This is a genomic window from Vibrio coralliirubri (assembly GCF_024347375.1).
GTDB classification, from domain to species: Bacteria; Pseudomonadota; Gammaproteobacteria; order Enterobacterales; family Vibrionaceae; genus Vibrio; species Vibrio coralliirubri.
In genome coordinates this window covers 3570766-3628436 of record NZ_AP025470.1, presented here as the reverse complement: position 1 = coordinate 3628436, position 57671 = coordinate 3570766, and the positions used below count along the sequence as shown (strand labels likewise).

The following is a 57671-nucleotide window of genomic DNA, read 5'->3' as shown; positions in this document are numbered from 1 at the left end:
TTTATAGCGACTACCTAAAGCCTCGAGTTTGGTAGTTCTTCCTTCCTTATAGGGATAGTGATAGGGTCATCTATATAGATGACCCTTTTTTATTTCTGTTAGGTAAGGATATGACACAGCAAGTAGATCGTTATGCCGTTTTCGGTAACCCTATTGGGCAAAGCAAATCGCCATTCATTCACACATTATTTGCTCGCCAAACCAACCAACAGCTTACCTATACAGCATTACAGCCAGAGCATGGTCAATTTATCACTGCTGCCAAAGCCTTTTTCAGCGAAGGTGGTCGAGGATGTAATGTCACTGCGCCTTTTAAAGAAGATGCCTACCAGTTTGCCAATCGCCTAACTGAGAGAGCTGAACTAGCTGGTGCCGTAAATACCCTTAAGAAGTTAGATGACGGAGAGATCATTGGTGATAACACCGATGGTGAGGGTTTAGTTCAAGACCTGCTTCAACATCAAGTCACGCTAAAAGGAGCACGTGTTCTTCTTCTTGGCGCTGGTGGTGCTGCGAGAGGAGTGATTCAACCTCTTCTCGACCAAAAGCCACAACAGCTGGTGATTGCTAACCGAACCAGTTCAAAGGCAGAACTATTGGCTGAGATGTTTTCGTCGCATGGGAACATCAAGGGGATGGGGCTAAGTGATGTTAGTGAAGGCTTTGATGTCATTATTAACTCGACCTCATCTGGTCTAAGTGGGCAGCTTCCTGAAGTGTCTGAGGTGATTTTCAATTCTACTAGCGCCGTTTATGACATGGTTTATGGATCTGGAACGACGGTATTCAATCAATGGGCATTAGATAATGGTGTTCATGCTGCTTATGATGGTTTGGGTATGCTAGTGGGGCAGGCAGCAGAAAGCTTTATGCTTTGGCGTGGTCTTCGTCCGGGAACAAAACAGATTTTAAGAGAATTACGTAAAAATCTAGAGATGTAATGGGGTGTTTATAAAAAATGAATCAATCAATTCTATTTCCTGATATCCAAGATTGGGATGAAGAGAGTCGAACAATCACCTTCCCAGCACAACAGTCGGGCGCATTGATTGAATGTGTCATGTCTATTGAGGAATTATCACAACTGGCAGGAAGAGATATAGAAGAAGGCGATCAAGCTTTAGTTATCTTTTCAGAGTTACGTTTCGATATTGAAGAGCTAGCGGAAGAGTTAATAGAAGAAGAGGAGTATGACTCCTCTAATCGGATTCAGATCAAAGCGCTTTAGACTGGAAGCGCAGAATCTAGATAGTCATTTTTATTCTGAACATAGTTGTCAGCTGATTTCTGTAAAAAAGCACGCTCTTTATCATTTAATGGGCGTGCTTGTTTTACTGGGCTTCCTACATAGAGATAACCGCTTTCAAGTACCTTGTTTGGTGGCACCAAGCTACCAGCACCAATCATCACTTCTTTTTGGATAATCACGCCATCCAACACGATCGCTCCCATACCAACAAGTACACGATCTTCAATGGTGCAGCCATGCAGCATGACTTTATGCCCGATAGTGACATCATTACCTATTAATAGAGGATAACCCTCAGGGTTTTCAGCATTCTTATGGGTGACGTGTAAAACGCTGCCGTCTTGGATATTCGTTCTCTCTCCAATATGAATGTGGTTCACATCTCCTCGAGCTGCAACCAAAGGCCACACGCTAGAGTCGTTACCGATTTTGATATCACCAACCAGTACCGAACTTGTATCTATATAGACACCTTGCCCAATCTGGGGGGATATTCCTTTATAACTGCGTATTGAACTCATAAATCCTCCTTTATATAGGCACCTTAAGCCCTTAATTAAGGGGAATACTAGTGAAAATGGAGCGTTTTGAACAAAAAACGCTCGAACAATCAAAAAAGTAAGAAAAACTTCAAAAAGGGCTTGCCAGTGTGATCGAAATCTCTATAATGCCACCTCGCTGACACGGGATGGCTTCAACAGAAACCAAAACGAATCAGCAGGTCAAGTTAGCCAAGCTAAGCGCTTGAAAAAAGTTTTGAAAATAGTGGTTGACACTAAAACTTAAATCGCTAAAATGGCCGTCCGATTTGAGCGAAGCTCAAAAAGGAAAAGCTCTTTAACAATTTAAACCTATCAATCTGTGTGGGCACTCGTTGATGAATATCAAAACGTTATTACTTAGGTAATAGCAGTTACTTCGGTAACACAATGATTTCAATGAACTGAGTGACCAATACGAATAACTTCGGTTATTTGGCACAGTCAATTCATTACCATTCTGTTGGAATGGTAATAGCTTTAGAATTACATGTTCATGTTTACATGAATATTAGTTTTGAAGTCAGTATTCGTTGAGTCACAAAATCTTAAATTGAAGAGTTTGATCATGGCTCAGATTGAACGCTGGCGGCAGGCCTAACACATGCAAGTCGAGCGGAAACGACACTAACAATCCTTCGGGTGCGTTAATGGGCGTCGAGCGGCGGACGGGTGAGTAATGCCTAGGAAATTGCCTTGATGTGGGGGATAACCATTGGAAACGATGGCTAATACCGCATAATGCCTACGGGCCAAAGAGGGGGACCTTCGGGCCTCTCGCGTCAAGATATGCCTAGGTGGGATTAGCTAGTTGGTGAGGTAATGGCTCACCAAGGCGACGATCCCTAGCTGGTCTGAGAGGATGATCAGCCACACTGGAACTGAGACACGGTCCAGACTCCTACGGGAGGCAGCAGTGGGGAATATTGCACAATGGGCGAAAGCCTGATGCAGCCATGCCGCGTGTATGAAGAAGGCCTTCGGGTTGTAAAGTACTTTCAGTTGTGAGGAAGGGGGTAGCGTTAATAGCGCTATCTCTTGACGTTAGCAACAGAAGAAGCACCGGCTAACTCCGTGCCAGCAGCCGCGGTAATACGGAGGGTGCGAGCGTTAATCGGAATTACTGGGCGTAAAGCGCATGCAGGTGGTTCATTAAGTCAGATGTGAAAGCCCGGGGCTCAACCTCGGAACTGCATTTGAAACTGGTGAACTAGAGTACTGTAGAGGGGGGTAGAATTTCAGGTGTAGCGGTGAAATGCGTAGAGATCTGAAGGAATACCAGTGGCGAAGGCGGCCCCCTGGACAGATACTGACACTCAGATGCGAAAGCGTGGGGAGCAAACAGGATTAGATACCCTGGTAGTCCACGCCGTAAACGATGTCTACTTGGAGGTTGTGGCCTTGAGCCGTGGCTTTCGGAGCTAACGCGTTAAGTAGACCGCCTGGGGAGTACGGTCGCAAGATTAAAACTCAAATGAATTGACGGGGGCCCGCACAAGCGGTGGAGCATGTGGTTTAATTCGATGCAACGCGAAGAACCTTACCTACTCTTGACATCCAGAGAAGCCAGTGGAGACACAGGTGTGCCTTCGGGAGCTCTGAGACAGGTGCTGCATGGCTGTCGTCAGCTCGTGTTGTGAAATGTTGGGTTAAGTCCCGCAACGAGCGCAACCCTTATCCTTGTTTGCCAGCGAGTAATGTCGGGAACTCCAGGGAGACTGCCGGTGATAAACCGGAGGAAGGTGGGGACGACGTCAAGTCATCATGGCCCTTACGAGTAGGGCTACACACGTGCTACAATGGCGCATACAGAGGGCAGCAAGCTAGCGATAGTGAGCGAATCCCAAAAAGTGCGTCGTAGTCCGGATTGGAGTCTGCAACTCGACTCCATGAAGTCGGAATCGCTAGTAATCGTGAATCAGAATGTCACGGTGAATACGTTCCCGGGCCTTGTACACACCGCCCGTCACACCATGGGAGTGGGCTGCAAAAGAAGTGGGTAGTTTAACCTTTCGGGGAGGACGCTCACCACTTTGTGGTTCATGACTGGGGTGAAGTCGTAACAAGGTAGCCCTAGGGGAACCTGGGGCTGGATCACCTCCTTATACGAAGATATCTTTGATGAGTACCCACACAGATTGATTAGGTTTAGAAAAGCAAAGAGATGAAGAACTCCCAAGTTCTTCGAAGTTTGTTTCTACTTTTTAAAGTGGAGATAAATTGCAGTGTCCCGTTCGTCTAGAGGCCTAGGACACCGCCCTTTCACGGCGGTAACAGGGGTTCGACTCCCCTACGGGATACCATTGGGTCGTTAGCTCAGTTGGTAGAGCAGTTGACTTTTAATCAATTGGTCGCAGGTTCGAATCCTGCACGACCCACCATTTCCTCCCAAGGAAATAAAAATATGGGGCTATAGCTCAGCTGGGAGAGCGCCTGCCTTGCACGCAGGAGGTCTGCGGTTCGATCCCGCATAGCTCCACCATTCCTTCCATAAGGAATTAAAACTTTTATGGGCGATTAGCTCAGTTGGGAGAGCACCTGCCTTACAAGCAGGGGGTCACTGGTTCGAGCCCGGTATCGCCCACCATCTTTAAGCATTCTCGCAAGAGAGTATTTAAAAATGGGTTTAAAAGTTTAACACTTAAAACTCTTGCTCTTTAACAATTTGGAAAGCTGACTGATTGATTTACTTACGAGTAATTCAATCAAATTTAAAAGTTCTCAATGTTTATCTTTCATTAGATAAACACAACAAACACATTCAAGTGTCTTGTATTCGATTCAAACTTAGTTTGAATCACAATTGAGTCCGGCAAACAGTCATTGAGAATTAACCCTTCTTAATGACAACCAAAAACCTTGGTTAGTTGCCATACACTAAGACCCTTTCGGGTTGTATGGTTAAGTGACTAAGCGTACACGGTGGATGCCTTGGCAGTCAGAGGCGATGAAAGGCGTAATAACTTGCGATAAGCCCAGATTAGGTAGTAATAACCTTTTGAGTCTGGGATTCCTGAATGGGGAAACCCACTTACATAAGTAAGTATCCTGTTGTGAATACATAGCAGCAGGAGGCAAACCGGGGGAACTGAAACATCTAAGTACCCCGAGGAAGAGAAATCAACCGAGATTCCGAAAGTAGCGGCGAGCGAAATTGGATTAGCCCTTAAGCTTTTAACGATGCAGGTGAAGAGTCTGGAAAGTCTCGCAATAAAGGGTGATAGCCCCGTAACCGACACATCATAATCAGTGAAAACGAGTAGGGCGGGACACGTGATATCCTGTCTGAATATGGGGGGACCATCCTCCAAGGCTAAATACTACTGACTGACCGATAGTGAACCAGTACCGTGAGGGAAAGGCGAAAAGAACCCCTGTGAGGGGAGTGAAATAGAACCTGAAACCGTGTACGTACAAGCAGTAGGAGCACCTTCGTGGTGTGACTGCGTACCTTTTGTATAATGGGTCAGCGACTTAATTTTAGTAGCAAGGTTAACCGTTTAGGGGAGCCGTAGGGAAACCGAGTCTTAACTGGGCGTACAGTTGCTAGGATTAGACCCGAAACCAGGTGATCTAGCCATGGGCAGGTTGAAGGTTGAGTAACATCAACTGGAGGACCGAACCGACTAATGTTGAAAAATTAGCGGATGACTTGTGGCTAGGGGTGAAAGGCCAATCAAACCTGGAGATAGCTGGTTCTCCCCGAAAGCTATTTAGGTAGCGCCTCGGACGAATACTACTGGGGGTAGAGCACTGTTAAGGCTAGGGGGTCATCCCGACTTACCAACCCTTTGCAAACTCCGAATACCAGTAAGTACTATCCGGGAGACACACGGCGGGTGCTAACGTCCGTCGTGGAGAGGGAAACAACCCAGACCGCCAGCTAAGGTCCCAAAGTATAGCTAAGTGGGAAACGATGTGGGAAGGCTCAGACAGCCAGGATGTTGGCTTAGAAGCAGCCATCATTTAAAGAAAGCGTAATAGCTCACTGGTCGAGTCGGCCTGCGCGGAAGATGTAACGGGGCTAAGCTATACACCGAAGCTGCGGCTACGTACCTTAGGGTATGTGGGGTAGGGGAGCGTTCTGTAAGCCGTTGAAGGTGGTCTGTAAGGGCTGCTGGAGGTATCAGAAGTGCGAATGCTGACATGAGTAACGATAAAGGGAGTGAAAAACTCCCTCGCCGGAAGACCAAGGGTTCCTGTCCAACGTTAATCGGGGCAGGGTAAGTCGACTCCTAAGGCGAGGCCGAAAGGCGTAGTCGATGGGAAACAGGTTAATATTCCTGTACTTCTTACAATTGCGATGGGGGGACGGAGAAGGCTAGGTGGGCCTGGCGACGGTTGTCCAGGTTCAAGTATGTAGGCGGGTGGTTTAGGTAAATCCGGACCGCTATTAACGCTGAGATACGATGTCGAGCTACTACGGTAGTGAAGTCATTGATGCCATGCTTCCAGGAAAAGCCTCTAAGCTTCAGATTGTAAGGAATCGTACCCCAAACCGACACAGGTGGTCGGGTAGAGAATACCAAGGCGCTTGAGAGAACTCGGGTGAAGGAACTAGGCAAAATGGTACCGTAACTTCGGGAGAAGGTACGCTCTTATCAGTGAAGTCCCTTGCGGATGGAGCAGACGAGAGTCGCAGATACCAGGTGGCTGCAACTGTTTATTAAAAACACAGCACTGTGCAAAATCGTAAGATGACGTATACGGTGTGACGCCTGCCCGGTGCCGGAAGGTTAATTGATGGGGTTAGACTTCGGTCGAAGCTCTTGATCGAAGCCCCGGTAAACGGCGGCCGTAACTATAACGGTCCTAAGGTAGCGAAATTCCTTGTCGGGTAAGTTCCGACCTGCACGAATGGCGTAATGATGGCCACGCTGTCTCCACCCGAGACTCAGTGAAATTGAAATCGCTGTGAAGATGCAGTGTACCCGCGGCTAGACGGAAAGACCCCGTGAACCTTTACTACAGCTTGGCACTGAACATTGAACCTACATGTGTAGGATAGGTGGGAGACTATGAAACCGCGTCGCTAGATGTGGTGGAGTCGTCCTTGAAATACCACCCTTGTAGTTTTGATGTTCTAACGTTGGTCCCTGAATCGGGATTACGGACAGTGCCTGGTGGGTAGTTTGACTGGGGCGGTCTCCTCCCAAAGAGTAACGGAGGAGCACGAAGGTGGGCTAAACACGGTTGGACATCGTGTGGTTAGTGCAATGGCATAAGCCCGCTTGACTGCGAGAATGACAATTCGAGCAGGTGCGAAAGCAGGTCATAGTGATCCGGTGGTTCTGAATGGAAGGGCCATCGCTCAACGGATAAAAGGTACTCCGGGGATAACAGGCTGATACCGCCCAAGAGTTCATATCGACGGCGGTGTTTGGCACCTCGATGTCGGCTCATCACATCCTGGGGCTGAAGTCGGTCCCAAGGGTATGGCTGTTCGCCATTTAAAGTGGTACGCGAGCTGGGTTTAGAACGTCGTGAGACAGTTCGGTCCCTATCTGCCGTGGGCGTTGGAAAATTGAAAGGGGCTGCTCCTAGTACGAGAGGACCGGAGTGGACGAACCTCTGGTGTTCGGGTTGTCATGCCAATGGCATTGCCCGGTAGCTAAGTTCGGAATCGATAACCGCTGAAAGCATCTAAGCGGGAAGCGAGCCTTGAGATGAGTTTTCCCTGGCGCTATAAGCGTCCTAAAGGGTTGTCGTAGACTACGACGTTGATAGGCAGGGTGTGTAAGTGCTGCGAGGCATTGAGCTAACCTGTACTAATTGCCCGTGAGGCTTAACCATACAACACCCAAGGGGTTTTGTGGACTCAAAGAAATACCAAACGCTTGAATGAGTTTGAAGAGATAGACTTTTAAATCAGTTTTCCGAATTTTAAAATTTGCTTGGCGACCATAGCATTGTGGACCCACCTGATTCCATGCCGAACTCAGAAGTGAAACACAATAGCGCCGATGGTAGTGTGGGGCTTCCCCATGTGAGAGTAGGACATCGCCAGGCTTTAAATATCGTTACCTGTGTATACATGTAACAACATCTACAGTGTACTAATCTGTTGATGACAATTTGTTGGAGGGATGGCTGAGTGGTCGAAAGCACCGGTCTTGAAAACCGGCAACCGTTAATAGCGGTTCTAGGGTTCAAATCCCTATCCCTCCACCACCATTAGAAAGCCCGCTGAGAAATCAGCGGGCTTTTTTCATATCTATCGTTTAGCAAAACAAAAAGAGCACTAACGTGCTCTTACCTGTGACTCCATACCTGCTTGTTATTACTTATTGATAACTAGTCTTGCAGGTATTTCCCTTCGGCGACCTGCCAAAATGCTCTAATTAATGGGTTTTCTAATTGTGCACGCTTACAGCACACCCCTAGTTCAAATGGTTTGATTGGCTCTATCTTTAAACGGTCTACTTTGTCACGTACTGGGCTGTTGTTGATGACGACATCTGGAGCAATACCAACCCCACAACCAAGGGCAACCATACTGACGATCGCTTCATGACCAGATACCTGAGCGTAAATATTGGGTTTTATCTTCATCTTTTTGAACCATGCGTTCGCACGTTCTCGTGCAGTCCCCGCTTCTGGGATGATAAAAGGCACTTCATTCCAGTTTGGCTTATCGGATTGCAGTTGCTGGCTAAAGCTACTCACACCAGATGGAATGATGACTGACAGTGGAATATCGCTGATGGTCTCGAACTCTAACCTTGAAGGAAGGATATCTGGCTTTGCTGAAATCGCGATATCCGCCTCATCGTTTAAGATCTTGTCAATGGATTGAGCTGGATCGCCAGTAGAGAGCTTAAATTCAATATACGGGTGAATAGCCCTAAATTCGGTTATGAGTTCAGGTAGGTGACTATAGCTAGCCGTTACTGAGCAAAATATACGGATCTCACCTTTAAGCTCTTGCTCTCCGCCCTTCAGATGAAGATTATATTGCTGCCATTCTCCCACAATGATCAATGCTACAGGCAATAGGTGTTTTCCTGCTGGGGTCAGATCAACACTACGGTTGTCTCTGATAAGCAGTTCTTGCCCTGTTTCCTCTTCAAGCTTTTGTATCTGACGGCTCAGCGCTGAAGGACTGACGTGCATAGCAGCAGCGGTTTTGCTGAAACTCTTGCTGTCACATAAATGTATAAATAATTGTAGAGATTTTATGTTCATGTTCTGAGATCGTTTCCATGTTGCATTTATTGCAATAACTAATTGTGAATATATCACTTTCAGCAACGGAGTGTCTGTTTTAGTATGAAGTCATTCGATAGAGAGATATCGACCTTACGGACTTATTTTTAAAGGAGTGCCCTAGAATGGCTAACTATTTCAATACATTAAACCTTCGTGAACAACTAGACCAATTAGGTCGTTGCCGCTTTATGGATCGTGAAGAATTCGCGACAGAAGCTGAATACCTTGAAGGTAAGAAAATCGTAATTGTTGGTTGTGGTGCTCAAGGCCTAAACCAAGGCCTAAATATGCGTGATTCTGGTCTAGACGTATCTTACGCTCTACGCCAAGCGGCAATTGATGAAAAGCGTCAATCATTCAAAAATGCTGATGAAAACGGCTTTGTTGTGGGTAGCTACGAAACGCTAATCCCTCAAGCAGACCTAGTAATCAACCTTACTCCTGATAAGCAACACACAAACGTTGTTGAAACAGTAATGCCCCTAATGAAGCAAGGCGCTGCTCTTGGTTACTCTCACGGTTTTAACGTTGTTGAAGAAGGCATGCAATTACGTGCTGACCTTACTGTAGTCATGGTTGCGCCTAAGTGTCCAGGTTCTGAAGTTCGCGAAGAGTACAAGCGTGGCTTCGGTGTACCAACACTTATCGCTGTTCACCCTGAAAATGATCCTAAAGGCGAAGGTTGGGATATCGCTAAAGCTTGGGCTGCAGGTACTGGTGGTCACCGTGCAGGCTGCCTAGAGTCATCTTTCGTAGCGGAAGTTAAATCTGACCTGATGGGTGAGCAAACAATCCTTTGTGGCATGCTACAAGCGGGTTCTATCGTATCTTACGAGAAGATGATTGCTGATGGCATCGAACCTGGCTACGCAGGTAAGCTTCTACAATACGGTTGGGAAACGATCACTGAAGCACTTAAGTTTGGTGGCGTAACTCACATGATGGATCGCCTATCTAACCCAGCTAAAGTTAAAGCGTTTGAGCTTTCTGAAGAGCTTAAAGACCTAATGCGTCCGCTTTACAACAAGCACATGGATGACATCATCTCTGGACACTTCTCTAGCACAATGATGGCTGACTGGGCGAACGATGACGTGAACCTACTAGGCTGGCGTGAAGAGACAGGCGAAACTGCATTCGAAAATTACCCAGCTTCTGACGTAGAAATCTCAGAGCAAGAGTACTTCGACAACGGTATCCTAATGGTTGCTATGGTTCGTGCTGGTGTTGAGCTAGCATTCGAAGCTATGACGGCATCAGGCATCATTGATGAGTCTGCTTACTACGAATCTCTACATGAGCTTCCACTAATCGCAAACACAGTTGCTCGTAAGCGTCTTTACGAAATGAACGTTGTAATCTCTGATACTGCTGAGTACGGTAACTACCTATTCGCTAACGTAGCAACACCGCTACTACGAGAGAAGTTCATGCCTTCAGTAGCGACAGACGTAATCGGCCGTGGTCTAGGTGAAACATCTAACCAAGTTGATAACGCTAAGCTAATTGAAGTAAACGAAGCTATCCGTAACCACCCTGTAGAGTACATTGGTGAAGAGCTACGTAGCTACATGAGCGACATGAAGCGTATCGCTGTAGGCGGTTAATGAGTCTCTTAGATACTGACAAATTTGCAAAATAAGCGAAGCAGTATCATTAGCTCCTTACTGGTTGGAGTTATAAATAAGCAACACAACATCTAATAGAAAGGCTTGGTCGCCGTTGACCAAGCCTTTTTGCTTTTAGGAACATAGCCTTATAAGTCAATTGAATGAACATTGCTTGATCGGTCTTCGTCGACTTGCAGTTCTTGATTGATCCTCAGAAATACAAAAGGGTTGGTGCTTTCACACCAACCCTTTCAGTTTTCTTGCTTTACGCTTACTTATCGGCAATCTTTGCTTCTAAGTCCGCTAGCTTTTGTTCCATTTCAGTCAGCTTTTGGCGAGTGCGCAGTAGTACTTGTGTTTGAACATCAAACTCTTCACGGCTCACAACGTCTAGCTTGTTTAGTTGGCCTTGGATAACCTGGCGAACTTTTTGATCTACGTCTGAACCAAGCTCTTTTACTGGTTGAGGCATAGAATCGTGGATCTGCTTAGCAATCTGCTCTAGTTTTTTTGGATCAAACATATCAATTAAAACTCCTGAATATTTACCACTATTCTATTTAATCACACTTGAGATGTCGCCTATGGCGTATAAAAAAAGGCCACCGAAGTAGCCTTTTTATTGTTAACACGACTTAGCGATTACTTATTATCAGCTAATTCTCTGTGTGCTGCTTTTGCTTCATCGACGCGAGCTAGCTTTTCTAGATCTTTATCTTCAACAAATACAGGTAGAGGTTTGTGTTTTTCAGCCAAGTAGCTGTAAATCACTGGCAGTACAAATAGCGTAAAGATAGTACCAATCGCTAGACCTGCAACGATTACGATACCAATACTAAAGCGCTGAGCTGCACCCGCACCACTTGCGTACATCAGTGGGATTAGACCCGCGATCATCGCAGCTGTTGTCATCAGGATTGGGCGAAGACGAACCTTCGCAGCTTCCATTACCGCTTCGATACGAGTCTTGTGATGATGCAACTGTTCTTCTTTTGCAACTTCACAGATCAAGATACCGTGCTTGGTAATCAGACCGACCAAGGTGATCAAACCTACTTGCGAGTAGATGTTCATCGTTGCCGCACCCCAAGCCAGAGCGATTAGGGCACCACAGATCGCCAGTGGTACAGATACCATGATAACCAGTGGATCTTTCAGAGATTCAAACTGAATCGCTAGTACCAAGAAGATGATAGCCAGTGCTAGACCAAAGGTCGCGTAAAGTGCGCTACCTTCAGTTACGTATTGACGCGCTTCACCCATGTAATCGTGGTTGTAGCCACTTGGAAGCTTATTCGCCGCCGTGTCTTCAAACCATGCAATTGCATCACCCATTGCAGCGCCTGGAGCTGGTACTGCGCCAATCGTAGCTGAGTTCAATTGGTTGAAGTGAGGAAGAGAACGAGGCTCTGCCACAACATCAATCGTAATCAAACTGCCTAGTGGTACAGCATTACCATCCGCAGCACGTACGTAGTAGTTATTCATCGATTCTGGGTTCAAACGGAATTTACGTTCAACTTGAGGGATAACCTCGTAAGAACGACCATTCAAGTCGATACGGTTTACGTAGCCATCTGACATCATGGTACCTAGCGTGATACCGATATCTTGCATGGTCACGCCGTATGCGCCCGCTTTATCCTTGTCGATGTGTACTTTCATCGTTGCTGAGTCGTAGTTCAGATCGAGATCCGAGTATACGAACAGTGGGTTTGTCGCTACATCAGTTAAAATGTCAGTGGTGATCTGGAACAAGCTCTCAAAACTGTTTGGTGTTGTAATAACAAACTGAATTGGAAGACCTGAACCTGCACCTGGTAGTTCTGGCATTTGGAACGCCGTTACCGCCATACCCGGTACGTCTTTTACTAGCTCACCTACACGGTTTGCTACTTCTGATTGACTCGTCTCACGTTCACTCCAAGGCACCATAGATGCGATACCAAACGCTTGGTTTGCATTAGGCACACCTGTAAATACCTGCGCGTAAGCCACTTCTGGCTGATCAGACAGAATCTTGTTTACGTCGTTCATGGTATTTTGCATGAAGTCTAAGTTTGCATTCGACGGTGCAGTACCCATCAGCATGATTACACCTTTATCTTCTGAAGGTGCTAATTCACTAGGGATGAACTTAAACAGCATCGGCAAGCTTGCAAATACGATGATCGCAAAGCCAATGAACACTGGACGGTGGTTCATAACCGCGCCAAGCATACGCTCGTAACGGTTAGTCATGCCATCCAAAACGCTATGAACTTTCTGCTCAAATTTGCTCGGCTCAGCGTGAGCTTTTAGCATTTTTGAACACATCATTGGCGATAGCGTAAGTGCCACGATACCCGATACAAATACAGAACCGGCTAGGGTTAATGCGAACTCTTTAAATAGTGAGCCCGTGATACCACCCATCATCGCGATTGGAGCGTATACCGCACCTAGCGTTAGTGTCATTGCGATAACAGGAACCGCAATTTCACGAGTACCGATGATCGCAGCGCGGAAAGGGGACTCTCCGAGCTTGATATGCCTGTCGACGTTCTCAAGTACTACGATCGCATCATCTACCACCAGACCGATGGCGAGTACCATTGCCAGTAGCGTCATCAGGTTCCATGAGAAGCCCATTGCCTGCATTACCATTGCCACACCAATCAAAGACAGTGGGATAGTAACGATAGGGATCAGTACCGCTCGGAATGAACCTAGGAACAAGGTAATTACGATCAATACGATTAATGCCGCTTCAAGAATGGTCTTAATAACCTCTTGAATTGACTCGTTAATCGCAATGGTTGAATCGTACATTACGTTCATCGAGATGTTGCTTGGTAGGTTCTTCTCTAGTTGAGGAAGAAGCTCAAGTACATCTGCAGCGATGTTGATTGGGTTCGCACTTGGTGCCGCATTAATTGCTGCAACAACCGCTTCCTGACCGTTCGCACTTGCACGGTAAACGTCGTGGCTTTTCTCTAGAGAAACCTTAGCGATGTCAGACAGACGAATAATCTCACCTTCACCACTTCTAACGACTAAGTTCTCTAACTCTTCAGTGTTCGATACTTGCGTGTCAGCACTGCCGTTATAAAGAACAAATTCACCCGTTGCTTGACCCGTAGCTGATTGGTAGTTGTTCGCATCCAATACCGCCATAACGTCAGTTGCAGTTAGGTTTACCGCCGCCATTTTTGATGGATCTAGCCACACGCGCAGTGCGTATTTCATACCACCATATAGGTCAACTTTAGATACACCATTTACCGTGAATAGTTGCGGGTTGATTACACGCTCTAGATAGTCGGTAATTTGGCTCGACACCAACTCATCACTGGTAAAACCAATGTAGAGTACCGCCGTCGTTGAACCGGTAGACATAGTTACGGTTGGATCTTCGGCTTCTTTAGGAAGCTGAGAACGCACCGAGTTAGTCTTGGCCAGTATGTCAGACAGCGCCGCATTCGGGTCGGTGTTCAACTTCATGTTAACGGTAATCGTAGAGCTACCGAGCACAGAAGAAGAAGTCATATAGTCGATGTTATCCGCTTGAGCCACAGCCTGTTCGAGGGGCTGGGTGATAAAGCCTTGGATAAGATCAGCACTTGCACCGTAGTAACTCGTGGTTACGGTTACGACGGTATTCGTCATTTCAGGGTATTCACGCACCTGCATTTTGAAGATTGCTTGTAAGCCAAGCAGCGCAATCAAAAAGCTGATGGATACCGCTAGAACTGGACGTTTAATAAAAACATCAGTAAAGCGCATTGTGCCTCCAGTTACAGCTTAGGTGTTTCAGATGGTGGAGTGATTGCATCACTTTCAACAACCTTAACTTTGGCACCGTTACTTAGACGTACTTGGCCAGAAGTTACAACCGTATCGCCGGCTTTAACGCCTTCAAGGATGTGTGCAATATCAGCTGTACGCTCACCTACTTTTACAACATGTTGAGCAACACGTTGAACGCCGTCTTCTTCAGTCAGGATGTAAACATTGTCACCGTATAGAGTGAAAGTAATCGCCGTTTGAGGCAGAGTTACTTGGTTCTCTAGCTTAGGCAGAATGATGTTAGCGCGAGCGAACATACCGCTACGAAGCTTGCCATCATTATTTGGAATGTCTGCTTGAACTTGGATAAGACCACTTTGGATGCTTACTGCGGGTTCAATTGCACTGATAGAGCCTTCAAACGGTGTCTCTGGGTAAGCATCAACAAAGATGTCGATAGCCTGACCAACATTGATACGAGAGATATCGGTTTGAGAAACCGTGAAGCGCAGGCGCATGACACTGGTATCTTCTAAACGAACGATATCGGTACCCGATTGTAGGTATTGGCCTAGGTATACGTTACGAATACCAACAGTACCGTCGAATGGTGCGCGAATTTCACGACGCTCGATCGATGCTTTTAGGCTTTCAATGTCTGCAGATAGAGAGAAGTAGTTCGCTTCTGCTTCATCGTACGCTTCTTTAGAGATAGAACCTTTCTTGAATAGACCTTGGTAACGCTTGTATTTTGCTTTAGCAGCAGGCAAACGAGCTTCAGAACTCTTTAGGTTTGCTTTCTCTACGTCAGAATCAAGACGTACCAGTTGCTGACCATTCTTAACATCAGTACCTGATTCGAAAGAGATCTGGTCAATAACACCGCTGGTTTCGTTCGCTAGTGTCACACCTTGGTTAGGTTCGATGAAGCCGATAGCTTCAATCATTGGAACCCAGTCGATCGGCTGAACTTCAGTTACCGTTACTGGAAACTCTGGTTCAGGGCGGTTGGCCATATACTCAGCAATTTTTTGTTGTTTGAACATGTTAAACCCAATAACGCTGCCGAAAAGTAGTACAGCGATGAGTAACATGAAGAAAGTCCACTTTTTCATTATGGTCAAAACTCCGATCTAGTGTTTAATTATTGCGTCCCAACTAGCTTCGATTGCAGATTCTAGTTCTGCCTCATCAAGTTGGTAAAATCCTAAAGAATGCTTGCGTGCTAGAGAAACACTAGCCGCCAAGCTCAATCCACCTAATACTTCATTGTTAAGTGGTTTAAACAATCCTTGTTCTTTCCCCTCATTAAATAGCAGCTCAACTTGGGCAAACATTTTACGTTCTAGTTCCCTGAAGTTTAGGCTATTTGTGATGGGTAGAGAGTCATACTGAACCCGATTTTTTATTGCGGCTAAATTCGTTCCTGCTAAGTTCCATATGTTCAACCACATAGTACGGTAGCGTTGTTTAATTGGATCCGAATCATTAACCCCTTCTTGAACAGCATCAGCTACTCTTTGAGTCACGAGCATTCGAACATCTTCTATCAAATGCTCTTTATCATCGAAGTAGCGATAGATAGTGCCTGCAGCTACTCCCGCTTCTTTGGCTAATTTTTGCATTGAAAGGCCTTGAAAACCGACCTCTGCAATTAGCTTTTCAGCTGCAGAAAGTATTTGCTGGCGTTTATCCCGAGGTGCATGAGTTGTCATATTTCAGTCACCAATGAATGAACGTTCATTCATTATAGCCTAATAACCACACACATGTGCAACAAAGTTTTACATATTCAGCGTAAAAATCTTGTATAAGAGAACGTAGCATTCGTGCTGTTGCAGCATTATTATAGGCGCGCAATTGAATTCGCCCCTCTAGACCAAACTGAGAATCAAATGAAACTGAACCCAAGACAAGATGAAGCCGTGAAATATGTTTCGGGCCCCTGCTTAGTATTAGCGGGCGCTGGATCCGGTAAAACACGTGTTATCACCAATAAAATTGCTTATCTGGTTCAGGAGTGTGGCTATAAGGCGCGTAATATTGCGGCGGTGACCTTTACTAATAAAGCGGCACGCGAGATGAAAGAGCGTGTTGGGCAAACTCTAGGTAAGGGCGAATCGAAAGGGCTGATTGTTTCGACCTTTCATACCATGGGTTTAACCATCATTCGTCGTGAATACAAAGCGCTGGGTTTGAAAGCGGGTTTTTCTCTGTTTGATGATCAAGACCAGCTAGCTTTGTTAAAAGAGCTCACAGAGAGACAGATCGATGGTGATAAGGATTTGCTGCGCGCTTTAATGAGCACCATCTCGAATTGGAAAAATGACATGCTGACGCCAGATCAGGCGAAAGCACGTGCTCAAGGCGAACAAGAGCAGTTGTTTGCATTTTGTTTTGAGATGTACCAGAAACAGATGAAGGCATACAACGCACTCGATTTTGATGATCTGATTGCGATGCCGGTATTACTACTGAAAACCAATCAAGAAGTGCGTGAGCGCTGGCAGTCGCGTATCCGCTATTTACTGGTCGATGAATACCAAGATACCAACACCAGCCAATATGAGTTGGTTCGTTTACTGGTCGGAGAGCGTGGTCGTTTAACGGTAGTAGGTGACGACGACCAATCTATCTATTCATGGCGTGGTGCAAAACCGCAAAACTTGGTGTTGTTGGGTGAAGACTACCCGAACCTTCGCTTGATCAAACTTGAGCAAAACTATCGCTCAACCAGTCGAATCTTGCGTGCGGCGAACATCTTGATCGCCAATAACCCGCACGTTTATGAGAAGTCTCTATTCTCAGAGATCCCAGACGGTGAAAAGCTCAAGGTACTGAATGCTAAGAATGAAGAGCATGAAGCAGAGCGTATTACCGGCGAGATCATCGCCCACAAGTTTTTGAACCGTACTGAATATAAAGATTACGCAGTGCTTTACCGTGGTAACCACCAATCGCGCTTGATTGAAAAAGCGCTGATGCAGAACCGTGTGCCTTACAAGATCTCTGGCGGTACCTCTTTCTTTGCGAGAGCCGAGATTAAAGACATCATGGCTTACCTGCGTGTGTTGGTGAACCCTGATGATGACAACGCGTTTCTACGTATTGTAAACACACCGCGTCGTGAGATTGGTCCGGTGACGCTTGAGAAGTTAGGCAGCTACGCCAACATGCGTGGTAAGAGTCTATTTGAAGCCAGCTTTGAGATGGGCTTAGAGCAGACGCTGACGGGGCGTGGTTTAGAGAACCTACGCCGTTTTGGTGACTGGATTGTTCGTATCTCAGACAATGCAGAACGTGGTAATACGGTTGAAGCCGTTCGTTCTTTGGTTCGTGACATCAACTACGAAGATTGGTTGTACGAAACCTCAGCGAGCCCGAAAGCCGCTGAAATGCGAATGAAGAACGTCTCTGATCTCTATAGCTGGATTGTGGCCGATCTTGAGGGTGACAATTACGACAAAGAAGAGAAAACCCTGCGCGAGGTGGTTCAACGTTTAACGCTGCGCGATATGATGGAGCGTGGTGAGGATGATGATGATGCAGACCAAGTTCAATTAATGACACTGCATGCATCGAAAGGTCTAGAGTTCCCGTATGTATTCCTGATGGGTGCAGAAGAGGGCATCTTGCCGCATCAAACCAGTGTTGATGAAGGCAACGTAGAAGAAGAACGTCGTCTTATGTATGTGGGGATTACTCGAGCGCAGAAAGAGCTGACCTTTACTAAGTGTCGTGAACGTCGTCAATATGGTGAATTAATCAAGCCAACACAAAGCCGCTTCCTTGATGAGTTGCCGCATGATGATGTGGAGTGGGAAAGCGTTAAGAAGCCTCAATCCGCTGAAGAAAGAATGGAGAAAGGGCAGGCGCACATTGCGAATATTCGAGCGATGTTCAATAAGAAGTGATGCTCTACTTTTATAGCACTATATCGAAGCCAATAAAAAAGGTGACCATGAGGTCACCTTTTTTGAATCTGGTATCTTTAATTACAGATCGGTAAATTACAGACCGGCAATCATGTGCTCGATAGCATCTTTGATTTCGTCGTCTGAACAGTCCATACATGAACCTTTCGCTGGCATCGCATTGAAGCCGTTGATTGCGTGGTCAGCTAGAATGTCGCGACCTTGAGCAATACGAGGACCCCAGTCACCAGCATCACCTGTTTTAGGTGCGCCACTTACGCCAGATGCGTGACAAGCGATACAAAAGGTACCGTAAACTGCTGCGCCATCACGAGGGCCTGTTGGTTCTGCGGCTACTGGCTCGCTGCCGACTAGGTAAACTTGGCCAACTGGCTTGATGCGTTCAGCAATTGCATCGTGCTCTGCTTCGCTTAGGCCTGCAGCCATTGCGCCAGTTGAAAAGGTTAAAACTGCGATGACAACGCTTAAAATTCGACGAGACATATCCATTAAACTCACTTTACATTCCCAAGGTAAGTACATGCTTACCAATTTATAGTGTTGGAAGGGTGTTTTGGCTTTAACCAGCAAAGAGCAACTGTTAAACCAATGTAAATAATGGGTGATTATATCCCGATAAGTTGTTGCAATAAACAACAACTTATAAGCTGTGGCGGGTTGTAGTACTCAAATAAGGGGTTTATCACATATTAACTGTCGAAAAAGAGACCAAACAGAAAAAAAAGTTAAAAAAGTACTAGACGGCATTAGGTGATATACGTATTATTCCACTCCGCCGACAGGGCATGCGCCTGTAGCTCAGCTGGATAGAGCGTTGGCCTCCGGAGCCAAAGGCCGAAGGTTCGAATCCTTTCAGGCGCGCCATCCGGTCCCTTACTTCGGTAAGTGAGAAATTGGCAAAAAGAAACAATGGTGGCTATAGCTCAGTTGGTAGAGCCCTGGATTGTGATTCCGGTGGTCGCGAGTTCGAATCTCGTTAGCCACCCCATTCTTTCTTTACAAAATATCGGTAGCTTCGGCTTCCAGTGTTGATTCATTATTCCCAAGAGTCGATACAAAACTAGTCGGTGAATAGCGCAGCTTGGTAGCGCATCTGGTTTGGGACCAGAGGGTCGGGGGTTCGAATCCCTCTTCACCGACCACTATTTCAATAATCGCTTTTAAGCGGTTATATAAAAAATTAGTGGTGGCTATAGCTCAGTTGGTAGAGCCCTGGATTGTGATTCCGGTGGTCGCGAGTTCGAATCTCGTTAGCCACCCCATTAATTTTGGTAGCTTCTTTGAAGTTCCCAGTTTGAGAAATCAAACGAAACGTCTCGGTGAATAGCGCAGCTTGGTAGCGCATCTGGTTTGGGACCAGAGGGTCGGGGGTTCGAATCCCTCTTCACCGACCACCTTAAGAAGCCCTAGTCGAAAGACTAGGGCTTTTTTACATCTGAAATTTAGATAACTTGAACAGAGTGGGGTTCGCCTGATGTTCAAAGAATGTCTCTTCACCGATCACTTAAGAAGCCTCAGTCGAAAGTGAACTGACCCCCAATAGTTGGACACCAATTATTGGGGGTCTTTTTATGTCCAAATATAGCCGAGAGCTAAAATGTATCATTGCTAAGCAATACTTAGATGGCACGTCATCTCTCTACTTAGCAAAACAATATTCAATTTCTTCAAGGCAGATACGGTATTGGGCTCAAGTCTTTGCCATCCATGGTACTGATTCATTTTTACCAACTAATCATGCCGCGACTGCTCAAACAAAACGAAAAGCATTGAATTTAATGTGGACGAATGAATGGTCTCTCACGCACACTAGCGCTGTATTAAACCTCTCATCCCCTGGAATACTCTCTGTCTGGCTTAAACGATTTAATGAGCTCGGTATCAAGGGGCTCGAAATGCGCCAGAAAGGAAGACCCTCAATGAAACAGCAACCTCAACGTACCACTAAGCCTGATAATGAAATGACACTTGAGGAGCTAAAAGAGGAGTTGGTCTACTTACGAACCGAGAATGCCGTTCTAAAAAAGTTGGAAGAGTTGGAGCAGAAAAAAAACCGTCGAACAAAGAAAAAGCGGTCATAGCTCTAACTCTTAAAGGCAAGTACCCATTAAAGCACTTACTGCACACTCTACAGTTGGCAAAAAGTGTCTTTTATTATCAGGCTCAAACGAGCAAGCGCCAAAATAGCTACGAACGTGAGCTGCGGTTGATAAAGTCAATTTATCATGAACATAAGGGGCGATACGGCTACCGCCGTATTCACTTGGAACTAAAGAATCAGGGGTTCGTGCTTAATCACAAAACGGTTCAAAGGCTTATGGCTCAGCTCAACCTTAAATCGACGGTCAGGATTAAAAAGTATCGTTCATACCGAGGAGAGTCAGGAAAAGCTGCTCCCAACGTTCTTGAAAGAGATTTTAGTGCGACTCAACCCGATGAAAAGTGGGTAACTGATGTCACGGAGTTCAAAGTCAAAGAGCAGAAAGTATACTTATCTCCCGTTGTCGACTTGTTTACTCAGGAGGTGGTTGCTTATAGAGTGGCCAAAAATGCCTGCTTGCCGCTTGTCACAGATATGCTGACGGAAGCTATATCAACGCTTAAACCCAACTCAAAGCCAATTATACATAGCGATCAAGGTTGGCAATATCGCCATCGACAGTATCAGAAAAAGGTAGCGGAGAGTGGGTTAACGCAAAGCATGTCGAGAAAAGGTAACTGCTTGGATAATGCTGTTGCTGAAAACTTTTTTGCTTTACTCAAAACCGAGATGTATCACAACCAAAGCTTTGAAGATGCAGATGCTCTGATAGAGCAGATTAAAGAATACATCGAGTACTACAATACCAAACGTATAAAAGTGAAACTAAAAGGCCTGACTCCGATAGAATATCGAACTCAGGCCTTGAAAGCCGCTTAACAGAAATGTCCAACTTTACGGGGTCACTTCAAGATTGGGGCTTTTTTACATCTGTCGTTTTAGTTTTTATCGATTTTGAATGTTGAGATCTTACCTGCTTCGGCATCTTGTCTGGTGTCGCCTCTGTCTCCCCTTCTTATATAAGACAGATTAATATCGATCTGCTTGATTATGGTGCTGATACGGAGTTGCTTTCTTTATCAAATGTGCAGATCTATATCTAATTTTATATAAATTACATTCTCAATAATTCGACATATTAATGGGTTTGGTCTAAAGACTTTTATGAAAAGTGAAATCTAACCCTAAATTTGCTCACTAAGGCCTGAATTTGACAGCTTTCTACGCATTTGGTCGTTCAAAAACTCCTCTGATTTATTCAACCTTTCGTTTATCTGTTTTGTATTTACCAAAATAATAAAAATGGTTAAATGTATGGTTAATTAACGTGTATCTGGTTGTTTTATTTGTTCAAATTAACAAAATTAGCGTTTGTTTCTATAGTGTTAATTGTTTTTTAGAATAATTATTTGTTTTTAGTGACTGGTAGTGAGATCTGCTTTGAAGCACGGCATTAACTCTACAAGTAAGTAGTGGTAAGGAGTTTGTGAGTATTTCTTGCCGATAATATAATATTTATTTTTCTTACTATATGCTCTTTAGGTGAATAGTTATGTGGTACTTTTGCTTGCTAAGCGTTTAATGTCGACTTTTTATCCTATTTTTGTTGCTTTTCTGTGAATTATTTGCCAAATTGTCAACCGTATAAAATATCAGAACAATATTCTGGTAAGAATGGATTCAATTTTGCAGACAGGGCAGAAAGCTGCCAAAGCAGTAGAGGTCTGGTAATGTCACTTTTAGAAGTAAAAAATCTTCGTATCGAATACCCATCTCGTCATGGAGTTCACGCCGCAGTTAAATCACTTTCGTTCAACATTGAACGTGGTGAGATTGTTGGTGTTGTAGGCGAGTCTGGTGCAGGTAAATCAACAGTAGGTAATGCTGTGATCGATTTATTGAGCCCTCCTGGCCGTATTGCTAGCGGCGAGGTATTTCTGGACGGCGAAAAAGTCTCTGGTTTATCTCCTGAACAGATGCGTTCTGTTCGCGGCTCAAAGATTGGTTTTATCTTCCAAGACCCAATGACTTCTCTTAACCCTCTATTCACAGTAGAACAGCAGTTAAAAGAGACGATTCATGCCAACATGAAGGTTTCGGATCAAGAAGCCTACCAGCGCTCATTAGACTTGATGAACCAAGTGGGTATCCCACAACCAGAAAACCGTTTAAAGCAGTACCCTCACCAATTTTCTGGCGGTATGCGTCAGCGTGTGGTTATCGCGATCGCATTGGCAGGTGAACCTGACCTTATCATCGCAGATGAACCAACAACGGCACTGGATGTGTCTATTCAAGACCAAATCTTAGGTTTGATTCGCGATCTATGTATCAAGAAGAACGTAGGTTGCATGTTGGTCACGCACGACATGGGCGTGGTATCTAACGTTACCGACCGCGTCGCCGTGATGTATCGTGGTGACTTAGTTGAGTTTGGCCCAACAGCGAAAGTTCTGGGTACTCCTGAGCACCCATATACACACAGTCTTATCTCTGCGGTTCCTCGTTCGGATCGCAAACTCGATCGTTTCCCTCTTGTTAGCTACATCGAAGAAGCACAAGAGATGGAACCATTAGATGTGAAGAACCACTGGTTAGGTCAAAGCCAAGATCACCGTGATTACACTGGCCCACTGTTGAACGTTGAGAACGTAAACTTACGCTTTACCACCAAAGATTCTTTCTTTGAGAGCCGTCGTGAGTACGTTCAAGCATCAAACAACGTGAGCTTTGAAGTGCATGAAGGTGAGACGTTTGGCTTAGTAGGTGAATCAGGCTCAGGTAAATCAACGATTGCTCGTGTGATTGCTGGCTTGTATGCACCTAATTCAGGCAAGGTAACGTTTGAAGGCGTTGACCTGACTGGGCTTAAATCTGAAAAAGAACGTCGCCCAATGCGCCGCCAAATGCAGATGGTTTTCCAAAACCCTTACACATCAATGAACCCTCGAATGAAGATATTCGACATCATTGCTGAACCTATCCGATTCCATAAGCTTACTCGCAACGAAAATGAAACTCGTCAGATCGTGAACGACCTGCTAGAGCACGTTGGTTTAGGCAAGATGGCAGGGGTGAAGTACCCGCACGAATTCTCAGGTGGCCAACGTCAGCGTATTTCTATTGCTCGCGCTTTGGCAACTCGTCCGCGTCTTTTGATTTGTGATGAACCAACATCGGCACTGGATGTGTCGGTACAGGCTCAGATCCTCAACCTACTTAAAGACTTACAAGACGAGCTAAACCTAACCATGCTGTTCATCAGTCACGATTTACCGGTTATTCGCCAAATGTGTGACCGTGTTGGTGTGATGCAAATGGGAGAACTATTGGAAGTAGCGCCAACCGAGCAGCTATTCCAATCACCTCAACATGAATACAGCAAACATCTGATTTCTTTAATGCCTGAATTTACAGGTTTAAGAGAAGAAAAAGCAGTGGCACAAGCCGCGGTATAAAAATCAGCAGGCTGGAGTTTAGCTTGCTAAAAACAATAAACAGACGCAAATACAACAACTAGGGATCTGGATTCCCGCATGAAGGAGTTATGCAATGAAAACCATGAAAAGCAAATTAGCAGTAGCTTTAATGGCAGCTGGCCTAAGCTTTAGTGCAGCAGCAGCAGATATTACCGTTGGCTACGCAGCTGACCCTGTATCACTTGACCCGCACGAGCAGCTGTCTGGTGGCACACTGCAAATGTCTCACATGGTGTTTGACCCTCTAGTACGTTTCACAAAAGAGATGGATTTTGAAGGCCGCCTAGCATCTAGCTGGGAGCGTGTTGATGAAACGACTTTCCGCTTCAACCTACGTAAAGGTGTGAAATTCCACTCTGGTAACGAACTGACTGCTGATGATGTTGTGTGGACTTTTGAACGTCTACAAGCTTCTCCAGACTTTAAGTCTATCTTCACGCCATACGAAAAAATGGTAAAAGTGGATGACTACACAGTTGAGCTAGTATCAAAAGCGGCTTACCCACTAGTACTACAAACAGCAACGTACATCTTCCCAATGGACAGCAAGTTCTACTCTGGCCAAACAGCGGAAGGTAAAGACAAGTCTGAGCTAGTTAAGCATGGTAACTCGTTCGCTTCGACTAACGTTTCAGGTACTGGTCCATTCATCGTAACGCAGCGTGAGCAAGGCGTTAAAGTAACGTTCGAGCGTTTCAACGATTACTGGGACACAGAAACTGAAGGCAACGTAGACAAGCTAACACTTGTGCCAATCAAAGAAGACGCAACACGTGTTGCAGCACTTCTTTCTGGCGACGTAGATATGATTCACCCAGTTGCACCAAACGATCACAAGCGTGTTAAAAACGCTAAGAACATCGATCTAGTAACGCTACCTGGTACTCGTATCATCACGTTCCAAATGAACCAAAACAGCAACGAAGCTCTTAAAGATGTTCGCGTTCGTCAGGCGATTGTTCACGCAATCAACAACGAAGGTATCGTTAAGAAGATTATGAAAGGCTTCGCAACAGCTGCTGGTCAGCAAAGCCCAACAGGCTACGCGGGTCACAACGAAGACCTAGTTCCTCGTTACGACCTGAAAAAAGCGAAAGAGCTGATGAAAGAAGCGGGCTACGAAGATGGCTTTACGCTAACTATGATGGCACCAAACAACCGTTACGTGAACGATGCGAAAGTAGCGCAAGCGTCTGCGGCAATGCTATCTAAGATTGGTATCAAAGTTGATCTTAAGACTATGCCTAAAGCACAGTACTGGCCTGAATTTGACCTATGTTCAGCAGACATGATGATGATTGGTTGGCACTCAGATACAGAAGATTCAGCTAACTTCAACGAGTTCCTAACTATGACTCGTAACGAAGAGACTGGCCGTGGTCAATACAACTGTTCTGGTTACTCAAACCCAGAAATGGATGCGATTGTAGAAGCTTCTAACACTGAAACTGACCCAGTTAAGCGTGCTGAAATGCTGAAAGGCGTTGAAGCAACACTGTACAACGACGCAGCATTCGTACCTCTACACTGGCAGAGTGAAGCGTGGGGCGCGAAGTCTAACGTAGGTGCAGCAGACGTAGTAAACCCAATGGTTATGCCTTACTTCGGCGACCTAGTTGTAAAATAATCTAGCTTGCTAGAATCGAGAGCCTGAAGCTTTTCAGGCTCTCAAATTATTAAGAAATAGATTTAAGTTTCGGTATTTGGTCTTCCTTCAGTCTGGCTAAATACCTTTTTTAAGACTGAATTTTGTTATCTAGTCGCGGATTTCGATTAGATAGTCATGGATAGATAAGGGGCAAGGAATGGTTACGTTTCTGGTCAAGCGCCTGTTTCAGGCACTGATAGTGATGTTTGTGATCAGTTTGGTGGCGTTTGCCATTCAGGATAACCTGGGCGACCCGTTGCGTGAGTTAGTCGGTCAATCTGTTTCAGAATCGGAGCGTCAAGCGCTGCGTGATGAACTCGGCTTAAATGATCCCTTCATTACAAAATACACTCGCTTTGTGGGCGCTGCTCTACAAGGTGATCTTGGTACTTCATATTTCTTTAAACGCCCTGCTGTGGACGTAATCTTAGATAAATTGGTCGCGACGCTTGAACTTGTGTTTGGCGCTTCTCTGATCATTGTTTGTCTGTCGATTCCACTCGGCGTTTATTCTGCAATACACCCAAAAAGTTTCTTCACTAAACTGGTGATGGCGGGCAGTAGTATCGGTATCTCGGTACCTGTTTTCTTAACCGCAATCATGCTGATGTACGTGTTCTCTATTGAGCTCGGTTGGCTGCCGTCATTCGGACGTGGTGATACCGCAAACTGGTTTGGTTGGGAGTCTGGCTTCTTAACGCTCGATGGCCTTGCGCACTTAGTGCTGCCGAGTATTGCTCTGGCATCTATCATGCTGCCGCTATTCATTCGTCTAGTACGTTCTGAAATGCTTGAGGTTCTGAGCTCTGAGTACATCAAGTTTGGTAAAGCAAAAGGCCTCGCGCTGAACAAGATTTACTACCAACACGCTTTGAAGAACACAATGCTACCTGTACTAACGGTTGGTGGTGTTCAAATTGGTACGATGGTGGCATACACCATTCTGACTGAAACTGTATTCCAGTGGCCGGGTACCGGCTTCCTATTCCTTGAAGCGATTAACCGAGTGGATACTCCACTGATTACCGCATACGTTATTTTCGTTGGCCTGATCTTCGTAGTAACAAACACCATTGTTGACCTGCTTTACGGCATCATTAACCCAACAGTGAACATTACAGGGAAAGGAGCATAATCATGGAACACACAACAACAGCTCCATCTCGTTGGGAGCGATTCAAGCAGTCAGACATTCTGTACTACTTCTTACGTGATAAAGTGGCAATGGTGAGCTTCGCTATCTTTGCAGCTTTCCTTGTGATGGCATTAGCGGCACCGATTCTAGCGCCAACAGACCCGTATGACGTGACGTCTATCGACATCATGGATTCTGAGTTGCCACCATCTTGGATGGAAGACGGCGAAGAACGCTTCCTACTGGGTACTGATGAGCAAGGGCGTGACATCTTATCTACGATGCTTTACGGCTCACGTCTGTCATTGACGATCGGTTTCCTAGCGGTAGGCCTTCAGCTGACTCTCGGTATCATCATTGGTCTGTCTGCAGGTTACTTCGGTGGCCGTATTGATAGTTTCCTGATGCGTTTTGCCGATGTTCAGCTCTCGTTCTCAACCATGATGGTTGCGATCATTGTCTCGGCCATCTTTAAAGCAAGTTTCGGTAGTGACTTCTACGCGCAATATGCCGTTGTTATGCTGGTGGTGATCATCGGTATTGCTGAATGGCCGCAGTATGCTCGTACGATTCGTGCATCGGTATTGGCAGAGAAGAAGAAAGAGTACGTAGAAGCGGCACGTGTGATGGGCTTTAGAGCGCCTCGCATCATGTTCCGCCATATTCTGCCTAACTGTTTATCACCGATTCTGGTTATCTCTACGGTACAGGTGGCAAATGCCATCATGTCAGAAGCGGCACTTTCTTTCCTAGGTTTAGGCCTTCCGGTAGACCAACCGTCACTCGGTGCCCTGATCAGTACTGGTTTTAACTACATTTTCTCAGGAGCATGGTGGATCACAGCATTCCCAGGTGTGCTTTTGGTAACATTGGTTCTAGTTATTAACCTATTAGGCGACTGGTTACGTGACGTGTTTAACCCGAAAATTTATAAAGGGTGATAGCCCGGTTTGATTTTTAGTAAAAAAAGTCACTAAATTAAGAGCCGTAAGCAATTACGGCTCTTTTTTTGCTTAATGGATCTGGAACTTAGTATTATTGACAGTGTCAATAATACTTAAAATGGAATTCATGTTTTATCGACATAGATTCGGTAATAATTAGCCCGCAAGGGTTTAAGTGGTGGTTATGAAATTGACAATGAATGCTGTATGTCGTGCTGTGACGAGAAATTATCGTATGGGGCTTATCGCTGCATCTCTTTTGGTATCGAGCCAAGTGAATGCAGAGTCGGTTCTATGTGATGCAACTCAGGCAAGCACCAACCAATTACCACAGCTAGAGCAATCATGTCCGATCGGTAAGGGTGTGTGGGGCAGTAAAGCGCCTAAACGTCATTCAGATAACGAGCTGTTTTGGGTTCAATGTGGCCTGCTGAATAAGCCTCTGTCACTGAGCCGAGCAAAACCTCTGTATGAGAAGATCTCAACCAACGTTTGGATGAAGCCGGAAGGCGGAGACTACCGTTGCTTAATCGGACCTTACTCTACCTTCTCGGATGCGAGAAAGGACCTAACTCAGGTACGTAAGGTTGCTGGTTACGGTGAAGCGTTTATTCGTATGGTCGATAAGTCGAAAACTTCATCACAGCCTATCGTTGCAAAAGCGGTAGAACCAAAAGCGGTGACGCCCAAGGCTCCTGCAAAAGTAGAAGCTAAGCCTGCACCGAAACCTGTGGCTGCTACGCAAGCGGCGGCGGTAACGAGTGCTGCTGCTATTCAGACGCTACCAAGCGGTAATGCGAGCTCAGACAATGATCTAGAGATCGAGATTCGCGTGAAAGCAGACGTTGCGGGTAGCCGATATGCGATTCCTTACCTTCTAGACCATCAACAACAGTTCTACATGGAGCAAGGTAAGCCTTGGAGCCGCCTAGATTACGATAGCGCTGAATTGGTATGTAATCAGGTCAACATGAAGCTGATGAGTGAAAAGCAATGGCAGAGCATCTTGAACTCAAAGGTTATGGAAAAACAGAACTGGCCAATGCATCTCCCTTATTGGGGCGCAGATAAGAAAGGTCTGTTTACCAACGGTAACGTCAACCAGTTGAAAGGTTCTTCATTGCTTAATGTAATGTGTGTTAAGTAGCGACGACCGTTGCTATACCAAATAAGCCTCAGCCATTGCTGGGGCTTTGTTGTTTATACACCCTTCTTTTTCAACATCGGTTCGACTTGTAGACACTCGTTCTTCAAGACGAATTTGATTAAAAATCGCTAAAAATTGTTCAAATAGCACGGTTGATGCGTAGAAAACCATAACTCAAGCAATAAGGTGATTGAGATTATGAGTTTAAAAAAACGATTAGAAGACGTGGCTCCACGCTTTGAAGCCGGAGGTAAGTACGAAAAGTTTTACCCAGTGTATGAGGCTTTCGCGACAATATTTTATACACCCGGAAACGTAAATCGCGGCATAACCCATGTTCGCGATAGCATTGACCTAAAGCGCATCATGATTCTGGTGTGGTTAGCGACCTTTCCTGCAATGTTCTGGGGGATGTATAACGTTGGGCACCAAAGCGTCCTCGCACTAACCTCCAGTTATCAACTTAACGAACTTGCCTCTGTTATTGAAAGCAGCTGGCGTCTGTCGTGGGCATTTGGTGATGCGCAGTCATTGATGGCAAGTGGCTGGGCAAGTCAGATGTTGCTTGGTGCACTCTATTTTTTACCCGTTTATGCCACGGTGTTTGTGGTCGGGGGCTTTTGGGAGGTTTTATTTGCCGTTGTACGAAAACATGAGGTGAATGAAGGCTTTTTTGTTAGCTCTGTGCTGTTTGCACTCATCCTCCCGCCAACCATCCCGCTTTGGCAAGCCGCGTTAGGTATCACCTTTGGTATCGTTGTCGCCAAAGAGCTGTTCGGTGGTACAGGGCGAAACTTCTTGAACCCAGCCCTTGCAGGTCGCGCGTTTCTTTATTTCGCGTATCCAGCGAACATGTCGGGTGGGCTAGTGTGGGTTGCCGCTGACGGCTATTCAGGCGCGACACCGCTGAGTCAATGGTATGAAGGCGGCAGCACGTCACTCATCAATAACATGACTGGCGAGACGATCACTTGGATGGATGCCTTTGTCGGTAATATTCCAGGTTCGATGGGTGAGGTGTCGTCACTGCTTATCATGCTGACGGGGTTGATTCTGATAGCGATGAAGATAGCTTTTTGGCGCATTGTCGCCGGTGTGATTGTCGGTCTCGTTGTGACATCTAGCTTGATGAATTGGATAGGGTCAGAAACCAACTCTATGTTTTCGATGCCGTTCTACTGGCACTTTGTGTTGGGTGGTGTAGCGTTTGGTACCTTCTTCATGGCAACAGACCCTGTATCTGCCGCGTTTACCAATCAGAGTAAATGGGCCTATGGGATTTTGATCGGCGTTATGACCGTCGGTATCAGAGTGCTTAATCCAGCCTACCCAGAGGGCATCATGCTGGCAATCTTGTTCGCTAACCTGTTCGCTCCGCTATTCGACTTTGTCGTGAAAGAGCAGAATATCAAACGAAGACTGAAACGGACATCACGCTGATCTAAGCGATTAAAAGGGAAAGTGATTCTCATAAGAAAGGCTTGCATTGATGCAAGCCTTTCAATTTTTATCGCGATTGATTTGAGGTTGATTTAACTCCACTTCAAATCAATCTCGAAAGGTTGTGTACTACCACAGTGTTCACCGCACATCTCGTCGTAAGCACTGTTATGAACCAGCATAGCTGATGCGACACCTTGGTCGCTAAAGTGATCGCGTGCTTGGTTAACACTCAAAAACTTCATAGGATGCTGGTGGTCATCTTTGATTAACTGCTTTTGCTCGCCAATAACTTGGTAAGCCAAGTAGATCCCGCCTTCAAATGATTCAATTAGTAGATTCATAACAAACTCCATTGCTGTTCTAGATAGGTCTTTGTTTTGGTATCTACGTTGATAGTTGTTTGAAGGTTCATGTGGGGTAAGAATGAAAAAACCAGAAGCACGGCTTCTGGTTTCTGATTAAGTCATCAAACTAACTCAGTGATTAGTTGATTTTCTGCATGATGCTAACACGACCATCGGTGTTACCTGTGTTATCCATCTTACGACGGATAAGCAGACCTTCATCCCAGTTGGTACCCGCAGGTTGGTATTCCCACTTAACGAAGTATTCATCGTTTGAGGTACAAGCAGCGCCTGCAACGTAATTGTCTTGGTCGCAGAAACGAACTACTGTGTTCAGTTCTGTCAGTGTCGCTTTTGAAGCTCGGTCTGTTTGACCAAACCACCAGTAATCGATAGCGCCTAACTCCGCGTAGGTTGCAGCAAACTGCCCCATATCTTCTGGTGAAGATTGGTCGCCATTTTCGCTGTCACACTCAAAACCTGATGTAGTTACTTTTGTTGCGCCGAACACCATAGTACTCACTGCAACTTCGCCATTGTCACAGTACTCTTTCGTTTCCCATGTACCAGTGAAATCTACATAACGTTCAGAATCTTTTGTTGGAATTTCGTAGTAGTAAGCAACACGCTCTGTTACGCGAGGTTGGGGATTATTTGCGTCGCTCCCCAGTGTTTCTTTCTTAACAATCTCAGAATAAATGCCAGTTACAGGATCGAAAGAGCCAGAAGTTGTATCACGAATCCAGTTTGATGGGTCGCTGTCTTTATCTTTGTCATCCCAGACATTGTTTGCGGTGTAGTGATTCAAGTCAGATGCTTTTTGTACATCAAATGGCTTCCATCCCTCGATGTCTTCGGCTGTGAATTCTTCATCAGCGGTTTCTGATTGTGCCAAGTCTCGAAGTTTGTAGGCAAACGCGTCATTCAATACAAATTTGCTATCAGGTGTTACTGAGCCATTTGTTTGGTCTACAGTACCATCCTTGTTTGTATCACAACCTTGTAGTTTCGAGCTGTTTTCATCTATCCATTGATGAGCAGAGTTAGATACACATGTTAGGTATTGCTCAGCAAAGCTTTCTGATAATGAATAGTCGTTAGATCCTGCGAACATAGTGACTGATTCTGCAGAATTCACTTTGAACGTCATCTCGGTCATGCCGCGAGTACGCTCGAACATTTCTTCTTCCATTAGCTTGTCAGCGTGGACGTATATGAATTCGTTAGAGTTCTGGGTGACATCAATGTAACGAACGAATTTGCCAGCAGTGATAAATGGATTTGCAGAGTCATCACCGCGTTCCATTGATCCAAATGCATTTTCCATATGAGTTAATGCTTGTTCTTCAGAGGCAATATTAGCCGCATCTACGTCCATCGTATCTAGGAAGTCAATCACGCTAGCGCGGTCATCAAGACTCAGATCTTTCATCTTCGCTAACGTAGCAGCATCAGGTTCGCGCAGCATATCCGGAACTGTCAGTATTTCATCTGAAGTATTACCAAACTGGTTATCCAGAGATTGAAGTAAAATTGCTAGGTTAAGTGCGCGAGCGTATTTACCTGCCGCTTCAAATGGAGTCAGTACATCACGGTTTGATGCTGCACCTACTTTTAAGCCGTTTTCGCCGCCAATGAAGAAGGTAACCGTGTCGCTAGTTTTAGCGGTAAATTCGCCTTCACTATTTGTAACACCGTTTAAGCCAGAGCTAGTGTTGTAGTAGATACCTTCAACAGCGGCATCGATAAACTTATTGGTTGTTGATGTTTCAGTTGGTGTTGTGACACTTGAACTGTCGCTACCACAACCTGTTAAAGCCACTGCAATCGCCGCTGCGAGAATACTCACTTTTTTCATTACTCGTACATCCTTTATGTAATAGAGCTATTTGTTATTTTTATGCGTGTAATTTTATAGTACGCGATTGTAGTGTGATCTTTATTCCAAGTTAAGCGTGTAAAATGCTGTTCGGTTAATAAATATTCAAACCATACGGTAAAAAACACAAAAAGCCGACAGATGTCGACTTTTTAATAATATTTCTTTGACTTACAAAGGTTTAACGCATGGTCACAAATTCTTCGCTGCCCGTTGGGTGAATTGCCACAACAGAGTCGAAGTCTGCTTTGGTTGCGCCCATCTTCATTGCAACGCCGAAGCCTTGAATCATTTCATCAACAGTGAAACCGATGCCGTGTAGGCCAACTACAGTCTCTTCTTCGCCAGCACATACTAGCTTCATCTTACAAGGTTGACGGTGCTTGGTTACTGCTGTGTACATAGCAGTGAAGCCAGACGTGTATACCTTGATGTTGTCTTTGCCGTATTGCTCTTCCGCTTCTTGAGTCGTTAGACCAATTGTGCCGATAGGTGGGTGGCTGAATACAACAGTAGGCACTAGCTTGTAGTCCATTTTCGCGTTGGTTTGACCGTTGAATAGACGCTCAGAAAGCTGACGACCTGCTTTAACAGCAACAGGAGTTAGCTCGATACCGCCTTCCATGATGTCGCCAACACAGTAGATGCCAGGAACGTTGGTTGCTTGGAACTCGTCTACTTTGATGTAGCCACGGTCGTTAGTTGCAACGCCAGTTGATGCTAGGTTGATAGCGTCGGTTGCTGGGTGGCGACCGATAGCCCAGATTAGGTGGTCAACGTTTTGAGTGTTGCCGTTCTCTAGGTGTAGAGTCAGTGTGCCGTCTGCTTCTTTCACAACTTCTTTTGGAACAGAGTGTGTATGCAGTGTAGGGCCTTCCGCTTCCATTACTTCAACCAATGTCTCGATGATCATTGGGTCGAAGCTGCGAAGTGGTGACTCTTTACGACAGAACAGGTGTGTTTCTGTGCCAAGTGCGCTTAGTACGCCTGCGATTTCTACTGCGATGTAGCCTGCGCCGATAACAGCAACACGTTTAGGTTGCTCCATTAGGTCGAAGAAGCCATTTGAATCGATGCCGTATTCTGCGCCTGGGATGTTTGGAATGGTTGGACGACCACCTACCGCGATCAGGATGTGATCAGCTGTGTAGTGTTCACCGTTAACTTCAACAGTTTTCTCGTCAACGAACTTAGCAAAGCCTTTGATTACGTTTACTTTGTTGTTACCAAGAACGCGATCGTAAGATTGGTGGATACGACCAATGTACGCTTGACGGTTTTCTACCAATTTGCTCCAGTTGAAGCCTTTTACGTCAACGTCGAAGCCGTAGTCTTCAGAGTATAGGTTGATAGCTTCAGCAACTTGAGCGCCGTGCCACATTACCTTTTTAGGAACACAACCAACGTTTACACAAGTACCACCAAGGTCTTGAGCTTCGATAAGTGCAACCTTTGCACCGTGCATTGCTGCGCGGTTTGCTGATGCGATGCCGCCTGAACCGCCGCCGATACAGATGTAATCAAAATGAGTCGCCATTACTTTCTCCATTTATTGAAGGCTGTGGGTACAGTGAGCGCACTGAACACCTACGTCCTATAGATTCTTAAATTGTCTAATTATTATATTGAGGGCAGATCGGTTGAACTCAATCTCCCTGTTTAAAATTTATTCGTGTACGTCACAATCTGCTGAATATTCGTCAGAGCATGACGTTAAGTTCGAGATTACTCGGGTACGATCCACTCTACTTTGAAATGACCGGTCGCCGGCGCAATTGCTTCCTTCAAGAATGGAAGAATCTCTTTCATTTGGCTTTCTAGCTTCCAAGGTGGGTTAATCACGATCATGCCTGATGCTGTCATGCCACGCTCGTTGGTGTCTGGTGATACGCCAAGTTCGATTTGTAGAATCTTGTTGATGCCTAAGCCTTCGAGACCTTCGATCATATCTTCGATATCACAGCGGTTTACTACCGGGTACCAAATTGCATAGATACCGGTTGCCCAGCGCTTGTGGCTTTGAGCGATTGCAGTCACGACATCACGATACTCTTTTGCCAGCTCGTAAGGCGGGTCGATCAGCACTAAACCACGACGCTCTTTTGGTGGCAGGCTACCCTTTAAGCGCTTAAAACCATCTTCTTTATAGATAGATACCTGACGATCACGGTGGAATTCTTGCTCAAGCAGAGGGTGATCGGCTGGGTGAAGCTCAGTCAGTACCATGCGGTCTTGGTCACGCAGGTGTGCACGTGCAACACGTGGAGAACCTGGGTAGTAACGCAGTTTCTCGCCATTATTTAGAATGGAAATAGACTCAAGGTAGCTTTGAATGTCTTCAGGAAGATTTTGCTGTTCCCAAACGCGAGCGATACCTTGTTTGTACTCACCAGTTTTTTCAGACCATTCATGCGTTAAGTCGTAACGACCTACACCAGAGTGAGTGTCATGATAAACAAAAGGCTTATCCTTCTGTTTCAAAGAATTAAGAATAAGGCTCTGTACGATATGCTTTACTACGTCGGCATGGTTACCTGCGTGGAAGCTGTGGCGATAACTTAACAAATTAAACTCTCGTAACACTCTCGAATTAGAGTGTGGTTAGTGTAGGTGGGGTTAATCAGACTATTATAACCCTCAATGGACCATAAATTCTCGAACAATTCAGGAACAGTCGCTAGCAATATGCAGTTAGTTATTGGTTCTACTATTGAAATTTGCCTTGCTGGGCACTATTTAATAACTATTCGCAGGTGATTTTTTAGGGCGAACTTTAGCCTGATGACTGTAAGACGACCTCATTACAAAAAAGACGAAAGTCTCTAAAGCCAAAGGAATGTTTATATGTCTAATCCGCTATTAACCTTCACGGACTTACCTCCGTTTTCACAGATCAAGCCAGAGCACGTAAAGCCTGCAGTTGAGCAAGTGATTGAAGCGTGTCGCAACAAGATAGAACAAGTACTTGAAGGTAATACTTCACCAAGCTGGGACAACCTAGTTGCTCCAATTGAAGAAGTGGATGATCGTTTAGGTCGCATTTGGTCACCTGTAAGCCATATGAACTCTGTCGTGAACAGTGACGAACTGCGTGAAGCGTATGAGAGCTGCTTACCTGTGCTATCTGAATACGGCACTTGGGTTGGCCAACACAAAGGCTTGTTCGAAGCGTATAAAGCAATCAAGGCGAGCGAAGCATTCTCTGCACTGAACCAAGCTCAACAAAAAACCATTACCGACGCTTTACGTGACTTCGAATTGTCGGGTATTGGCTTACCTGCAGACGAACAGCATCGCTACGGCGAGATCAGCAAGCGTCAGTCGGAGCTAGGCTCTCAATTCTCAAACAACGTGCTAGATGCAACCATGGGTTGGAGCAAGCAGATCACAGACGTAGCTGAGCTGGCAGGTATGCCTGAATCAGCACTGGCGGCAGCACAAGCGGCGGCTGAGTCTAAAGAGCAACAAGGCTACCTACTGACTTTAGATATCCCATCATACCTACCTGTGATGACTTACTGTGATAACCAAGAACTGCGTAAAGAGCTTTATGAAGCATACGTAACGCGCGCTTCAGATCGCGGTCCAAACGCAGGTAAGTGGGACAACACTGAGATCATCACTGAGCAACTTAAACTGCGTCACGAGATCGCGCGTATGCTTGGTTTCAGTACTTACAGCGAAAAATCTCTTTCGACTAAGATGGCAGAAACGCCAGACCAAGTACTTGGCTTCCTAAACGACCTAGCAGTAAAAGCCAAACCGCAAGGTGAGCGCGAAGTTGAAGAGCTACGCCAGTTTGCTGAGAAAGAATTTGGTGTTTCTGAGCTAAACCTGTGGGACATCGCTTACTACAGTGAGAAACAAAAACAGAAGCTGTTCGAGATCTCTGATGAAGAGCTTCGTCCTTACTTCCCAGAATCTAATGTGGTTTCAGGTTTGTTTGAGGTACTGAACCGCGTGTTTGGTATGTCGGTAACAGAGCGTGAAGGCGTAGACACTTGGCATGAGTCAGTGCGTTTCTTTGATATCTTTGATGCGACTGGAACACTGCGTGGTAGCTTCTACCTAGATCTATACGCACGTGAACACAAACGTGGTGGCGCTTGGATGGATGACTGTCGTGGTCGTCGCATTACCGAATCTGGCGAGCTGCAAACGCCAGTTGCTTACCTGACGTGTAACTTCAACAAGCCAGTTGGTGATAAGCCAGCACTGTTTACTCACGATGAAGTAGTGACCTTATTCCACGAATTCGGTCACGGCATTCACCACATGCTGACGCAAGTAGAAGCGGGCGCAGTTGCAGGTATCAACGGTGTGCCTTGGGATGCGGTTGAATTGCCAAGTCAGTTCCTAGAAAACTGGTGTTGGGAAGAAGAAGCGCTGTCGTTCATCTCTGGTCACTTCGAAACGGGTGAAGCGCTACCAAAAGAGATGCTAGAGAAGATGCTAGCGGCGAAGAACTTCCAATCTGCGATGTTTATCCTGCGTCAGCTAGAGCTTGGTTTGTTCGATTTCACGCTGCACACAGAATATGACCCTGAAGTGGGTGCTCGCGTACTAGAAACACTAGCGGATGTTAAGTCTAAGGTATCGGTACTGCCAAGCCTAGATTGGAACCGTTTCTCACACAGCTTTGGTCACATCTTTGCTGGTGGCTACAGTGCGGGTTACTACAGCTACCTTTGGGCAGAAGTACTATCGGCAGATGCGTTCTCAGCATTTGAAGAAGAAGGTATCTTCAACACTGAAACCGGTAATCGTTTCTTGAATAACATCCTTGAAATGGGTGGCAGTGAAGAGCCAATGGAGCTATTCAAACGCTTCCGTGGCCGTGAGCCACAAATCGACGCAATGCTGCGTCACGCGGGAATCAACGCATAATCACGGTAACTATCTAGTTTATTGCGAGATAATTGCGAAAAGAGCCTCTAGTTAGAGGCTCTTTTTTTGTCTGTGCTTAATGCCAAGCAAGGCGAATCAATGTTATGGATTCACATTGCGGTTGATAGGGTTCTGCAATGAAATCAGTGTCTCTGTCGACTGAACTTCATCGATCGCTTGCAGCTTATCGATCAATACAAACTGCAGCTCTTCTATCGACTTACACATCAGCTTTACAAAGATATTGTAAGCACCAGTGGTGTAGTACGCCTCAACCACTTCGTCTAAGGCATTCAGCTTAGCGATCGCCGAGTGGTAATCTTTGGCAGCATTAAGGTTGATGCCAATAAAGCAACACACGTCGTAACCCAGCTTTTTGGTGTTTACCACAACTTCCGTTCGCTCAATAATGTCTGCCGATCTCATCTTTTCGATGCGAACGTGAATCGTCGCAGGGCTGACATCGAACTGCTTTGCCATTTCAGCATAAGGAGTACGTGCATCTTCCATCAAGGTTTTGAGAATGGCACGGTCTAGATCATCTAGACGAGCTGTGGTTGTGGACATGCATAATCCTTAGGTTGAATGAAAAACATACCGGCTTGAGTACACATCATAGCCAAGGGTGATAATATTAGCAGTAACTATAGGGTTAGGGTGAATTCAGTGCGATTTTCGTTATTTTTTATTGTGATGTGTTGGAGTGTTTTTGCTTCAGCTCAGGCAAAAGATGTGTTGGTCATTCACTCTTATCATCAAGGCTTTTTCTGGACAGATGATTTCCATAAAGGATTATCCGATGAGCTCGATCGTGATGGTTTGTCTTATCGTGTCGTTTACCTTGATAGCAAACGTACTCAAAATCCTGAATACCTTGAGCGTGTCTACCAGCTTTATCACACCAAGTTGATGCATGAAGAATTCGCTGCAGTTGTGGTGAGTGATAATAACGCATTGAATCTAATGAAGCGCCTCGCGCCCGATCTCAAAGGTACGCCAGTCATCTTTGGCGGCATCAACAATTTCTCCCCTCAAATGATTGAAGGCTTAAATGCGACCGGCATTACCGAAGACATAGATTTGGTTGGCAACATCGAGCTGATCAAGCGCCTTCAAGCGACCGTAAAGAAGATCTACATTGTTACCGACCATTCAGTCACGGGTGAGGCCATTCGTTCTCAAATCGATCTGTTCATCAAAACCCATCCCGATTTTTCTGACCTCGTTGAGCACTATGTGCCGGATTCTTACCAAGAGTTAATGGCCTTTTCTCAACGTGCTGACTTAGGTAAGAGCTTGCTGTTTTGGGCGTACTACCGCGATGCACAAGGTCGGGTGAGTAGCGATGAAGATTGGCGACAATTGAATATCAAGACCCAAATGCCACTGTACATGGTGCACGATCTCGGGCTAGGTTTTGGTGCGATTGGTGGTGTTATTCAAAGTGGTGAAACGCAAGGTCGAGATACAGGACGCGTGTTGTTGAGTGTGCTGAAAAACCCCAAGGCACCATTGCCATTGGTGGTTGCTGGCGCGCCAGAAATTAAACTCGATTACCAACAAATCTCACGTTGGGATCTGGGCGCAGAGAACGAAGCCTCGGTGACCTTCCTCAATAAGCCGAAGTCATTTCTAGTACGCTACCGCGATGAAATTCGCACCATAGGTTTGCTGTTTTTGGTGATGTCGTGTGTCATCGCGACCTTGGTGTACTACCTCAATCGTCTTAAAAAAAGTGAACGTGCTAGCCGACAAAGTCAGTTGTTACTGGAATCGATATTCGACCAAAGCCTGCAGTTCATGGGCATCATTGATAAGGGTGGCGTGCTGCTGTCGAGCAACAGCAAGCTACATGAGCTGCTTTATAACCAAGGCTATAAACTCGGAACGCCTCTGCAACAACACCAACATTGGGAAAGCTCTGCGCGAGAAGTGCTAGCCGACTATTTCATCGCAAAAAGTGAGCACCCAGCGTTACGATTTGAAGCCGAGGTGTGGTGTCGAGATCGCGGTGCGATGGTGTTGGATATTTCATTGAAGCCGATGCCGGGCAGTGAAGAAGAAGACATTCAGTTTCTCTTTGAGGCGCGCGACGTGACCTCGCGTAAGCTTGCTGAGAATAAGCTGTTCCAGCGTGAAGCAAACTTGAAGCTGTATTACGACAAACAGCCGGTGATGATGATTACGCTTGATGGCAATAATCGCATTCAACAAGTGAACCAGTTTGCCGAAGAGCTTTTGGGTTACCCGTTAGATCAGTTGTTGGGCCATCGCCCTAGAGAGTTCTATGTTGATGAGAACGCGATGATTCCGCGTCATATCTTGCTGCAACCACAGCATAAGATTCGTGGTGTGTGGCGTCGTGATATCGAATATCGTCATGCCGACGGCAGCAAGATCTGGATTCGTGAAAATATCCGCCCGTTGGTCGAATCTGATCAGCTGCTGATTGTGGGTGAAGACATCACCGAAACGCACGAGCTTTCTGAAAAGCTAGAATATCAGGCTCGCTATGACCTGCTGACTGACACCTTTAACCGCAACCACTTTGAGCAAGAGCTGCAAAAAGCGCTGAAAGAGGTTGAGAGCCACATGCGAACTCACGCGATGTTGTTCTTAGATTTGGATCAGCTGAAAGTGCTGAACGATACCGCAGGACATGAAGCGGGTGATGCTGCGATCTTGTTTAGTGCCAAGTTGCTAGAAGACGTGCTGCCTTACAATGCGGTGTTAGCGCGAATGGGTGGTGATGAGTTTGCTGTATTAATGAAAGACTGTACTGAGCGAGACGCGGTTAATGTGTGTCGCAGTATTATCTCGATGATGAGTGAGAATCCATTCTTGTGGGATGATATTCGACTCAACCTGACTTGCTCTATCGGTATTCGATTGATTGATCATACTGCGGCTTCACCGCAGATGGTGCACGCTCAGGCGGATGCAGCTTGTCATGCCGCTAAAGAAGAAGGTCGCAATCGCTATCATCTTTACCATCAAGATGATGAAGACCTGCGTCGTCGCCATCTTGAGATGGAGTGCGTTAACCTAGTGCATGAGGCCTTGGCTAATGATCGCTTAGAGCTGTTTGCGCAGCGTATTCTTGGCCTAGATGAAGACAGCGATAAAATGCACTTTGAAATCTTGGTGCGCATCAAGAACATCCAAGGGGAATACATCTCCCCAGGGATTTTCATGCCAGCCTCAGAGCGTTATAACATCGCGCATTTGATTGATCGCCAAGTCGTCAGTCAAACCTTGAGTTGGTTGGAGCAACGCCCTGAGGTTATTGAGGAACTCGGGATGTGTTCAATCAACCTTTCCGGTCACTCGATGGGGAATCGTGACTTTGTCGAGTTCTTGATAGATAGCCTGAGCGATTCATCGATACCGTGTCATAAGATTTGTTTAGAGATCACCGAAACGGCCGCCATGAGTAACATGAAGCAGGCGATCAAGTTCTTCACTCGCATTAAAGAGCTTGGCTGCATGATTGCATTGGATGATTTTGGTTCAGGGCTATCGTCATTTGGCTATCTGAAAAAATTGCCCGTCGATATTGTGAAGATCGACGGCCTGTTTGTGCGTGATATTGATGTCAATGAGATGGACCATGTGATGGTTCGCTCGATCAATGATCTCGCCAAGCAGATGGGCAAGCACACCGTGGCTGAGTTCGTTGAAAATACCCAGATCATCGACAAGCTGATTGAGTTGGGTGTGAACTACGCGCAGGGCTACATCATAGGCCGACCTAAACCACTCGCAGAGCTCGTTGAAGAGTTAAGACAAGAACGAGAGACAGAGCCATTGGTTTAGGTAAGCCGACTTTAGCCGGGAATACTTTTCACCGCTAATATGTATTGTTGAGGCAATCAGGTAAACTGGTTGCCTCTTTTGTTTTGAATACTACTGTCTGTTGGAGACGACCTTGCAACTACAACTGATTTGCGAAGATGCTACCCAAATCGATCATTTGAATGACTTAGCGACCCGCTGGAACTTATCTCATGATGAAAGCAGCGATTTTGCTTTGGTACTGACTAGTGAGCGACTTGAGCTACGTAAAGTCGATGAGCCTAAGCTTGGCGCTATCTTTGTTGATTTAGTGGGAGGCGCAGTCGGTCACCGACGTAAGTTTGGTGGTGGTAAAGGTCAGGCGATTGCCAAAGCAGCTGGTTTAAACAAAGGCGCAACGCCAACTATTCTTGATGGTACTGCCGGCTTAGGGCGCGATGCGTTTGTGTTGGCTTCTCTAGGTTGTAAGGTGCAAATGGTCGAGCGTCACCCAGTTGTGGCTGCACTGCTTGATGATGGCTTGCAGCGAGCGCAACAAGACCCAGACATTGGTGGTTGGGTAAGTGAGCGTATGAAGCTGATTCACGCATCCAGTCACGATGCATTGGATAAGCTCAGCAACGATCCTGACTTCGAACAGCCAGACGTGGTGTACCTTGACCCAATGTACCCACACCCTGAGAACAAAAAGAAATCGGCTCTGGTTAAAAAAGAGATGCGCGTATTCCAATCTTTGGTGGGTGCCGATCTGGATGCTGATGGTCTATTTGAGCCGGCGATGAAGTTGGCATCGAAGCGAGTTGTGGTTAAAAGACCGGATTATGCAGCGTGGTTAGACGAGCAAAAACCAAGCATGGCGATCGAAACCAAAAAGAACCGTTTTGACGTCTATGTGAAAGCATCAATGACTTAGCGGAAGCATCAATAACTTAGCAACACGCTAAGAAAATTTCCCGTCATAAATACGATAAATTGCCATTTAACACTTGCGATAGTCGCGTTACGGATGTATATCTAACTAAGAATCATTATTATTCTTAGCTGGAGTTGTAGCATGGCTAAACGCTTTTGTAAGTTAAACCGTCGAGATATCACTGAACACTTGGGTGAGATCCACAGCTTGGTGACTGAACCTAAGTTCGTGTGTCGTTCTTGCGCGCGTTCTTCGGCGGATCAAGCGAACCTATGCAAACCAACCGCAATTCCACCTCTTGGTTGTCAAAACAAACCCGTTGAAGAGAAAGTCGCATGCGGCCTGCTAGCGGAAACACTACCTGCACCAGAGCTATCGCTTGCGGAAATCAACGAGACAATTGAGCCGAGCGTACAAATGTTCGATCCTGCCGCCGCTGATATTGCCCCTGAGCTTGCAAAAAAAGAAGCCGCGCAGAAGAAAGCCAAGCTGAAAAAACTGATGGCGAAGGCGAGCGGTGATGAGAAAGCTGAACTCAAACAAGCGAAGAAAGCAGCTAAGAAACAAGAAAAGTACAATAAGAAACTGGCGAAGATGATTAAGAAGCAACAAAAGCTGTTTAAGAAAAGCCAGAAGCTGGAAAGTGAATTGGAACGAATCAACCTACAACTTGATGATGTGGCCTTCACTGAAACCAAGACTCAGGTAGTGAGCCACAATCACATCCACTGAAGTTGATTTGAATGGTTTATTGCTAGAGCGATGATTTAAAAAGAGCGACCTAAGGTCGCTCTTTTGCTTTTTGGGGTTATCCGAGCTGACTCATGCAGCTCGTTCAAATCAGCTAAGCGTTGCTTGCGGATCTTGCTACGCGCTTCTTCACCCAGGTTTCATTGACGAATAGAGAGAATAAGATAACGGCGCCACCAATAGACAAGCGAACCAAATCGACATCTCTGTTCCAAATCAGGATATTCACCACCAGGCCCGCAGGAACCAAGGCATTGTTCATCACTGCCAGCGCGCCAGCATTCACCATGCACGCGCCTTTATTCCACATAAAGTAACCCAGCCCCGAAGCAATCAAGCCAAGGTAGATCAGGGTTCCCCATTGAAGTGTGGTGGTGGGTAGTTTCTCTGGATTGCCCAGTAGCATGAAAGCCACTGACGCGACACATAGCGCTCCTAAGTAGAAGTAACCAAATACGGTTCGCTGAGGTAACTCGGTTGATTCCTTCTCCATCACCACCTTGTAGCCCACCTGACCGATAGCAAAGCACAGGTTCGCGCCTTGCACGACGAGGAAGCCAACCAAAAAGTTTTCGTTGATGCCTGCGAATTTAATGAATACCGCGCCCAATACCGCAATTGCCGCCGTCACTAAGTACCACGGAGAGAATTGCCCTTTGAGAAAGTCATAAATCAGCGTGACGTAAATTGGCGTGAAAACGGTAAACAAAAGGACTTCAGGAACGGATAGCAGTAAGAAAGATTGATAGTAGAAGCAGTACATCAGGCCAAGCTGGATACCACCAATTGCCATCAATTTAGCGATCAGCTTACGCGATACGCCGCGAAACTTTAGGAAAGGAAGAAATACGACGCCAGCAAGGGCAACACGCATCAGAACAGAGAACCAAGAATCAACCTGACCCGCAAGGTAAACGCCGATCAGGCTAAAGGAGAAGGCCCATAGGAGGGTAACACCAGCTAAATAGCTCATAGTAAAACTTCGTTAATAAGATATAAGCTGTATGTTACCTAACCTTAAATCATTAGTCTTCTGAATCTCTTAGAGGCACGACCAGCATATCAACCGGAGAGGCGTTGATCAGTTGGCGTGTTGAAGAAAGCAGCTTGCTCCAAAAGTCTTGATGGTGACCGCAAACCACGAGATCAACATTGAACTCGTTGATGGTGTCACACAGCTCATGACTCAAATCACCACTGCCTACTAGGGTATGGGTGATCGGGTATTGGGCGTGCTCCGCAAAATTTTGCAGCTGAATACGAGATGCTTCCATCGCGTTGTGCTGGGTTTCGGCCATGTTGATATCAATCAGGCCAGTGTAGAGCTCCGCGTAGTTAATATCAATATGGATAAAAGAGACTTTGGCTTCCAATGGCTTTGCCAATGCTACCGCTTTATCCACAATTAATTTGCTGTCTTCTGATAAATCGACTGCGACCAAAATATGTTTGTAACTCATATCGCTACCTCCTTTATTCATTGTCTGTTTAAAGATTAGCACTATGCGATGGCTTTTTTTGCTGAAGTGATCTCATATCCACTGTCTTGCGTAATGACAGCTCGAAATATTGGTTAACTAATGGCCTGCGAGATATTCATTAAATAGTGATATAGTAGAGAAAATTGAGGATGTAATTAGGAGTCTTAAATGCTGTCAAAAACTATGGTTGAGCAACTGAATGATCAAATTAACCTAGAATTTTTCTCATCCAATCTATACTTACAAATGAGTGCTTGGTGTGAAGACAAAGGATTTGAAGGTGCAGCAGAGTTTCTGCGTGTTCATGCAGTAGAAGAAATGGAACATATGCAGCGTCTTTTCACTTACGTAAGCGAAACAGGTGCAATGCCAATTCTGGGTGCGATTGAAGCACCAAAACACGAATTCGAAAGCCTTGGCGCAGTGTTCCGTGAAACTTATGAACATGAGCAGATGATTACTGAAAAGATCAACAAACTGGCTCACGTTGCTTTCAGCACACAAGACTACTCAACCTTTAACTTCCTGCAATGGTACGTTGCAGAGCAACATGAAGAAGAGAAGTTGTTTAAAGGTGTATTGGATAAGCTAGAACTTGTTGGTGAAGACGGTAAAGCACTGTTCTTTATTGATAAAGACCTAGCGCAATTGGCAAAAGATGGTTCATCTTCAATTATGGAAGCTCCTGCCGTTTAGGTAGTACGAGAAAGACACTGATTATCTTTTTCTTTTGAGTTTTCTTATGAAGATGTAGGGAGGAAAGGATGATCAGCGGCGACACTATTCTATTTGCACTAATGGTTGTGACTTGCGTGAACTGGGCGCGTTATTTTACTGCGCTAAGAACGCTCATTTATATTATGCGAGAAGCGCATCCTCTACTTTATCAACAAGTAGACGGAGGCGGTTTTTTCACAACCCATGGCAATATGACCAAACAGGTTCGCCTGTTCAGTTACATCAAAAGCAAAGAGTATCACCATCATCATGACGAAGTTTTTACTTCGAAGTGCGATCGTGTAAGACAGTTATTCATACTCTCTTCAGCTCTGTTAGGTGTAACCTTGCTCTCTTCTTTCATCGTCTAAATCTTTTAGCTCGTGAGAAGTAAAGCCTAGGTTTTGGTGTGAAGCTTTGGTTGTTGGTTCGCTAAGCCAAGTAGTGGTTTTGCTGCTGTCTGCAAACTGTACAATTGAACATCAATTGCAAAGTTTAAAATTGCCGCTAAAATAGCGAGCAATTAGTAAGGATGTGCTGTTTATGCACATCCTTTTTTATTGATGGCATTTCGAGAACAGGGTGTACTCGGGCTGCAAAAGTGAAGAAAAGCAGAACCACATGAGTGAAAAATTTGATGTAATCGTAATTGGTGCGGGCGCCGCAGGCTTAATGTGTGCTGCGGAAGCTGGTAAACGCGGCCGACGAGTGCTGGTGGTTGATCATGCAAAGAAACCAGGCAGAAAAATTTTAATCTCAGGTGGCGGTCGTTGTAACTTCACTAACTATGATGTTTCAGCCAACAACTTCCTGTGTAACAACCCTCACTTCGTGAAGTCAGCTTTATCTCAATACACCAACTGGGATTTTATCTCGATGGTGAGTAAGTACGGTATTGAGTTCGAAGAGCGCGATCACGGCCAGTTGTTCTGTGTGAATGACCACACAGCAAAAGATATCGTGAGTATGCTGCTTGACGAGTGTAAGCAGGCGAAAGTCGAACAGCGCTACCGTTGTGATGTTCACTCCATCGAAAAAACAGACGCTGGCTTTAAGATGCACCTTAATACCGACGAAGTTGAGTGTGACTCACTCGTTGTGGCAACAGGTGGTTTGTCGATGCCTAAGCTGGGCGCAACACCATTTGGCTATAAGATTGCCGAGCAATTTGGTTTGTCTGTGATGCCGACTACGGCGGGCTTAGTGCCATTCACTCTACATAAAGAAGATAAAGAAGCTTTCGCAGAGCTTTCTGGTATCGCAATTCCTGCCGAGATCACCGCGCAAGACGGAACCTTGTTCAAAGAAGCGTTGTTGTTTACTCACCGCGGCCTATCGGGTCCTTCAGTACTGCAAATTTCTTCGTTCTGGAAAGCGGGTCAGTCGGTTTCGATTAATCTAGTACCTGAAGTCGATGTAGCTGAACTGCTGGCTAACTCTCGCGAGAAACACCCAAATCAGAGCCTGAAAAATACCTTGGCGAAAGCACTGCCAAAGCGTTTTGTGGAAGTGTTGATTGACCGCAAAGAGCTGGAAGACAAGCCGCTCAAGCAGTTCAATGAAAAACAGCTGAATGACATCGTAGAGCATCTTGAAAACTGGAAAATCGCGCCAAACGGCACCGAAGGTTACCGTACTGCCGAAGTAACTCTAGGCGGCGTAGACACCAATCACTTATCTTCAAAAACCATGGAATGTAAGAGCGTGTCAGGCCTCTATTTCATCGGTGAAGTGATGGATGTTACTGGCTGGCTTGGTGGCTATAACTTCCAATGGTGTTGGAGTTCTGGCTTTGCAGCAGGTCAGTGGGTTTAAGCTTTTAGCTTACTCACTAGATTTTAAATTATATAAAAATGGCGAGTCATATGACTCGCCATTTTTGTATCTAATATTTTTTCCAGCTCTAGATTCGACTTTATCGATGGCTTTTCGTGATCAATCGAATCTTTTAGCGCTTGTTTTACGCAGCTTTGTTTTTTGAAAACTTGATCTGTTGAATCACCAAGCCAGCAATGATCAGTACCAAACCAAACAGTGTTGCAGGGTGAATCTCTTCACCTATGATGGTTGAAAGTAGCATCAGTGAGATAAACGGTGAGGCAAAAATCAGGTTGCTGATACGTGCCGTATTGTTGGTTAACTTGAGTGCTGATAACCACAATACAAAGGTAATACCCATCTCAAATAATCCAACGTAAGTCACCGCCATCCAACCCTTCGCCGTAATTTGGCTAAAGCTTTCGCCCTCAAAAAGGGTTAAACCGATCGCGAATGGTAATGCCACCAAGAAACCAAGCAGTACGCCAACCACTGGGTCAGCCTTGTTTTTGGTGTTGAGAATCCAATATCCTGCCCAAAGTAGAGTAGAAAGCAGCGCCAGTGCCACACCTAGTGGGCTATCGAACTGCATGCCTAGGACATCGCCTTTGGTGGCAATAACTACCACACCCGCATAGCTGAAGGTACACGCAATCCAATCTTGCTTACGAATCTTTTGCCCCAGAAAAACCGCCGCCATTAAGGTTAGCGTGATAGCCCAGCTGTAGTTGATGGCTTGAGCTTGAGAAGCGGGCAGCAGGTCGTAGGCTTTGAATAGAATCAGGTAATAGGCCAATGGGTTAACTAAGCCGAGCAGTAAGTAATACCAAGGATTTGAAAGAAACGTAGTACTCAGCTGAGAAAGCTTGCCTTGAAAGGCGCAGACTGCGATCAGCGCAATCGACGACACAATACTGGCAATGGTCAGCATTTGAATAGGTGAAAACTCAGCAAGGGTCAGCTTAAAAGCAGTAGCGACCGTTGACCACAGCAGTACTGCGGAAAGGCCAAAGCCCAAGGCACGACGTTCGTTCATGGCAACTCATTCTAATTTGATGGGACAGAATACGGAGCGCCTAGTCTATCTGTCGAATTTTAATACGGCAAACTGGACATTTATCCAGTATCAAAATACCATTTAATGAGTTATTTCCAATTAGGCTAAATCATTATCATGCAATGGATTATCGAACATCAGGCAACGCTTATTGCTGCAATTTCTGGCGCGCTCGTCAGCGGTGGTGTGGTGGGTTGGTGGATTAAACAGAAGCTCTCTTTTCAGCAGCGATTGCTAGAGCAGCAGCTAGAGTCCGATCGTTTGTTGTATGAATCTCAGCAAGCTCAGCTCAAAGCATCACTCGCAGAGGCGCAACAAGAACTCAATGAGTTAGATGATGACCGAGACAAAGCGGCATTCGAGCTCAAGCAGGCGCACGGTAAGGTGATGGCTGCGATGGAAAAGCTGCGTTACTTTGAGGCGGTCAAGCAAGAGCGCCAGCAGTACGCTAATGAGATCAATGTGCTTAAAGATCATAAGTCTGAATTAGAAGCCGAGCTGCGCGAGCAAGAAGCAAGGCATGACCAAGAAAACCTCGCCAATAGTGAAAAGCTGCAACTACTAGAACAAGCCGAATCTCGACTTAAGCAGCAGTTTGAATTGTTAGCGAACCAATTGTTTGAAACCAAAACTGCCAAGGTCGATCAGCAGAATAAGCAGAGCTTAGAAGGTTTGTTGTCTCCACTAAGAGAGCAGTTGGAAGGCTTCAAGAAACAAGTGAACGACAGCTTCAGCCAAGAGGCCAAAGAGCGTCATACCTTGGTGCATGAGCTTAAGAACCTACAACGTCTCAATGAGAGCATGACACGTGAAGCGGTGAACCTGACTCAAGCGCTAAAGGGCGATAACAAACAACAAGGTAACTGGGGCGAAGTGGTACTGGCACGGGTGCTTGCTGAATCAGGGTTGCGCGAAGGTCACGAATACCAAACGCAAGTGAACCTGCAAAACGATGCGGGTAAGCGCTACCAACCGGATGTGATCGTGCATCTGCCACAAGACAAGCAAGTGGTGGTCGATTCAAAAATGGCGCTGGTGGCCTTTGAGCGCTACTTCAATGCCGAAACCGATCAGCAACGCGATGCTGCATTGCGTGATCACTTGGTGTCATTGCGAGCGCATATCAAAGGCTTGAGCCAGAAAGATTATCATCAGCTCAAAGGCATACAGAGCCTGGATTACGTATTGATGTTTATCCCGGTTGAGCCAGCATTCCAAGTGGCGATTCAGGCTGATCCTAGCTTGGTGAAAGATGCGATGGAGCAAAACATCATCTTGGTCAGCCCAACCACTCTGCTGGTGGCACTGCGTACCATTGATAACCTGTGGCGTAACGACAGACAGAACCAGAACGCACAAGTTATCGCGGAACGTGCGAGCAAGCTTTACGACAAGCTGCGCCTGTTTGTTGATGATATGGAAGGCCTTGGCAGTTCGCTTGATAGAGCCAACCAAAGCTACCAAGGGGCGATGAATAAGCTAGTGACGGGGCGGGGTAACGTGATTCGTCAGGCCGAAAGCTTCAAGCAATTGGGTGTTGAAGTGAAGAAGCCGATCTCGATTGGTTTGGCTGAAATGGCGCAAAATGAGGCTTTTTCAGAAAATGCCTCCTTAGTAGAAAGACAACCTGCTGAGGATAAAGTAAACTAATCGGCCGCAGCGCCTCTAAATACAAAGAGCGCTGTCGATGAGAACTTACCATGGTAGATAACAGCATTATGGACACAAGCGTGCAGACAAATTCAGCAGTAGAGTCAGAAACCACACACTTTGGTTTCGAAACAGTCGCAAAAGACGAAAAAGTCGCGAAAGTAGCAGAGGTATTTCACTCTGTAGCCGCTAAATACGACATCATGAATGACTTAATGTCGGGTGGTGTTCACCGCTTGTGGAAGCGATTTACGATTGATTGCAGTGGCGTGCGCCCGGGTCAACGTATCCTAGACCTTGGTGGTGGTACCGGTGACCTGACTGCGAAGTTCTCGCGTATCGTTGGTGAAAAAGGCCACGTGGTTCTTGCTGATATCAACAACTCAATGCTGAATGTTGGCCGTGATAAGCTGCGTGATAGTGGTATTGTTGGCAACGTACATTACGTTCAAGCAAACGCTGAAGAGCTGCCTTTCCCAGACAACTACTTCGATTGCATTACCATCAGCTTCTGTCTGCGTAATGTAACCGATAAAGACCAAGCGCTGCGTTCAATGTACCGCGTGCTGAAGCCGGGCGGTCGCCTGTTGGTTCTTGAGTTTTCTAAGCCAGTACTTGAACCTCTATCAAAGGTTTACGATGCCTACTCTTTCCACCTGTTGCCAAAAATGGGTGAGCTGATTGCCAACGACGCAGACAGCTATCGTTACCTTGCAGAATCAATCCGCATGCACCCGAACCAAGAAACCTTGGAAGGCATGATGCAAGAAGCGGGTTTTGAAAATACAAAATACTTCAACCTAACGGGCGGCATTGTTGCGCTGCACCGTGGTTACAAGTTCTAGTCGAACTTGGTAGCAGGCTCTTAGGGCGTGCTAAACAATAAGAATAAAGACAGAACGGATAGGTTAAGGCTTATCCGTTTTCAAAGGTAAGGACAGTCATGCCATTTGATCCATTGGTAACCGCGGTTATTGAAACCTCTTTAAATACTTTCGTGAACGATGATCCAGCCTTGGTTCGTCGTTTGTCTCGTTTAAAGGGGCAGATCATTCAAGTTAATTTGAAAGAGTTGAATAAAACACTCACTTTCGTTTTCAGCCAACAAATCGATGTGTTGTCTGAATATGAAGGGCAGCCTGATTGCTACCTATCTTTGAACCTATCGGTGTTACCGGAACTGCGTGAGCAATCGAACATCACCAAGCTGATCAAGCAAGATAAGCTTATCTTAGAGGGTGATATTCAACTGGCTCAGAAATTTGCTCAGCTGATGACAGACTGCAAGCCTGATTTGGAAGAGTGGTTATCGCGCGTAACGGGCGATGTGGTTGCGCATACCTTGGTGCAAGGCGTTAAAAACGTCGGTGGCTTTGTAGCAAAACAGGCGACTAAGCATCAAAACCATGTAGCTCAAGTTCTGACTGAAGAGTGGAAGATCGCACCCGCACCGTTAGAAGTCGCGCACTTTTGCGACCAAGTTGATGACGTAAAAAGCTCCGCTGCTCGTCTTGAAGCTAAGTTGAACGCTCTGTTGGAGAAAGCATGACCCCAGCAGAACTGAAACGTCTTTATCATATTATCAAGGTACAGTTGGAGTACGGCCTTGATGAGTTGATGCCGGAACACCAACTGACTAAAGCCCCTTTGTTGGCGCGAAAGTCACTGTTTTGGCTCAAGAACAAGCATCAAGATAAAGAGTTGGGTCATCGCTTGCGCCTTGCGCTGCAAGAACTTGGTCCAGTGTGGATCAAGTTTGGACAGATGATGTCGACACGTCGTGATCTGTTCCCTCCTCATATCGCCGATCAGTTGGCGTTGTTGCAAGACCAAGTTGCGCCGTTTGATGGACAACTGGCTAAGCAAGATATGGAAAAGGCGCTCGGTGGTAGTTTAGATAACTGGTTTACCGACTTTGATATCGAGCCACTGGCTTCTGCTTCTATTGCTCAGGTGCATACCGCAAAGCTTAAAGAGAGCGGTCGCGAGATTGTTCTGAAGGTAATTCGACCTGATATTCGCCCAGTGATTGATGCAGATCTAAAACTGATGCACCGAATGGCGCGTATAGTCGCTAAGTCGCTTCCTGAAGCACGTCGTTTGAAACCGGTTGAAGTGGTTCACGAGTACGAGAAAACGTTACTCGATGAATTGGATCTGCGCCGAGAGGCAGCCAATGCCATTCAACTGCGACGTAATTTTGAAGGCAGTGAAGAGCTGTATGTTCCAGAGGTTATCCCTGATCTAAGCAGCGAAACCCTGATGGTGTCAGAGCGTATCTACGGTATTCAAGTCTCCGATATTGAGACGCTAGAAGCCAACGGTACCAACATGAAATTGCTCGCGGAACGCGGTGTGACGGTATTCTTCACCCAAGTATTCCGAGACAGCTTTTTCCATGCAGACATGCACCCGGGCAACGTATTCGTTAACCCAGAGAATCCAGATAACCCTCAGTGGATTGGTTTGGATTGCGGCATTGTCGGCACGCTCAACAGCGAAGATAAGCGCTATTTAGCCGAGAACTTGTTGGCTTTCTTCAATCGAGATTACCGTAAAGTTGCCGAGCTGCACGTGGATTCGGGGTGGGTGCCACACGACACCAACGTCAATGATTTTGAGTTCGCGATCCGTATGGTGTGTGAGCCAATTTTTGCAAAACCACTTGGCGAGATCTCATTTGGCCATGTGTTGCTAAACTTATTTAATACAGCAAGACGTTTCAACATGGAGGTTCAGCCTCAGTTGGTACTTCTACAGAAGACCTTGTTGTATGTGGAAGGTCTAGGTCGTCAGTTGTATCCGCAACTTGATTTGTGGGCAACAGCCAAGCCTTTCCTTGAAACCTGGATGATGAATCAGGTGGGGCCGCAAGCTGTGATTAACGCAGTAAAAGAGCGCGCGCCATTCTGGGCAGAAAAACTGCCAGAGCTGCCAGAGCTACTTTATGACAGCTTGCGCCAAGGTAAAGCGATGAACCACAGAATGGATCAGCTTTATCAAGGCTACCGAGATAGTAAGCGTCAGCAAGCAACTGGAAAGTTTTTGTTTGGCGTTGGAGCCACTTTAGTCGTATGCTCCGCAATATTAGTTTCAAGCCCTTATGAGCAGCTATCTATGGGCTGTGGCATCGCAGGTGTCACATTTTGGTTGCTTAGTTGGCGAGCTTACCGTCGTTAGACAGTAGACTCTCTTAATATTTTTATGTGTAGACAGACCCGAGGACAATGACAATGGGTGGTATCAGTATTTGGCAACTTCTAATCATTGCTGTAATTGTAATTTTGCTATTCGGAACAAAGAAACTGCGCGGTATGGGTGGTGACTTAGGTTCAGCGGTTAAAGGCTTCAAAAAAGCGATGAGCGATGAAGACAAGCCTGCAGATAAGAAAGATGCAGACTTCGAACCAAAGAATATTGAACAGCAGAAGACAGAAGCTCACGCTGAAACAACTGCTGAAACAAAGAAAGACAAAGAGCAGGCGTAAATCGTGTTTGATATCGGTTTTTGGGAACTGGTATTAATATCTGTCGTTGGGTTAGTGGTTTTAGGGCCTGAGCGTTTGCCCGTGGCGATTCGCAGTATTTCCAAGTTTGTTGGACAAGCGAAAAGCATGGCAAATAGTGTGAAAGATGAACTTTCTCATGAGCTTAAGGTGCAAGAGCTGCAAGAAAACCTACGCAAGGCGGAAAAAATGGGAATGGAAGATTTATCTCCAGACCTTAAAGCGTCAGTCGATGAACTCAAGCAGGCCGCTGCTGAGGTTCAACGTCCGTATGCTAAGCCTGAGTCTGATAAGCCAAGTGAGACTAAACCTAGTGTCACGGAAACTGTGGAATCTGAAACCATTCAGGTCAACAGCGAAGCTTCAGCACCGTCAGATAAGAAAGCCGAATAGTCTCGCAAGGAGGAGTCGCCGGATACTTGAGTCGCTAGATGTTTAAATAGATAGCTATTCAAGTAAATAACTATTCAAGTGGATACCAATTCAACTGGATAGATACACGCGCGGCTCCTTTTCGATCTTCCTGTTTAAGAGGTTTGACATGTCTTCGACTGAGCAGACACAGCCTTTAATTAGCCACCTTCTAGAACTACGTAATCGCCTACTACGTGCGATTGTCGCGGTGCTAGTGATATTTGTCGGGCTAATTTATTTTGCTAATGATATTTATGAATTCGTATCAGCACCTTTGGTAGATCGTCTACCTGAAGGGGCGACGATGATCGCAACCGATGTTGCATCGCCATTTTTCACACCGCTGAAATTAACCTTGATCGCGTCTATATTCCTCGCGGTTCCGTTTATTTTGTATCAGGTGTGGGCTTTTGTTGCTCCGGGTTTATACAAGCATGAAAAACGCTTGATCATGCCGCTATTGGCTTCAAGTTCATTGCTGTTTTACTGTGGTGTGGCGTTCGCTTACTTTATTGTATTCCCATTGGTATTTGGCTTTTTTACGGCCATATCATTAGGGGGAGTAGAGTTCGCAACCGACATCTCAAGCTATCTTGATTTTGTACTCGCGCTGTTCTTTGCTTTTGGTATTGCCTTTGAAGTGCCAGTTGCGATTATCTTGTTGTGTTGGACGGGTGCAACAACGCCTCAATCTCTGTCTGAAAAGCGTCCTTACATTGTTGTGGGTGCTTTCATCATAGGTATGATGCTGACACCACCTGATATGATCTCGCAAACGCTGTTGGCGATTCCAATGTGTATTTTGTTTGAGATTGGTCTGTTCTTCGCACGTTTTTATACGCGTAAGCCAGATGCGGATGAAGAGGAAGAAGCTGAATCTTGATTCGGAATGCTTCAGTAAAAATCACATAATAAAAAAGCGGCCTAGGGCCGCTTTTTTATTATGTCTGTTTATCGAATCTTTAACTGATAACCACAGTTCTGACATATATAGAGCTCTTTGATGCCCAAAATTTTATGCCATAGGGTTCGATGTTGACGTTGTAAGTGTTGTGAATGGTCACACATAATCAACTACCTCCATATGCAGGTGGTTGATACTATACATGTCACTTATCTTTCTCAAATAAATTCAGGAAAAATCCGTAATAATTACTTATTAATAGATTTATCATAAATTAAACAATGCCTTAGCATTTGTGGTGGTTATGTTTTCGACTTCTTTAAGGGTAATTCCGAGCAATTCAGCGATTCGTTTTGCTACTAATTCTGTGTAGGCTGGTTCATTGCGTTTACCGCGATTCGGTGTTGGTGCCAAGTATGGGCAATCTGTCTCTAGAATGACGTAATCCATATCGAGATGCGGGATCACCTTGTCCATCCCTGAATTCTTAAAGGTCGAAACGCCGCCTAAACCTAAATGAAAGCCTAGCTCGTTGATCGCTTGAGCTTCCTCTAAGCTGCTACCAAAGCAGTGAAATACCCCGCGTAAGCTGCCATCTTGTTCTTTACGAAGTAGGGCAAGTGTCTCTTCAATGGAATCACGAGTGTGGATCACCACAGGTAGATCAAGCTCTTTTGCCCACTGCAGTTGAGTCACAAACGCCATCTCTTGTTCAGCCTTGAAGGTTTTATCCCAGTACAAGTCGATACCAATCTCACCCACGGCGATAAAGTCATGCTTATCAAACCAAGCTCGAATGGTTTTGAGGGTTTGCTCGATATTCGCATCCACATAACAAGGGTGTAAGCCCATCATTGAGCGGCACACATCAGGAAACTGCGCTTCCGTCGCTAACATTGGCTCGATAGATTCTAAATCGATGTTCGGCAATAGAATGGTATCAATCCCTTGAGCCAGTGCACGCTGCACAACTTGTTCGCGGTCTTCATCGAATTCACTAGCGTAAATATGAGCATGGGTGTCGATCATTGTTTTGTCCTGAAAGCGGTCTTTACTGAGTTGTCATGAGTATACGGCAGTGTGAGGAGAAGGTCATTTTTTGCCATTTATCCCTGTTTTTGAGTGGGTTTCATATTTTACTGCTAGCGTCCTGAGCCATCAGTGATATGCTTTTGCCTGTATTTAGCACTTTTCATATCTAAGTATTTCGGTGCTTAGACTAGGCAAGGAGAATCTAGTGTCTGTTTCAATTCAAGGTCAATTCCCAGGTCGCCGTATGCGCCGTATGCGTAAGCACGACTTTAGCCGTCGCCTAATGGCAGAAAATCAATTGTCTGTGGATGATCTAATCTACCCAATGTTTATCCTGATGGGTAAAGACCGCCGCGAGCCTGTCGAGTCAATGCCAGGTGTTGAACGCTTGTCGATCGACTACATGCTTGAGGAAGCAGATTACCTGTCAAAGCTGGGTGTTCCTGCGATTGCTCTATTTCCAGTCGTGAACCAAGATGCTAAAAGTTTATGCGCAGCTGAAGCTCATAACTCAGAAGGTTTGGTGCAGCGCGCTGTACGTTTACTAAAAGAGCATGTGCCAAACATTGGCGTTATTACTGACGTAGCACTAGACCCATTCACTACTCACGGCCAAGACGGCATCATCGATGAAGATGGTTACGTGATGAATGACGAGACGACTGAAGTCTTGATCAAGCAAGCATTATCACACGCTGAAGCGGGTGCTGACGTGGTTGCACCATCGGATATGATGGATGGTCGCATTGGTAAGATCCGTGAAGCGTTAGAAGAGGCGGGTCATATTCATACTCAAATTATGGCGTACTCTGCGAAATACGCATCGTGTTACTACGGTCCATTCCGCGACGCAGTCGGCAGTGCGTCTAACCTGAAAGGTGGTAACAAGAAGAACTACCAAATGGATCCTGCGAACAGCGATGAAGCGATTCACGAAGTTGCGATGGATCTTAATGAAGGTGCCGACATGGTGATGGTTAAGCCTGGCATGCCTTACCTAGACATCGTGCGTCGTGTGAAGCATGAACTCCAAGCTCCGACATTTGCCTACCAAGTGTCTGGTGAGTATGCGATGCACAAAGCAGCGATTCAAAACGGTTGGCTAAAAGAGCGTGAAACCGTCATGGAATCACTGCTGTGCTTTAAGCGCGCTGGTGCTGATGGCATTCTTACTTACTTCGCTAAAGATGTGGCTGAGTGGCTTGCAGAAGACAATGCACAAGCCGCAGAGCACTTAAAAGAAAAGTAATCGTGTAGAGCTCACTTAAGTGATCAGTAAAGGGTTGGCCATTGTGCCAGCCCTTTCGTTTATAAGGATGAATAAGATGTCAGTTGTCGTGCGTGAAGGTTCGTTAGAAGAAGTGGTGTCTGTGGTCGAGCAGATCTCTGAGTTCGCTAAAAAAGAGAGTGTTGCTTCTCTTTCAGAGCGGCTAGCAGGGAAAAAGAATCTTATCTTAGTGGCTGAAGAAGCTGATGTGCTGCTCGGTTTTAAGATCGGCTATGAATTGGATCAAGATACTTTTTACAGCTGGTTTGGTGGCGTGTCACCGCTCGCGAGGAACAAAGGCGTTGCACAGGCGCAATTAGACGCTCAGGAACAGTGGGCGAAAGAGCAGGGCTACAGACAGTTAAAGGTTAAGTCTCGTAACCAGTTCCCTGCAATGTTGCGCCTGTTATTGAGAAACGGTTACCTAATCGAAAAATTTGAAGAAAAAGAAGACATTAATGCCCATAGAATCCATTTTTTGAAGCAAATTTAAGCACTGCTGTTAACGGCTTATAAATTAAATGAGATTTGTTATCATTTAAGTGTTGACTATTAAATGAGAATCATTATTATTAACTTCGTCTTAGGGAATGAGGAAATGTTCACAAGGATGTTAAGTACTCAAGTATCTACTTGGTTACCCAACAGAATTCTCGCGAACTTGTACTAAGTTCTTTTTGACACGACATTGCTCACATTGCTTCCAGTGTAATTTATAGCTTTTAGGTAAAGCTGTGGTATTCAATTTGAATGGCTTTACCGGTTTTTGCTAGGCGACATCTTCGGGTGTCGCTTTTTTTATACCTACCATTTCAACAAGATGCATATTTATTGGCACGTATTTTTATGAATAAAACGCCATCAGCATTCTTTTCCACAACGCAAGATCGAGAAAAGATCGTTGATCATCTGTTCGATCTGTAAAATTATTCTTTATTTTCAGGTGTTTATTGGTGTTTTTTGAGTTGTTCACCGTAGTTCTCAACAGGGAGGATAAATAATATAAACAGAGTTATCCACAGAACGCTTGCGTCTAAGAACAAAAAATAACAACAAATCGATTATAACGAACACAACCGAGTGAACGGATACAGATCGACAACGTGGAAT

At 45.6% G+C, this 57671-nt stretch carries 45 protein-coding genes, 10 tRNA genes and 3 rRNA genes (1 of these 58 running past the window's edge); 42 read left to right on the top strand and 16 right to left on the bottom strand.

Annotation, left to right across the window (positions count from 1 at the left end):
* The 3 genes from hemF to OCV20_RS16425 form a co-directional block, all read left to right on the top strand.
* A protein-coding gene (hemF, locus tag OCV20_RS16435) for an oxygen-dependent coproporphyrinogen oxidase (RefSeq protein ID WP_086775448.1) crosses the window boundary here: on the top strand, positions 1 to 35 show its end. Its footprint begins 883 nt before the window's first position; only the last 35 of its 918 coding nucleotides appear in the window; its start codon lies off the left edge, out of view; the stop codon is at positions 33 to 35.
* A 75-nt stretch (positions 36 to 110) separates the two neighbouring features.
* Positions 111 to 941 carry a shikimate dehydrogenase gene (gene aroE / locus OCV20_RS16430; RefSeq protein WP_086775449.1) on the top strand — a complete coding sequence of 277 codons (831 nt, stop codon included), beginning with the start codon at positions 111 to 113 and terminating at the stop codon, positions 939 to 941.
* A 17-nt stretch (positions 942 to 958) separates the two neighbouring features.
* Positions 959 to 1228, top strand: coding sequence for a DUF1488 family protein (locus OCV20_RS16425; protein WP_048611195.1), 270 nt, complete (start codon positions 959 to 961; stop codon positions 1226 to 1228).
* Here OCV20_RS16425 and OCV20_RS16420 read toward each other — a convergent pair.
* Positions 1225 to 1770, bottom strand: coding sequence for a gamma carbonic anhydrase family protein (locus tag OCV20_RS16420; RefSeq protein WP_086775450.1), 546 nt, complete (start codon positions 1768 to 1770; stop codon positions 1225 to 1227). The two genes, OCV20_RS16425 and OCV20_RS16420, sit on opposite strands and share 4 nt — an antisense overlap.
* 568 nt (positions 1771 to 2338) lie before the next feature.
* Here OCV20_RS16420 and OCV20_RS16415 point away from each other — a divergent pair.
* The 8 genes from OCV20_RS16415 (at position 2339) to OCV20_RS16380 (ending at position 7959) form a co-directional block, all read left to right on the top strand.
* A 16S ribosomal RNA gene (locus OCV20_RS16415) occupies positions 2339 to 3893 on the top strand.
* Positions 3894 to 4015: 122 nt separating this feature from the next.
* Positions 4016 to 4091, top strand: a tRNA-Glu gene (locus tag OCV20_RS16410).
* 2 nt (positions 4092 to 4093) lie between these two features.
* Positions 4094 to 4169, top strand: a tRNA-Lys gene (locus OCV20_RS16405).
* 25 nt (positions 4170 to 4194) lie between these two features.
* Positions 4195 to 4270 (top strand) — tRNA-Ala (locus OCV20_RS16400).
* Between the two features lie 29 nt (positions 4271 to 4299).
* Positions 4300 to 4375 (top strand) — tRNA-Val (locus OCV20_RS16395).
* Between the two features lie 312 nt (positions 4376 to 4687).
* Positions 4688 to 7581 (top strand): 23S ribosomal RNA (locus OCV20_RS16390).
* Positions 7582 to 7681: 100 nt separating this feature from the next.
* Positions 7682 to 7797, top strand: a 5S ribosomal RNA gene (gene rrf / locus OCV20_RS16385).
* Together the 16S, 23S and 5S rRNA genes with 5 tRNA genes alongside form the textbook arrangement of a ribosomal RNA operon.
* A gap of 71 nt (positions 7798 to 7868) precedes the next feature.
* Positions 7869 to 7959: transfer RNA gene (locus OCV20_RS16380), tRNA-Ser, on the top strand.
* 123 nt (positions 7960 to 8082) lie between these two features.
* Here OCV20_RS16380 and ilvY read toward each other — a convergent pair.
* Positions 8083 to 8973, bottom strand: coding sequence for an HTH-type transcriptional activator IlvY (ilvY, locus tag OCV20_RS16375; protein ID WP_086775889.1), 891 nt, complete (start codon positions 8971 to 8973; stop codon positions 8083 to 8085).
* 146 nt (positions 8974 to 9119) lie between these two features.
* On the opposite strand from ilvY, the gene ilvC reads away from it, so the two are divergent.
* The gene (ilvC, locus tag OCV20_RS16370; RefSeq protein WP_017061965.1) at positions 9120 to 10604 is read left to right on the top strand and encodes a ketol-acid reductoisomerase; all 1485 of its coding nucleotides are present in this window, start codon (positions 9120 to 9122) and stop codon (positions 10602 to 10604) included.
* 274 nt (positions 10605 to 10878) lie between these two features.
* Here ilvC and ubiK read toward each other — a convergent pair whose 3' ends face one another.
* The 4 genes from ubiK to OCV20_RS16350 form a co-directional block, all read right to left on the bottom strand.
* Positions 10879 to 11130 carry a ubiquinone biosynthesis accessory factor UbiK gene (gene ubiK / locus OCV20_RS16365; RefSeq protein ID WP_009848085.1) on the bottom strand — a complete coding sequence of 84 codons (252 nt, stop codon included), beginning with the start codon at positions 11128 to 11130 and terminating at the stop codon, positions 10879 to 10881.
* 119 nt (positions 11131 to 11249) lie between these two features.
* Complete coding sequence (locus OCV20_RS16360) at positions 11250 to 14372, bottom strand: multidrug efflux RND transporter permease subunit (RefSeq protein ID WP_048612411.1); 3123 nt, start codon at positions 14370 to 14372, stop codon at positions 11250 to 11252.
* Positions 14373 to 14383: 11 nt separating this feature from the next.
* Positions 14384 to 15490: an efflux RND transporter periplasmic adaptor subunit gene (locus OCV20_RS16355; RefSeq protein WP_086775888.1), complete on the bottom strand. Its 1107-nt coding sequence runs from the start codon at positions 15488 to 15490 to the stop codon at positions 14384 to 14386.
* Positions 15491 to 15508: 18 nt separating this feature from the next.
* The gene (locus OCV20_RS16350) at positions 15509 to 16090 is read right to left on the bottom strand and encodes a TetR/AcrR family transcriptional regulator (protein WP_017629442.1); all 582 of its coding nucleotides are present in this window, start codon (positions 16088 to 16090) and stop codon (positions 15509 to 15511) included.
* 180 nt (positions 16091 to 16270) lie between these two features.
* On the opposite strand from OCV20_RS16350, the gene rep reads away from it, so the two are divergent.
* Positions 16271 to 18289, top strand: coding sequence for a DNA helicase Rep (gene rep, locus OCV20_RS16345; protein WP_017061960.1), 2019 nt, complete (start codon positions 16271 to 16273; stop codon positions 18287 to 18289).
* Positions 18290 to 18385: 96 nt separating this feature from the next.
* Here rep and OCV20_RS16340 read toward each other — a convergent pair whose 3' ends face one another.
* Complete coding sequence (locus OCV20_RS16340; protein ID WP_017063036.1) at positions 18386 to 18799, bottom strand: c-type cytochrome; 414 nt, start codon at positions 18797 to 18799, stop codon at positions 18386 to 18388.
* Between the two features lie 298 nt (positions 18800 to 19097).
* On the opposite strand from OCV20_RS16340, the gene OCV20_RS16335 reads away from it, so the two are divergent.
* From OCV20_RS16335 to OCV20_RS16275, 13 genes are all read left to right on the top strand, one after another.
* A tRNA-Arg gene (locus OCV20_RS16335) sits at positions 19098 to 19174 on the top strand.
* A 48-nt stretch (positions 19175 to 19222) separates the two neighbouring features.
* Positions 19223 to 19298, top strand: a tRNA-His gene (locus OCV20_RS16330).
* A 77-nt stretch (positions 19299 to 19375) separates the two neighbouring features.
* Positions 19376 to 19452, top strand: a tRNA-Pro gene (locus OCV20_RS16325).
* A gap of 44 nt (positions 19453 to 19496) precedes the next feature.
* Positions 19497 to 19572 (top strand) — tRNA-His (locus OCV20_RS16320).
* A gap of 55 nt (positions 19573 to 19627) precedes the next feature.
* Positions 19628 to 19704: transfer RNA gene (locus OCV20_RS16315), tRNA-Pro, on the top strand.
* Positions 19705 to 19881: 177 nt separating this feature from the next.
* Positions 19882 to 20391 (top strand): helix-turn-helix domain-containing protein, encoded by a 510-nt coding sequence (locus tag OCV20_RS16310; protein ID WP_086774936.1) that lies wholly within the window; start codon positions 19882 to 19884, stop codon positions 20389 to 20391.
* Positions 20388 to 21230, top strand: a complete 843-nt coding sequence (locus tag OCV20_RS16305) for an IS3 family transposase (protein ID WP_108721729.1) — start codon at positions 20388 to 20390, stop codon at positions 21228 to 21230. Before OCV20_RS16310 ends, OCV20_RS16305 begins: the two co-directional genes overlap by 4 nt.
* A gap of 851 nt (positions 21231 to 22081) precedes the next feature.
* The gene (locus OCV20_RS16300) at positions 22082 to 23809 is read left to right on the top strand and encodes a dipeptide ABC transporter ATP-binding protein (protein WP_086774448.1); all 1728 of its coding nucleotides are present in this window, start codon (positions 22082 to 22084) and stop codon (positions 23807 to 23809) included.
* Positions 23810 to 23903: 94 nt separating this feature from the next.
* Positions 23904 to 25457: an ABC transporter substrate-binding protein gene (locus tag OCV20_RS16295; RefSeq protein WP_050633914.1), complete on the top strand. Its 1554-nt coding sequence runs from the start codon at positions 23904 to 23906 to the stop codon at positions 25455 to 25457.
* Positions 25458 to 25635: 178 nt separating this feature from the next.
* Positions 25636 to 26613, top strand: coding sequence for an ABC transporter permease (locus tag OCV20_RS16290; protein ID WP_048612413.1), 978 nt, complete (start codon positions 25636 to 25638; stop codon positions 26611 to 26613).
* Positions 26614 to 26615: 2 nt separating this feature from the next.
* The gene (locus OCV20_RS16285; RefSeq protein WP_048607511.1) at positions 26616 to 27554 is read left to right on the top strand and encodes an ABC transporter permease; all 939 of its coding nucleotides are present in this window, start codon (positions 26616 to 26618) and stop codon (positions 27552 to 27554) included.
* 187 nt (positions 27555 to 27741) lie between these two features.
* Positions 27742 to 28704: an SPOR domain-containing protein gene (locus OCV20_RS16280; protein WP_086774449.1), complete on the top strand. Its 963-nt coding sequence runs from the start codon at positions 27742 to 27744 to the stop codon at positions 28702 to 28704.
* Positions 28705 to 28902: 198 nt separating this feature from the next.
* Entirely contained in the window at positions 28903 to 30144 is a 1242-nt protein-coding gene (locus OCV20_RS16275) for an NADH:ubiquinone reductase (Na(+)-transporting) subunit B (protein WP_086774450.1), read from the top strand.
* A 92-nt stretch (positions 30145 to 30236) separates the two neighbouring features.
* Here OCV20_RS16275 and OCV20_RS16270 read toward each other — a convergent pair whose 3' ends face one another.
* From OCV20_RS16270 to OCV20_RS16255, 4 genes are all read right to left on the bottom strand, one after another.
* The gene (locus OCV20_RS16270) at positions 30237 to 30488 is read right to left on the bottom strand and encodes a DUF6482 family protein (protein WP_017067233.1); all 252 of its coding nucleotides are present in this window, start codon (positions 30486 to 30488) and stop codon (positions 30237 to 30239) included.
* A gap of 142 nt (positions 30489 to 30630) precedes the next feature.
* Positions 30631 to 32349 carry a hypothetical protein gene (locus tag OCV20_RS16265; protein WP_086774451.1) on the bottom strand — a complete coding sequence of 573 codons (1719 nt, stop codon included), beginning with the start codon at positions 32347 to 32349 and terminating at the stop codon, positions 30631 to 30633.
* A 202-nt stretch (positions 32350 to 32551) separates the two neighbouring features.
* Positions 32552 to 33907, bottom strand: a complete 1356-nt coding sequence (gene gorA, locus OCV20_RS16260; RefSeq protein ID WP_048612423.1) for a glutathione-disulfide reductase — start codon at positions 33905 to 33907, stop codon at positions 32552 to 32554.
* Positions 33908 to 34095: 188 nt separating this feature from the next.
* Positions 34096 to 34935: a 23S rRNA (adenine(2030)-N(6))-methyltransferase RlmJ gene (locus OCV20_RS16255; protein ID WP_017065664.1), complete on the bottom strand. Its 840-nt coding sequence runs from the start codon at positions 34933 to 34935 to the stop codon at positions 34096 to 34098.
* Between the two features lie 279 nt (positions 34936 to 35214).
* Between OCV20_RS16255 and prlC the strand changes: the two genes are divergently transcribed.
* Positions 35215 to 37257, top strand: coding sequence for an oligopeptidase A (gene prlC, locus OCV20_RS16250; RefSeq protein ID WP_048617742.1), 2043 nt, complete (start codon positions 35215 to 35217; stop codon positions 37255 to 37257).
* Between the two features lie 102 nt (positions 37258 to 37359).
* Here the strand turns inward: prlC and asnC are convergent, their stop codons facing one another.
* Complete coding sequence (asnC, locus tag OCV20_RS16245) at positions 37360 to 37824, bottom strand: transcriptional regulator AsnC (protein ID WP_008218581.1); 465 nt, start codon at positions 37822 to 37824, stop codon at positions 37360 to 37362.
* A 126-nt stretch (positions 37825 to 37950) separates the two neighbouring features.
* On the opposite strand from asnC, the gene OCV20_RS16240 reads away from it, so the two are divergent.
* From OCV20_RS16240 to OCV20_RS16230, 3 genes are all read left to right on the top strand, one after another.
* Positions 37951 to 41073: an EAL domain-containing protein gene (locus OCV20_RS16240; RefSeq protein WP_086774452.1), complete on the top strand. Its 3123-nt coding sequence runs from the start codon at positions 37951 to 37953 to the stop codon at positions 41071 to 41073.
* A 112-nt stretch (positions 41074 to 41185) separates the two neighbouring features.
* Positions 41186 to 41965 (top strand): class I SAM-dependent methyltransferase, encoded by a 780-nt coding sequence (locus OCV20_RS16235; protein WP_017060146.1) that lies wholly within the window; start codon positions 41186 to 41188, stop codon positions 41963 to 41965.
* 141 nt (positions 41966 to 42106) lie between these two features.
* Positions 42107 to 42697, top strand: coding sequence for a hypothetical protein (locus OCV20_RS16230; RefSeq protein ID WP_050648420.1), 591 nt, complete (start codon positions 42107 to 42109; stop codon positions 42695 to 42697).
* A 112-nt stretch (positions 42698 to 42809) separates the two neighbouring features.
* Here the strand turns inward: OCV20_RS16230 and OCV20_RS16225 are convergent, their stop codons facing one another.
* Both OCV20_RS16225 and uspA read right to left on the bottom strand, forming a co-directional pair.
* The gene (locus OCV20_RS16225; RefSeq protein WP_086774453.1) at positions 42810 to 43688 is read right to left on the bottom strand and encodes a carboxylate/amino acid/amine transporter; all 879 of its coding nucleotides are present in this window, start codon (positions 43686 to 43688) and stop codon (positions 42810 to 42812) included.
* A 52-nt stretch (positions 43689 to 43740) separates the two neighbouring features.
* Positions 43741 to 44175 (bottom strand): universal stress protein UspA, encoded by a 435-nt coding sequence (uspA, locus tag OCV20_RS16220; protein WP_017060149.1) that lies wholly within the window; start codon positions 44173 to 44175, stop codon positions 43741 to 43743.
* Positions 44176 to 44364: 189 nt separating this feature from the next.
* On the opposite strand from uspA, the gene ftnA reads away from it, so the two are divergent.
* The 3 genes from ftnA to OCV20_RS16205 all read left to right on the top strand — a co-directional run bounded on the left by ftnA (position 44365) and on the right by OCV20_RS16205 (position 46728).
* Positions 44365 to 44892 (top strand): non-heme ferritin, encoded by a 528-nt coding sequence (ftnA, locus tag OCV20_RS16215; RefSeq protein ID WP_017066029.1) that lies wholly within the window; start codon positions 44365 to 44367, stop codon positions 44890 to 44892.
* Between the two features lie 68 nt (positions 44893 to 44960).
* Positions 44961 to 45284, top strand: coding sequence for a universal stress protein UspB (gene uspB, locus OCV20_RS16210; protein WP_009848060.1), 324 nt, complete (start codon positions 44961 to 44963; stop codon positions 45282 to 45284).
* 250 nt (positions 45285 to 45534) lie between these two features.
* Positions 45535 to 46728, top strand: a complete 1194-nt coding sequence (locus tag OCV20_RS16205; protein ID WP_050053166.1) for a BaiN/RdsA family NAD(P)/FAD-dependent oxidoreductase — start codon at positions 45535 to 45537, stop codon at positions 46726 to 46728.
* Positions 46729 to 46873: 145 nt separating this feature from the next.
* Here OCV20_RS16205 and OCV20_RS16200 read toward each other — a convergent pair whose 3' ends face one another.
* Positions 46874 to 47767 (bottom strand): DMT family transporter, encoded by an 894-nt coding sequence (locus OCV20_RS16200; protein WP_048617749.1) that lies wholly within the window; start codon positions 47765 to 47767, stop codon positions 46874 to 46876.
* A gap of 138 nt (positions 47768 to 47905) precedes the next feature.
* Here OCV20_RS16200 and rmuC point away from each other — a divergent pair, with 138 nt between their 5' ends.
* The 7 genes from rmuC to tatC all read left to right on the top strand — a co-directional run bounded on the left by rmuC (position 47906) and on the right by tatC (position 54241).
* On the top strand, positions 47906 to 49438 hold the full coding sequence (gene rmuC, locus OCV20_RS16195; protein WP_086774454.1) for a DNA recombination protein RmuC: 1533 nt from the start codon (positions 47906 to 47908) through the stop codon (positions 49436 to 49438).
* A gap of 65 nt (positions 49439 to 49503) precedes the next feature.
* Positions 49504 to 50283 carry a bifunctional demethylmenaquinone methyltransferase/2-methoxy-6-polyprenyl-1,4-benzoquinol methylase UbiE gene (gene ubiE / locus OCV20_RS16190; RefSeq protein WP_026012235.1) on the top strand — a complete coding sequence of 260 codons (780 nt, stop codon included), beginning with the start codon at positions 49504 to 49506 and terminating at the stop codon, positions 50281 to 50283.
* Positions 50284 to 50381: 98 nt separating this feature from the next.
* Positions 50382 to 50987, top strand: a complete 606-nt coding sequence (locus tag OCV20_RS16185) for a ubiquinone biosynthesis accessory factor UbiJ (RefSeq protein WP_017063051.1) — start codon at positions 50382 to 50384, stop codon at positions 50985 to 50987.
* On the top strand, positions 50984 to 52618 hold the full coding sequence (gene ubiB / locus OCV20_RS16180) for a ubiquinone biosynthesis regulatory protein kinase UbiB (RefSeq protein ID WP_017065813.1): 1635 nt from the start codon (positions 50984 to 50986) through the stop codon (positions 52616 to 52618). Before OCV20_RS16185 ends, ubiB begins: the two co-directional genes overlap by 4 nt.
* Before the next feature lie 53 nt (positions 52619 to 52671).
* Positions 52672 to 52926: a Sec-independent protein translocase subunit TatA gene (gene tatA / locus OCV20_RS16175; protein ID WP_017060154.1), complete on the top strand. Its 255-nt coding sequence runs from the start codon at positions 52672 to 52674 to the stop codon at positions 52924 to 52926.
* A gap of 3 nt (positions 52927 to 52929) precedes the next feature.
* Positions 52930 to 53337: a Sec-independent protein translocase protein TatB gene (gene tatB / locus OCV20_RS16170; RefSeq protein ID WP_048612432.1), complete on the top strand. Its 408-nt coding sequence runs from the start codon at positions 52930 to 52932 to the stop codon at positions 53335 to 53337.
* 148 nt (positions 53338 to 53485) lie between these two features.
* The gene (gene tatC / locus OCV20_RS16165; protein ID WP_017060156.1) at positions 53486 to 54241 is read left to right on the top strand and encodes a twin-arginine translocase subunit TatC; all 756 of its coding nucleotides are present in this window, start codon (positions 53486 to 53488) and stop codon (positions 54239 to 54241) included.
* A gap of 288 nt (positions 54242 to 54529) precedes the next feature.
* Here the strand turns inward: tatC and OCV20_RS16160 are convergent, their stop codons facing one another.
* On the bottom strand, positions 54530 to 55291 hold the full coding sequence (locus OCV20_RS16160) for a TatD family hydrolase (RefSeq protein ID WP_086774455.1): 762 nt from the start codon (positions 55289 to 55291) through the stop codon (positions 54530 to 54532).
* Positions 55292 to 55499: 208 nt separating this feature from the next.
* Between OCV20_RS16160 and hemB the strand changes: the two genes are divergently transcribed.
* Both hemB and OCV20_RS16150 read left to right on the top strand, forming a co-directional pair.
* Entirely contained in the window at positions 55500 to 56543 is a 1044-nt protein-coding gene (hemB, locus tag OCV20_RS16155) for a porphobilinogen synthase (protein ID WP_017060158.1), read from the top strand.
* Positions 56544 to 56619: 76 nt separating this feature from the next.
* Entirely contained in the window at positions 56620 to 57054 is a 435-nt protein-coding gene (locus tag OCV20_RS16150; RefSeq protein WP_086774456.1) for a GNAT family N-acetyltransferase, read from the top strand.
* Positions 57055 to 57671: the final 617 nt, after the last annotated feature.

Bases quoted from the DNA above. Each gene is read 5' to 3' on its own strand.
- aroE (WP_086775449.1), top strand. From the start codon at position 111: ATGACACAGCAAGTAGATCGTTATGCCGTTTTCGGTAACCCTATTGGG.
- OCV20_RS16425 (WP_048611195.1), top strand. From the start codon at position 959: ATGAATCAATCAATTCTATTTCCTGATATCCAAGATTGGGATGAAGAG.
- OCV20_RS16420 (WP_086775450.1), bottom strand. From the start codon at position 1,770: ATGAGTTCAATACGCAGTTATAAAGGAATATCCCCCCAGATTGGGCAA.
- ilvY (WP_086775889.1), bottom strand. From the start codon at position 8,973: ATGAACATAAAATCTCTACAATTATTTATACATTTATGTGACAGCAAG.
- ilvC (WP_017061965.1), top strand. From the start codon at position 9,120: ATGGCTAACTATTTCAATACATTAAACCTTCGTGAACAACTAGACCAA.
- ubiK (WP_009848085.1), bottom strand. From the start codon at position 11,130: ATGTTTGATCCAAAAAAACTAGAGCAGATTGCTAAGCAGATCCACGAT.
- OCV20_RS16360 (WP_048612411.1), bottom strand. From the start codon at position 14,372: ATGCGCTTTACTGATGTTTTTATTAAACGTCCAGTTCTAGCGGTATCC.
- OCV20_RS16355 (WP_086775888.1), bottom strand. From the start codon at position 15,490: ATGAAAAAGTGGACTTTCTTCATGTTACTCATCGCTGTACTACTTTTC.
- OCV20_RS16350 (WP_017629442.1), bottom strand. From the start codon at position 16,090: ATGACAACTCATGCACCTCGGGATAAACGCCAGCAAATACTTTCTGCA.
- rep (WP_017061960.1), top strand. From the start codon at position 16,271: ATGAAACTGAACCCAAGACAAGATGAAGCCGTGAAATATGTTTCGGGC.
- OCV20_RS16340 (WP_017063036.1), bottom strand. From the start codon at position 18,799: ATGGATATGTCTCGTCGAATTTTAAGCGTTGTCATCGCAGTTTTAACC.
- OCV20_RS16310 (WP_086774936.1), top strand. From the start codon at position 19,882: ATGTCCAAATATAGCCGAGAGCTAAAATGTATCATTGCTAAGCAATAC.
- OCV20_RS16300 (WP_086774448.1), top strand. From the start codon at position 22,082: ATGTCACTTTTAGAAGTAAAAAATCTTCGTATCGAATACCCATCTCGT.
- OCV20_RS16295 (WP_050633914.1), top strand. From the start codon at position 23,904: ATGAAAACCATGAAAAGCAAATTAGCAGTAGCTTTAATGGCAGCTGGC.
- OCV20_RS16290 (WP_048612413.1), top strand. From the start codon at position 25,636: ATGGTTACGTTTCTGGTCAAGCGCCTGTTTCAGGCACTGATAGTGATG.
- OCV20_RS16285 (WP_048607511.1), top strand. From the start codon at position 26,616: ATGGAACACACAACAACAGCTCCATCTCGTTGGGAGCGATTCAAGCAG.
- OCV20_RS16280 (WP_086774449.1), top strand. From the start codon at position 27,742: ATGAAATTGACAATGAATGCTGTATGTCGTGCTGTGACGAGAAATTAT.
- OCV20_RS16275 (WP_086774450.1), top strand. From the start codon at position 28,903: ATGAGTTTAAAAAAACGATTAGAAGACGTGGCTCCACGCTTTGAAGCC.
- OCV20_RS16270 (WP_017067233.1), bottom strand. From the start codon at position 30,488: ATGAATCTACTAATTGAATCATTTGAAGGCGGGATCTACTTGGCTTAC.
- OCV20_RS16265 (WP_086774451.1), bottom strand. From the start codon at position 32,349: ATGAAAAAAGTGAGTATTCTCGCAGCGGCGATTGCAGTGGCTTTAACA.
- gorA (WP_048612423.1), bottom strand. From the start codon at position 33,907: ATGGCGACTCATTTTGATTACATCTGTATCGGCGGCGGTTCAGGCGGC.
- prlC (WP_048617742.1), top strand. From the start codon at position 35,215: ATGTCTAATCCGCTATTAACCTTCACGGACTTACCTCCGTTTTCACAG.
- asnC (WP_008218581.1), bottom strand. From the start codon at position 37,824: ATGTCCACAACCACAGCTCGTCTAGATGATCTAGACCGTGCCATTCTC.
- OCV20_RS16240 (WP_086774452.1), top strand. From the start codon at position 37,951: ATGTGTTGGAGTGTTTTTGCTTCAGCTCAGGCAAAAGATGTGTTGGTC.
- OCV20_RS16230 (WP_050648420.1), top strand. From the start codon at position 42,107: ATGGCTAAACGCTTTTGTAAGTTAAACCGTCGAGATATCACTGAACAC.
- OCV20_RS16225 (WP_086774453.1), bottom strand. From the start codon at position 43,688: ATGAGCTATTTAGCTGGTGTTACCCTCCTATGGGCCTTCTCCTTTAGC.
- uspA (WP_017060149.1), bottom strand. From the start codon at position 44,175: ATGAGTTACAAACATATTTTGGTCGCAGTCGATTTATCAGAAGACAGC.
- ftnA (WP_017066029.1), top strand. From the start codon at position 44,365: ATGCTGTCAAAAACTATGGTTGAGCAACTGAATGATCAAATTAACCTA.
- uspB (WP_009848060.1), top strand. From the start codon at position 44,961: ATGATCAGCGGCGACACTATTCTATTTGCACTAATGGTTGTGACTTGC.
- OCV20_RS16205 (WP_050053166.1), top strand. From the start codon at position 45,535: ATGAGTGAAAAATTTGATGTAATCGTAATTGGTGCGGGCGCCGCAGGC.
- OCV20_RS16200 (WP_048617749.1), bottom strand. From the start codon at position 47,767: ATGAACGAACGTCGTGCCTTGGGCTTTGGCCTTTCCGCAGTACTGCTG.
- rmuC (WP_086774454.1), top strand. From the start codon at position 47,906: ATGCAATGGATTATCGAACATCAGGCAACGCTTATTGCTGCAATTTCT.
- OCV20_RS16185 (WP_017063051.1), top strand. From the start codon at position 50,382: ATGCCATTTGATCCATTGGTAACCGCGGTTATTGAAACCTCTTTAAAT.
- ubiB (WP_017065813.1), top strand. From the start codon at position 50,984: ATGACCCCAGCAGAACTGAAACGTCTTTATCATATTATCAAGGTACAG.
- tatA (WP_017060154.1), top strand. From the start codon at position 52,672: ATGGGTGGTATCAGTATTTGGCAACTTCTAATCATTGCTGTAATTGTA.
- tatC (WP_017060156.1), top strand. From the start codon at position 53,486: ATGTCTTCGACTGAGCAGACACAGCCTTTAATTAGCCACCTTCTAGAA.
- OCV20_RS16160 (WP_086774455.1), bottom strand. From the start codon at position 55,291: ATGATCGACACCCATGCTCATATTTACGCTAGTGAATTCGATGAAGAC.
- OCV20_RS16150 (WP_086774456.1), top strand. From the start codon at position 56,620: ATGTCAGTTGTCGTGCGTGAAGGTTCGTTAGAAGAAGTGGTGTCTGTG.